The sequence below is a fragment of the Blastococcus sp. MG754426 genome, assembly GCF_021699055.1.
Classification (GTDB): domain Bacteria; phylum Actinomycetota; class Actinomycetes; order Mycobacteriales; family Geodermatophilaceae; genus Blastococcus.
In genome coordinates this window covers 171,024-227,325 of the sequence record NZ_SSXC01000001.1, presented here as the reverse complement: position 1 = coordinate 227,325, position 56,302 = coordinate 171,024, and the positions used below count along the sequence as shown (strand labels likewise).

The 56,302-nt window shown below is 74.6% G+C and carries 59 protein-coding genes and 1 tRNA gene (2 of these 60 only partly in view); 28 read left to right on the top strand and 32 right to left on the bottom strand.

From position 1 onward, the window contains the following. The 3 genes from rsgA to E9549_RS01115 all read right to left on the bottom strand — a co-directional run. Positions 1–101, bottom strand: partial view of a ribosome small subunit-dependent GTPase A gene (gene rsgA / locus E9549_RS01125; protein WP_236824732.1) — the beginning only. 892 nt of this gene lie to the left of the window's left edge; the window shows 101 of its 993 coding nt (coding positions 1–101); it begins with the start codon at positions 99–101; the stop codon falls past the left edge of the window. A 23-nt stretch (positions 102–124) separates the two neighbouring features. Next, positions 125–1,405, bottom strand: coding sequence for a 3-phosphoshikimate 1-carboxyvinyltransferase (gene aroA / locus E9549_RS01120; RefSeq protein ID WP_374201391.1), 1,281 nt, complete (start codon positions 1,403–1,405; stop codon positions 125–127). 98 nt (positions 1,406–1,503) lie between these two features. Next, entirely contained in the window at positions 1,504–2,967 is a 1,464-nt protein-coding gene (locus E9549_RS01115; RefSeq protein WP_236824730.1) for an NAD-dependent succinate-semialdehyde dehydrogenase, read from the bottom strand. Positions 2,968–3,105: 138 nt separating this feature from the next. Between E9549_RS01115 and E9549_RS01110 the strand changes: the two genes are divergently transcribed. Beyond that, complete coding sequence (locus E9549_RS01110; protein ID WP_236824729.1) at positions 3,106–3,852, top strand: SOS response-associated peptidase; 747 nt, start codon at positions 3,106–3,108, stop codon at positions 3,850–3,852. Between the two features lies 1 nt (position 3,853). Continuing rightward, entirely contained in the window at positions 3,854–5,401 is a 1,548-nt protein-coding gene (locus E9549_RS01105) for a fused MFS/spermidine synthase (RefSeq protein WP_236824728.1), read from the top strand. 1 nt (position 5,402) lies between these two features. On the opposite strand, the gene ybaK is transcribed toward E9549_RS01105, so the two are convergent. After that, positions 5,403–5,876 carry a Cys-tRNA(Pro) deacylase gene (ybaK, locus tag E9549_RS01100; protein ID WP_236824727.1) on the bottom strand — a complete coding sequence of 158 codons (474 nt, stop codon included), beginning with the start codon at positions 5,874–5,876 and terminating at the stop codon, positions 5,403–5,405. 196 nt (positions 5,877–6,072) lie between these two features. Between ybaK and E9549_RS01095 the strand changes: the two genes are divergently transcribed. Both E9549_RS01095 and rsrA read left to right on the top strand, forming a co-directional pair. Then, the gene (locus tag E9549_RS01095; RefSeq protein WP_236824726.1) at positions 6,073–6,768 is read left to right on the top strand and encodes a sigma-70 family RNA polymerase sigma factor; all 696 of its coding nucleotides are present in this window, start codon (positions 6,073–6,075) and stop codon (positions 6,766–6,768) included. Beyond that, positions 6,765–7,103 carry a mycothiol system anti-sigma-R factor gene (gene rsrA / locus E9549_RS01090; RefSeq protein WP_236824725.1) on the top strand — a complete coding sequence of 113 codons (339 nt, stop codon included), beginning with the start codon at positions 6,765–6,767 and terminating at the stop codon, positions 7,101–7,103. The genes E9549_RS01095 and rsrA overlap by 4 nt, the downstream gene beginning before the upstream one ends. A gap of 115 nt (positions 7,104–7,218) precedes the next feature. On the opposite strand, the gene E9549_RS24415 is transcribed toward rsrA, so the two are convergent. Further along, positions 7,219–7,293, bottom strand: a complete 75-nt coding sequence (locus tag E9549_RS24415) for a 50S ribosomal protein bL37 (RefSeq protein ID WP_014377707.1) — start codon at positions 7,291–7,293, stop codon at positions 7,219–7,221. A 174-nt stretch (positions 7,294–7,467) separates the two neighbouring features. Between E9549_RS24415 and E9549_RS01085 the strand changes: the two genes are divergently transcribed. Both E9549_RS01085 and E9549_RS01080 read left to right on the top strand, forming a co-directional pair. Further along, entirely contained in the window at positions 7,468–8,517 is a 1,050-nt protein-coding gene (locus E9549_RS01085) for a biotin carboxylase N-terminal domain-containing protein (RefSeq protein WP_236824724.1), read from the top strand. A gap of 56 nt (positions 8,518–8,573) precedes the next feature. After that, positions 8,574–8,798, top strand: a complete 225-nt coding sequence (locus E9549_RS01080) for a biotin/lipoyl-binding carrier protein (protein WP_236824723.1) — start codon at positions 8,574–8,576, stop codon at positions 8,796–8,798. A gap of 58 nt (positions 8,799–8,856) precedes the next feature. Here E9549_RS01080 and E9549_RS01075 read toward each other — a convergent pair whose 3' ends face one another. Beyond that, a complete protein-coding gene (locus E9549_RS01075; protein ID WP_236824722.1) occupies positions 8,857–9,354 on the bottom strand; it encodes a GNAT family N-acetyltransferase in 498 nt (165 codons plus the stop codon). A gap of 75 nt (positions 9,355–9,429) precedes the next feature. Here E9549_RS01075 and E9549_RS01070 point away from each other — a divergent pair, with 75 nt between their 5' ends. Continuing rightward, positions 9,430–10,911 (top strand): sensor histidine kinase, encoded by a 1,482-nt coding sequence (locus tag E9549_RS01070; protein ID WP_236824721.1) that lies wholly within the window; start codon positions 9,430–9,432, stop codon positions 10,909–10,911. Between the two features lie 123 nt (positions 10,912–11,034). On the opposite strand, the gene E9549_RS01065 is transcribed toward E9549_RS01070, so the two are convergent. Then, complete coding sequence (locus E9549_RS01065; RefSeq protein WP_091928851.1) at positions 11,035–11,286, bottom strand: WhiB family transcriptional regulator; 252 nt, start codon at positions 11,284–11,286, stop codon at positions 11,035–11,037. 278 nt (positions 11,287–11,564) lie between these two features. Continuing rightward, the gene (locus E9549_RS01060; protein ID WP_236824720.1) at positions 11,565–12,590 is read right to left on the bottom strand and encodes a diacylglycerol kinase family protein; all 1,026 of its coding nucleotides are present in this window, start codon (positions 12,588–12,590) and stop codon (positions 11,565–11,567) included. A gap of 88 nt (positions 12,591–12,678) precedes the next feature. Here E9549_RS01060 and E9549_RS01055 point away from each other — a divergent pair, with 88 nt between their 5' ends. After that, entirely contained in the window at positions 12,679–13,170 is a 492-nt protein-coding gene (locus E9549_RS01055) for a hypothetical protein (protein WP_236824719.1), read from the top strand. A gap of 16 nt (positions 13,171–13,186) precedes the next feature. On the opposite strand, the gene E9549_RS01050 is transcribed toward E9549_RS01055, so the two are convergent. The 6 genes from E9549_RS01050 to sodN all read right to left on the bottom strand — a co-directional run bounded on the left by E9549_RS01050 (position 13,187) and on the right by sodN (position 17,012). Then, on the bottom strand, positions 13,187–13,927 hold the full coding sequence (locus E9549_RS01050) for an HAD-IIA family hydrolase (protein ID WP_255714418.1): 741 nt from the start codon (positions 13,925–13,927) through the stop codon (positions 13,187–13,189). A gap of 66 nt (positions 13,928–13,993) precedes the next feature. Next, entirely contained in the window at positions 13,994–14,476 is a 483-nt protein-coding gene (locus E9549_RS01045) for a GNAT family N-acetyltransferase (RefSeq protein WP_236824717.1), read from the bottom strand. Continuing rightward, positions 14,473–15,270, bottom strand: coding sequence for a CDP-diacylglycerol--serine O-phosphatidyltransferase (gene pssA / locus E9549_RS01040; protein ID WP_236824716.1), 798 nt, complete (start codon positions 15,268–15,270; stop codon positions 14,473–14,475). The genes E9549_RS01045 and pssA overlap by 4 nt, the downstream gene beginning before the upstream one ends. A gap of 8 nt (positions 15,271–15,278) precedes the next feature. After that, the gene (locus E9549_RS01035; protein WP_236824715.1) at positions 15,279–15,956 is read right to left on the bottom strand and encodes a phosphatidylserine decarboxylase; all 678 of its coding nucleotides are present in this window, start codon (positions 15,954–15,956) and stop codon (positions 15,279–15,281) included. A gap of 80 nt (positions 15,957–16,036) precedes the next feature. Next, entirely contained in the window at positions 16,037–16,450 is a 414-nt protein-coding gene (locus E9549_RS01030) for a VOC family protein (protein ID WP_236824714.1), read from the bottom strand. A gap of 157 nt (positions 16,451–16,607) precedes the next feature. Further along, entirely contained in the window at positions 16,608–17,012 is a 405-nt protein-coding gene (sodN, locus tag E9549_RS01025) for a superoxide dismutase, Ni (RefSeq protein ID WP_222194002.1), read from the bottom strand. Positions 17,013–17,063: 51 nt separating this feature from the next. Here sodN and E9549_RS01020 point away from each other — a divergent pair, with 51 nt between their 5' ends. Then, positions 17,064–17,459 carry a S26 family signal peptidase gene (locus tag E9549_RS01020; RefSeq protein ID WP_236824713.1) on the top strand — a complete coding sequence of 132 codons (396 nt, stop codon included), beginning with the start codon at positions 17,064–17,066 and terminating at the stop codon, positions 17,457–17,459. Here the strand turns inward: E9549_RS01020 and E9549_RS01015 are convergent. After that, on the bottom strand, positions 17,445–18,047 hold the full coding sequence (locus tag E9549_RS01015; protein WP_236824712.1) for a dTDP-4-dehydrorhamnose 3,5-epimerase family protein: 603 nt from the start codon (positions 18,045–18,047) through the stop codon (positions 17,445–17,447). The genes E9549_RS01020 and E9549_RS01015 overlap by 15 nt on opposite strands. Before the next feature lie 53 nt (positions 18,048–18,100). On the opposite strand from E9549_RS01015, the gene E9549_RS01010 reads away from it, so the two are divergent. After that, the gene (locus E9549_RS01010) at positions 18,101–19,294 is read left to right on the top strand and encodes an NADP-dependent malic enzyme (RefSeq protein WP_236824711.1); all 1,194 of its coding nucleotides are present in this window, start codon (positions 18,101–18,103) and stop codon (positions 19,292–19,294) included. Here the strand turns inward: E9549_RS01010 and E9549_RS01005 are convergent. Genes E9549_RS01005 through E9549_RS00995 form a run of 3 tightly spaced genes read right to left on the bottom strand, consistent with a single transcriptional unit; the run spans position 19,284 to position 23,271 of the window. Then, positions 19,284–20,723, bottom strand: coding sequence for an aminotransferase class V-fold PLP-dependent enzyme (locus E9549_RS01005; protein ID WP_236824710.1), 1,440 nt, complete (start codon positions 20,721–20,723; stop codon positions 19,284–19,286). The genes E9549_RS01010 and E9549_RS01005 overlap by 11 nt on opposite strands. Beyond that, entirely contained in the window at positions 20,720–22,063 is a 1,344-nt protein-coding gene (locus E9549_RS01000) for an MFS transporter (protein ID WP_236824709.1), read from the bottom strand. Before E9549_RS01000 ends, E9549_RS01005 begins: the two co-directional genes overlap by 4 nt. A gap of 20 nt (positions 22,064–22,083) precedes the next feature. Then, positions 22,084–23,271 carry an RtcB family protein gene (locus tag E9549_RS00995; protein ID WP_236824708.1) on the bottom strand — a complete coding sequence of 396 codons (1,188 nt, stop codon included), beginning with the start codon at positions 23,269–23,271 and terminating at the stop codon, positions 22,084–22,086. Between the two features lie 75 nt (positions 23,272–23,346). Between E9549_RS00995 and E9549_RS00990 the strand changes: the two genes are divergently transcribed. Next, positions 23,347–23,631 (top strand): hypothetical protein, encoded by a 285-nt coding sequence (locus tag E9549_RS00990; RefSeq protein WP_236824707.1) that lies wholly within the window; start codon positions 23,347–23,349, stop codon positions 23,629–23,631. Positions 23,632–23,637: 6 nt separating this feature from the next. Here E9549_RS00990 and E9549_RS00985 read toward each other — a convergent pair whose 3' ends face one another. The 6 genes from E9549_RS00985 to E9549_RS00960 all read right to left on the bottom strand — a co-directional run bounded on the left by E9549_RS00985 (position 23,638) and on the right by E9549_RS00960 (position 31,262). Further along, positions 23,638–24,351 carry a metal-dependent hydrolase gene (locus E9549_RS00985; RefSeq protein ID WP_236824706.1) on the bottom strand — a complete coding sequence of 238 codons (714 nt, stop codon included), beginning with the start codon at positions 24,349–24,351 and terminating at the stop codon, positions 23,638–23,640. Positions 24,352–24,510: 159 nt separating this feature from the next. Next, on the bottom strand, positions 24,511–24,699 hold the full coding sequence (locus E9549_RS00980; RefSeq protein WP_236824705.1) for a DUF6104 family protein: 189 nt from the start codon (positions 24,697–24,699) through the stop codon (positions 24,511–24,513). A 76-nt stretch (positions 24,700–24,775) separates the two neighbouring features. After that, entirely contained in the window at positions 24,776–28,537 is a 3,762-nt protein-coding gene (locus E9549_RS00975; protein ID WP_236824704.1) for a multifunctional oxoglutarate decarboxylase/oxoglutarate dehydrogenase thiamine pyrophosphate-binding subunit/dihydrolipoyllysine-residue succinyltransferase subunit, read from the bottom strand. Between the two features lie 141 nt (positions 28,538–28,678). Further along, entirely contained in the window at positions 28,679–29,488 is an 810-nt protein-coding gene (locus E9549_RS00970) for an ankyrin repeat domain-containing protein (protein WP_236824703.1), read from the bottom strand. Positions 29,489–29,565: 77 nt separating this feature from the next. Then, the gene (locus E9549_RS00965; protein ID WP_236824702.1) at positions 29,566–30,321 is read right to left on the bottom strand and encodes an ABC transporter permease; all 756 of its coding nucleotides are present in this window, start codon (positions 30,319–30,321) and stop codon (positions 29,566–29,568) included. Further along, positions 30,318–31,262 (bottom strand): ABC transporter ATP-binding protein, encoded by a 945-nt coding sequence (locus E9549_RS00960; RefSeq protein ID WP_236824701.1) that lies wholly within the window; start codon positions 31,260–31,262, stop codon positions 30,318–30,320. Before E9549_RS00960 ends, E9549_RS00965 begins: the two co-directional genes overlap by 4 nt. 176 nt (positions 31,263–31,438) lie before the next feature. On the opposite strand from E9549_RS00960, the gene E9549_RS00955 reads away from it, so the two are divergent. Genes E9549_RS00955 through E9549_RS00945 form a run of 3 tightly spaced genes read left to right on the top strand, consistent with a single transcriptional unit; the run spans position 31,439 to position 34,663 of the window. Beyond that, positions 31,439–31,909, top strand: a complete 471-nt coding sequence (locus E9549_RS00955; protein ID WP_236824700.1) for a universal stress protein — start codon at positions 31,439–31,441, stop codon at positions 31,907–31,909. A gap of 14 nt (positions 31,910–31,923) precedes the next feature. Then, positions 31,924–32,994, top strand: coding sequence for an adenylate/guanylate cyclase domain-containing protein (locus E9549_RS00950; RefSeq protein WP_236824699.1), 1,071 nt, complete (start codon positions 31,924–31,926; stop codon positions 32,992–32,994). A 31-nt stretch (positions 32,995–33,025) separates the two neighbouring features. Then, positions 33,026–34,663 carry an ABC-F family ATP-binding cassette domain-containing protein gene (locus tag E9549_RS00945; RefSeq protein ID WP_236824698.1) on the top strand — a complete coding sequence of 546 codons (1,638 nt, stop codon included), beginning with the start codon at positions 33,026–33,028 and terminating at the stop codon, positions 34,661–34,663. A 6-nt stretch (positions 34,664–34,669) separates the two neighbouring features. Here E9549_RS00945 and E9549_RS00940 read toward each other — a convergent pair whose 3' ends face one another. The 3 genes from E9549_RS00940 to E9549_RS00930 are packed head-to-tail and all read right to left on the bottom strand — an operon-like array spanning position 34,670 to position 36,705. Further along, positions 34,670–35,236 (bottom strand): GNAT family N-acetyltransferase, encoded by a 567-nt coding sequence (locus tag E9549_RS00940; RefSeq protein WP_236824697.1) that lies wholly within the window; start codon positions 35,234–35,236, stop codon positions 34,670–34,672. Position 35,237: 1 nt separating this feature from the next. Continuing rightward, entirely contained in the window at positions 35,238–36,362 is a 1,125-nt protein-coding gene (locus E9549_RS00935; RefSeq protein ID WP_236824696.1) for an alpha/beta fold hydrolase, read from the bottom strand. After that, a complete protein-coding gene (locus tag E9549_RS00930) occupies positions 36,283–36,705 on the bottom strand; it encodes a hypothetical protein (protein ID WP_236824695.1) in 423 nt (140 codons plus the stop codon). The genes E9549_RS00935 and E9549_RS00930 overlap by 80 nt, the downstream gene beginning before the upstream one ends. 172 nt (positions 36,706–36,877) lie before the next feature. Here E9549_RS00930 and E9549_RS00925 point away from each other — a divergent pair, with 172 nt between their 5' ends. After that, positions 36,878–37,648: an SDR family NAD(P)-dependent oxidoreductase gene (locus E9549_RS00925; RefSeq protein ID WP_236824694.1), complete on the top strand. Its 771-nt coding sequence runs from the start codon at positions 36,878–36,880 to the stop codon at positions 37,646–37,648. On the opposite strand, the gene E9549_RS00920 is transcribed toward E9549_RS00925, so the two are convergent. The 5 genes from E9549_RS00920 to E9549_RS00900 form a co-directional block, all read right to left on the bottom strand. Continuing rightward, positions 37,638–37,796 carry a methionine/alanine import family NSS transporter small subunit gene (locus tag E9549_RS00920; RefSeq protein WP_236824693.1) on the bottom strand — a complete coding sequence of 53 codons (159 nt, stop codon included), beginning with the start codon at positions 37,794–37,796 and terminating at the stop codon, positions 37,638–37,640. The genes E9549_RS00925 and E9549_RS00920 overlap by 11 nt on opposite strands. Continuing rightward, entirely contained in the window at positions 37,793–39,403 is a 1,611-nt protein-coding gene (locus E9549_RS00915; RefSeq protein WP_236824692.1) for a sodium-dependent transporter, read from the bottom strand. The genes E9549_RS00920 and E9549_RS00915 overlap by 4 nt, the downstream gene beginning before the upstream one ends. Positions 39,404–39,635: 232 nt before the next feature. Beyond that, a tRNA-Arg gene (locus E9549_RS00910) sits at positions 39,636–39,707 on the bottom strand. Positions 39,708–39,777: 70 nt separating this feature from the next. Next, a complete protein-coding gene (locus E9549_RS00905; protein ID WP_236824691.1) occupies positions 39,778–40,449 on the bottom strand; it encodes a DUF305 domain-containing protein in 672 nt (223 codons plus the stop codon). Between the two features lie 28 nt (positions 40,450–40,477). Beyond that, positions 40,478–41,194 (bottom strand): DUF3105 domain-containing protein, encoded by a 717-nt coding sequence (locus E9549_RS00900; protein ID WP_236824690.1) that lies wholly within the window; start codon positions 41,192–41,194, stop codon positions 40,478–40,480. 156 nt (positions 41,195–41,350) lie between these two features. Here E9549_RS00900 and argS point away from each other — a divergent pair, with 156 nt between their 5' ends. From argS to E9549_RS00835, 13 genes are all read left to right on the top strand, one after another. Beyond that, entirely contained in the window at positions 41,351–43,012 is a 1,662-nt protein-coding gene (argS, locus tag E9549_RS00895; protein WP_236824689.1) for an arginine--tRNA ligase, read from the top strand. After that, on the top strand, positions 43,009–44,502 hold the full coding sequence (gene lysA, locus E9549_RS00890) for a diaminopimelate decarboxylase (protein ID WP_236824688.1): 1,494 nt from the start codon (positions 43,009–43,011) through the stop codon (positions 44,500–44,502). The genes argS and lysA overlap by 4 nt, the downstream gene beginning before the upstream one ends. Then, a complete protein-coding gene (locus tag E9549_RS00885; RefSeq protein ID WP_236824687.1) occupies positions 44,499–45,794 on the top strand; it encodes a homoserine dehydrogenase in 1,296 nt (431 codons plus the stop codon). Before lysA ends, E9549_RS00885 begins: the two co-directional genes overlap by 4 nt. Then, the gene (gene thrC, locus E9549_RS00880) at positions 45,791–46,864 is read left to right on the top strand and encodes a threonine synthase (protein ID WP_236824686.1); all 1,074 of its coding nucleotides are present in this window, start codon (positions 45,791–45,793) and stop codon (positions 46,862–46,864) included. The genes E9549_RS00885 and thrC overlap by 4 nt, the downstream gene beginning before the upstream one ends. A gap of 77 nt (positions 46,865–46,941) precedes the next feature. Beyond that, complete coding sequence (thrB, locus tag E9549_RS00875; RefSeq protein WP_236824685.1) at positions 46,942–47,865, top strand: homoserine kinase; 924 nt, start codon at positions 46,942–46,944, stop codon at positions 47,863–47,865. A 366-nt stretch (positions 47,866–48,231) separates the two neighbouring features. Continuing rightward, on the top strand, positions 48,232–50,181 hold the full coding sequence (gene rho, locus E9549_RS00870; RefSeq protein WP_374201396.1) for a transcription termination factor Rho: 1,950 nt from the start codon (positions 48,232–48,234) through the stop codon (positions 50,179–50,181). A 138-nt stretch (positions 50,182–50,319) separates the two neighbouring features. After that, a complete protein-coding gene (gene rpmE / locus E9549_RS00865) occupies positions 50,320–50,547 on the top strand; it encodes a 50S ribosomal protein L31 (RefSeq protein ID WP_236824683.1) in 228 nt (75 codons plus the stop codon). Positions 50,548–50,680: 133 nt separating this feature from the next. Continuing rightward, positions 50,681–51,760 carry a peptide chain release factor 1 gene (gene prfA / locus E9549_RS00860; protein ID WP_236824682.1) on the top strand — a complete coding sequence of 360 codons (1,080 nt, stop codon included), beginning with the start codon at positions 50,681–50,683 and terminating at the stop codon, positions 51,758–51,760. Further along, positions 51,757–52,614 carry a peptide chain release factor N(5)-glutamine methyltransferase gene (prmC, locus tag E9549_RS00855; protein ID WP_255723714.1) on the top strand — a complete coding sequence of 286 codons (858 nt, stop codon included), beginning with the start codon at positions 51,757–51,759 and terminating at the stop codon, positions 52,612–52,614. The genes prfA and prmC overlap by 4 nt, the downstream gene beginning before the upstream one ends. A gap of 23 nt (positions 52,615–52,637) precedes the next feature. After that, positions 52,638–53,279, top strand: coding sequence for an L-threonylcarbamoyladenylate synthase (locus E9549_RS00850; protein WP_236824680.1), 642 nt, complete (start codon positions 52,638–52,640; stop codon positions 53,277–53,279). A 139-nt stretch (positions 53,280–53,418) separates the two neighbouring features. Continuing rightward, positions 53,419–54,696 (top strand): serine hydroxymethyltransferase, encoded by a 1,278-nt coding sequence (gene glyA, locus E9549_RS00845; protein WP_236824679.1) that lies wholly within the window; start codon positions 53,419–53,421, stop codon positions 54,694–54,696. Between the two features lie 4 nt (positions 54,697–54,700). Further along, positions 54,701–55,960, top strand: a complete 1,260-nt coding sequence (locus E9549_RS00840) for a glycosyltransferase family 4 protein (RefSeq protein ID WP_236824678.1) — start codon at positions 54,701–54,703, stop codon at positions 55,958–55,960. Continuing rightward, on the top strand, positions 55,957–56,302 hold the 5' portion of the coding sequence (locus E9549_RS00835) for a hypothetical protein (RefSeq protein WP_236824677.1). The gene runs 137 nt beyond the window's last position; the window shows 346 of its 483 coding nt (coding positions 1–346); its start codon is at positions 55,957–55,959; its stop codon lies off the right edge, out of view. The genes E9549_RS00840 and E9549_RS00835 overlap by 4 nt, the downstream gene beginning before the upstream one ends.

The window sequence follows — 56,302 nt, the reverse complement described above, 5'->3', positions numbered from 1 at the left end:
ACGACCAGACCGGGGACGGCGTCGGCGTGCGCGGGCCGGGTGCGCGTGCGCGGGCGCGAACCGCGCCGGCTGGGCCGGACCCGGACGTCGTCCTCGTCCATGCGCCGGGCGCCCCGCTGCGCGCTCAGGGAACGGCCCCGATCGGCTCGCCCAGCAGCCCGGCCCAGCGCTCCCGGAAGTCGGGGAGGGTCTTGGTCACCGCGCCGGCGCCGGTGACCGTGATGCCGTCGACCGCCAGGCCGAGCACGGCGGCGGCCATGACCATGCGGTGGTCGGCGTAGGAGTCGAGCACGGCGGCCCGTCGCGGGCCGGGCTCGATCTCCAGCCCGTCGGGCAGCTGCCGCACCCGGGCGCCCACGGCGGTCAGCACCTCGTCGAGCGCCTGCAGCCGGTCGGTCTCGTGCCCGCGCAGGTGGGCGATCCCGGTCAGCCGGGACGGGCCGTCGGCCAGCGCGCACAGCGCGGCGAGCACCGGCGTCAGCTCCCCGACCTCGCCGAGGTCGGCGACCAGCGGCCGGATGGCGCCGGCGCCGGTGACCTGCAGGCCTTCGGCGGTACGGGTGACCTCGGCGCCCATGGCCGGCAGCAGCCGGTCCAGGTGCGCGCCGGGCTGGGTGGTCACGTCGGGCCAGCCGCGCACGGTGACCCGGCCGCCGGTGACCAGGGCGGCGGCCAGGAACGGTGCGGCGTTGGAGAGGTCGGGCTCGACCACCCGGTCGACGGCGGCGACCGGTCCGGGGGCGACCCGCCAGCCGCGGTCGGTGGAGGCGACGTCGACGCCGTGCTCCCGCAGGGTGGTCACCGTCATCTCGACGTGCGGCATCGAGGGCACCCCGCCGACCAGTGCGAGGTCCAGGCCCTCGTCGAAGCGGGCAGCGGCCAGCAGCAGGCCCGAGACGATCTGGGACGACTCCCCGGCGTCGACCTCGACGGGGCCGCCGCGCACCCGTCCGGCGCCGTGCACGGTGAACGGCGCCCGGCCCCGGCCGTCGTCGTCCACCCGTACCCCCAGGCCGCGCAGCGCGGCGATCAGGCCGCCGTTGGGCCGCTCGTGCAGCCGGGGGTCGCCGTCGACGCGCACCGGGCCGTCGGCCAGGGCGGCCACCGGCGGCAGGAACCGCAGGATCGTGCCCGCCAGCCCGGCGTCGACGGTGACGTGGCCACGCAGCGGACCGGGGGTGACGAGCACGTCGTCGCCGTCGTCCACCACCTGCACCCCGAGGGCGCGCAGCGCGGTGGCCATGAGGTCGGTGTCGCGCGCCCTCAGCGGCCGCACCAGCCTGCTCGGGCCGTCCGCGAGCGCCGCCAGCACCAGGGCCCGGGCGGTGAGGGACTTGGAGCCGGGCAGGGTGACGACGGCGTCGACGGGGGACGGGTGGTGCGGCGCCGCCCAGGCATCGGTCACGAGGACCATCCTGCCCGGTGGGCGACGCCGCACCACGAGGCCCCGTCCCGGGGCCTCGCGCCGAGCGTGCGAGGCGTGCGGAGGACGGGGTCCCTGCATCAGCCGGCCTGCGGCTTGTCCGCCTTCTTCACCGGCACGGTGCGCAGCAGCCGCCGGTTGGCGAACTCGAACATCGCCAGCTCGGACAGCTCGCGGCCGTAGCCGGACCGCTTGATCCCGCCGAAGGGCAGCTCGGGGGAGGAGGCGGTGGGCTGGTTGATCCACACCATGCCGGCCTCCAGCCGCTCGGCGACCGCGCGGGCGCGGTCGAGGTCGCCGCTCATCACCGTGGCGCCCAGGCCGAACGCGCTGTTGTTGGCCAGCTCCACCGCCTCGTCGGCGTCCTTCACCTTGTAGACGACGGCCGCCGGGCCGAACAGCTCCTCGCTGTAGGCCCGCATCTCCGGGGTGACGTCGGTGAGGATCGTCGCCTCGACGAAGGCCCCCGGGCGGTCGGGGCGCGTGCCGCCGGCCACCACGGTCGCCCCCTTGTCGACCGCGTCCTGGATCTGCGCGTGCAGGTCCTGCGCGGCGCGCTCGCTCGACAGCGGCGCCAGCGAGGTCGAGGGGTCGGCCGGGTCGCCGGGGGAGAAGGTGGCGAACGCCTGCTTGAGGCCCTCGACGAAGGGCTCGTACAGCTCCTCGGTGACGATCAGGCGCTTGGACGCGGTGCAGGCCTGGCCGGTGTTCTGCATCCGGCCCGCGGTCGCGGCCTTGACGGTGGCGGCCATGTCCTCGGCGTCGAGCACGATGAACGGGTCGCTGCCGCCCAGCTCGAGCACCGACTTCTTGAGGTGCTTGCCCGCCAGCGCCCCGACCGCGCTGCCGGCCCGCTCGCTGCCGGTGAGCGTCACGCCCTGGATGCGGGGGTCGGCGATCACCTGCTCGACGTCGGAGATGCGCAGGAAGGTGTTGGTGAAGACGCCTCCGGGTGCCCCGGCGTCGGCGAACAGCCGCTCGATCGCCACCGCGCACTGCGGGGTGATCTCGGCGTGCTTGAGGATGACCGTGTTGCCGAGCACGAGGTTGGGCCCGGCCACGCGGACCACCTGGTAGAAGGGGTAGTTCCAGGGCTCGATGGCCAGCAGGACGCCGATCGGCCGGGTCTCGATGACGGCCTCGCCCTTGCCCATCAGCGGCTGGATCGGCGTGGGCTCGAGGAAGCCGGGGCCGTTGTCGGCGTAGTACTTCAGGATCATCGAGCAGAGCTTGAGCTCGCCGACGGCCTCGTCGCGGCGCTTGCCCATCTCCGTGGTGATGAGGGCGGCGAGGTCGTCGCGCCGCTCGTCCATGAGCTCGGCGGCCCGCCGGACGACGGCGGCGCGCTCCTCGACCGGCCGCTCCCGCCACTCCTGGTACGCGGCGTGGGCCCGCTCGACGATCCCGTCGATGGCCTCGGTCGGGGTGAAGTCGAACTCCTTCTCCGTCTCGCCGGTGAAGGGGTTGACCGTCGCGTAGCGCCGGTCGGCGCTGTCGCTGGCGGTCTTCGGGTGGTCGGTCGGTGGGTTCTGCGTCGCGGTCACGCGGTGATCCTCGTCTCTCGTCGAGCGTTGCGACAATGGGCCCTACCCGGTGATCGCGACCGCACGCGCGGACGCCGGTCCGTCGGTGGCCGCACCTAGAGTGCGAGGGGAACAGCCCCGTGCCCCCGAGGAGGCGCCATGTGCGGTCGCTACGCGGCCAGCCCCAGACCCGAGGACCTCGTCCTCGAGTTCGAGGCGGTCCCCGCCGCGGGGCAGCCACCCCTGGCCGCGGACTACAACGTGGCGCCGACCAAGGACGTCTACGTGGTGCGGCACGCCAGGGAACGCGACGCCGAGGGCGTGCCCACGGGCGGTGGGCACCGCGAGCTCCGGTCGGTGCGCTGGGGGCTGGTGCCCTCGTGGGCCAAGGACGTGTCGGTCGGCAACCGGATGCTCAACGCCCGGGTGGAGTCGCTGACCGAGAAGCCGGCGTTCCGCAGCGCGGCCCGCTCGCGGCGGTGCCTGGTGCCGGCCGACGGCTGGTTCGAGTGGGCCAAGCGCCTGGACTCCCCGGCCAAGCAGCCCTACTTCATCACCCCCGAGGACGGCTCGGTGCTCGCCATGGCCGGGCTCTGGGAGGTCTGGGGGAAGGGTGATGACCGGCTCTACACCTGCACCGTGGTCACCGCCCCGGCGACGGGCGCCCTCACCGAGATCCACGACCGCATGCCGCTCGTGCTGCCGAGGGAGCGCTGGGCGGAGTGGCTGGACCCGGCGCGCGAGGACGTCGCGGAGCTGGCCCGTCCCACGCCCCCGGAGTTCGTCGAGGGGCTGGAGCTGCGCCCGGTGAGCCCGGCGGTCAACAGCGTGCGCAACAACGGCCCCGAACTGCTCGCCCGGGCGGACGGCGTGGCCGCGCCCGCCGACCAGCCGGCGCTGTTCTGACGTGCCGGCGGACGAGGCCCCCGCCCCGGTCGACGCGCCACCGCAGCCCCCGCCACCCGGCGGGGCGCTGCCGGCCTGGGTCGCGGCGGGGCTGACCTTCCTCAGCTCCGGCGCCGTCCTCGTGCTGGAGATCGTCGGCCTGCGGCTCATCGCCCCCTACGTCGGCGTCACGGTGCAGACGAGCACCGCGGTGATCGGCTTCGCGCTCGCGGCGATCGCGGCCGGCGCCTGGCTGGGCGGCGCGGCCGCCGACCGCACCGACCCCCGCCGGCTGCTCGCGCCGCTGCTGGTGGCCGGTGGCGCCCTGGTCGTCGCCGTGCTCCCGCTGGTCCGGTTCACCGGCTCGCTGCTCAGCGGCGCGGACGCCGGCGGGGTGCTTCTCCTGGCCGCGGTCGCCGTCGTCGTGCCCGCCGCGCTGCTCTCGGCCGTGCCGCCGATGGTGGTCAAGCTGCAGCTGGCCAGCCTGGACGAGACCGGCGCGGTGGTCGGGCGGCTCTCGGGCATCGGCACGCTCGGCGGCATCGCGGCGACGTTCGCGACAGGGTTCGTGCTCGTGGCGATCCTGCCCAGCAGCGTCATCCTCGTCGCCACCGGCGCGGTCACCGTGCTCACCGGTGTGGTGGTGGGCGTGGTGCTGCGGCGCGGGGGCGGCCCGCGGACGGTCCCCGCCGGCCTGCTCGCGCTGGTGGTGCTGGGCGGCGCCCTGGCGGCGGTGGCCCCCACCCCCTGCGAGGAGGAGACGGCCTACCACTGCGCGCGGGTGGTGGCCGATCCGGAGCGCCCCTCGGGCCGGGTGCTGATGCTCGACACGCTGCGGCACTCCTACGTCGACCTGGCCGACCCCACCCACCTGGAGTTCGCCTACGTCCGGGCGATCGCCGCGGTCGCCGACGCCGCCTTCCCCGCGGGCGAGCCGGTCTCGGCGCTGCACGTCGGTGGCGGCGGGCTGACCCTGCCGCGGTACCTGGCGGAGGTGCGCCCCGGGACCGACAGCCTCGTGGTGGAGGTCGATCCCGAGGTGGTGGCCATGGACCGCGAGCAGCTCGGGCTGGAGACCTCGCCGGAGCTGCGGGTGCGGGTGGCCGACGGCCGGGTGGGGCTGGCCGAGGAGCCGGCGGGGGAGCGCGACCTCGTCGTCGGCGACGCGTTCGGCGGGCTCTCGGTGCCCTGGCAGCTCACCACGCGCGAGGCGCTCGAGCTGGTCGACCGGGCGCTGACCGAGGACGGCGTCTACGCGGTCAACCTGATCGACCACCCGCCGCTGTCGTTCGTGCGGGCGGAGCTGGCGACGATGCGCGAGGTGTTCGACCACGTGGTGCTGCTCGCCCGTGCGCCGGTGCTCGCCGGGGAGGACGGCGGCAACGTGGTCGCGGTGGCATCCCAGCGGCCGCTGCCGGTGGCGGGGATCGCCGCGGAGCTGACCGACCACGACCTGGCCTGGCAGGTGGCCGAGGGGGAGGAGCTGGCCCGGTTCGTCGGCGACGCCCGCGTGCTGACCGACGACTTCGCCCCCGTCGACCAGCTGCTCACCCCCTACGCGACTCCCTGAGTCAGCGGCCGATCGGCGCGGTGCGCGCCCGGGTCAGCCGCACCAGCTCGGCCGGCGGCAGCTCCAGCTGCAGGCCGCGCCTGCCGGCGCTGACCAGCACGGTGGGGAACTCCAGCGCCGAGGAGTCCACGACGGTGGGCAGCAGCTTGCGCTGGCCCAGGGGGCTGATGCCGCCGACGACGTAGCCGGTGGCGCGCTCCGCGTCGGCCGGCTCGGCCATCGCCGCCTTGCGCCCGCCGGTCGCCGCCGCCAGCGCCTTGAGGTCCAGCGTGCCGCTCACGGGGACGACCGCGACGGTGAGCGAGCCGTCGACGCGCGCGACCAGCGTCTTGAACACCTGGCGGGCGTCGGCGCCGAGTGCGGCCACCGCCGCCTCGCCGTGCCCCTGGTCCGCGGGGTGCTCGGGGTCGTAGGGGTGGAGCGCGTGCGCCACCTTCGCCTGCTCCACGACCCGCACCGCCGGGGTTGCCGCCACGGCGCGGCAGCCTACCCAGGTGCGGCCGACGGGAATGCCGGCGCCGGGCGGTGCCGTTGGACCGGCCGTGAGCAGCACCCTCTCCACCCCCCGCGCCCGTGCCGCGCGCCGACGTCCCCCGGGCCGTCCGGACGCCGCGCGGCTAGGATCGACCGATGTGGCGCCCCGCGTCCGGGGGCCCCAGAGAGGACGGTCGGTGCCTGAGGAGTCCGCGGTCGACAACACCGGTCAGCTGCCCGAGGCGACCCCGGTCGAGGTACCGGAGGCGCGCGAGGGCGGCAGCCGCACCGAGCTCGCCGAGACCCGCGCCGAGCGGGATGCGCGGTTCGAGCGGGACGCGCTGCCCTTCCTGGACCAGCTGTACCCGGCGGCCCTGCGGATGACCCGCAACCCGGCCGACGCCGAGGACCTGGTGCAGGAGACCTTCGTCAAGGCCTACTCCGCGTTCCACCAGTTCGCCGAGGGCACCAACCTCAAGGCCTGGCTGTACCGGATCCTGACGAACACCTACATCAACAGCTACCGCAAGAAGCAGCGGCAGCCGCAGCAGTACCCCACCGACCAGGTGCAGGACTGGCAGCTGTACGCCGCCGAGGAGCACACCTCGTCGGGGCTGCGGTCGGCGGAGATCGAGGCCCTGGACCACCTGCCGGACTCCGACATCAAGGAAGCGCTGCAGCAGCTCCCCGAGGACTTCCGGCTGGCCGTCTACCTGGCCGACGTCGAGGGCTTCGCCTACAAGGAGATCGCCGAGATCATGGGCACGCCCATCGGCACGGTGATGTCCCGGCTGCACCGCGGTCGGCGCGGGCTGCAGAAGCTGCTGGCCGACTACGCCCGGGAGCGCGGTTTCGTCCGCGCCGGGGCCGGTGAGGAGGCGACCCGCCCGTGAGCGACGAGCTGGGGGCCGGCGAGCCCCTCGAGATCAACTCGTGCGACGACGTCCTCACCCACGTCTTCGAATTCCTCGACCACCAGACGTCCGACGAGCGGCGCACCGTGATCGCCGAGCACCTCGACGAGTGCTCGTCGTGCCTGCGGCAGTTCGGCATCGAGGCGGAGTTCAAGGCGCTGGTGCGCCGGCGGTGCGGCGGCGACAAGCCTCCGACGGGCCTGCGGGAGCGCATCAAGATGCAGCTGACGAGCGTCTCCTTCGAGGAGGACGGCACGCAGGTCAGCGTCGAGCGGCTGACCGTCGAGCACTCCGAGGAGCGCCCGACCGCCTAGCAGCGCCTGCAGACGGCAGAGGCCCAGGACCCGACGGGTCCTGGGCCTCTGGCGTCTGGCCCCCTGCAGGGCCCCGTCGCGAGCCTGCGAGCGGCGGGGGGCAGGGGGTCCTTCTTCAGGCGTTGGGGCGCTTGCCGTGGTTGGCCTTGTTCCCCTTGCGGGAGCGACGCTTGCGTCCGCGCTTGGACATCGCTGCCCTCCTCTCTCATGCTGCTGACGGGCCGGGTGGCCCAGGACCGGTGCGGGACCGGAACCGGCGCACGCGGGTGCGCGGCGCCGGACGACCCGCCAAGCTGACCCGACAAGCCTCTCACGGGGCGCACCGGCCGTGCGCCGGGCCGGGCGAGTTCGAAGAGGAGCAGCAGTGCCGCAGCTGGGGATCGAGACCGTCCTCGTCGCCGGACGGGGGCCGGCGGGGTGCGCCGCGATCCGGGCGTGCCAGCGGCTCGGTCTCAAGGCCGTGGCGGTGCACAGCGAGACGGAGCGCTCGGCCCGCCACGTGCGCCTGGCCGACGACGCGGTGCTCCTGGGGCCGGCGCCGGCCGCCGAGTCCTACCTCGCCGTCGACCGCATCGTCGAGGCGGCGCGGCGCAGCGGCGCGGACACGGTGCTCCCCGTCCCGCCCGCGCTGGCCGGCAACGCCCGGCTGGCCGGCGGGGTCATCGCCGCGGGTCTGCGGTGGGGCGGCCCCGACCCGGAGGTGCTCGAGCGGCTCGGCGGGGACGGCGTGGAGCCGGCCAGCGAGCGGGGGTTCCTCGCCTGGGTGACCGCCGAGGGGCTGCGCTTCACCACCCCGGTGGCCCGCGACCGCGCCGCCGGCATCGCCCGGGTCTCCTGGACCCCGGGTGAGCCCGGCCGGCTGCCGGCCGCGGCGCACCGCCTCGCCGAGGTCGGCTGGCGCGGGCTCGTCACCGTCGGGATCGCCCCCGACGGCTCGCTCGCCGAGGTCGCCGCGGGCTTCTCGCTGGACATGGCGGTGCTCGAGCGCTCCCACGGCGTGGACGCCGTCGAGCTGGCCCTCCGCAGCGCCGCCGGGCTCCGGGAGGCCGATGCCGCCCCCGAGGGCCGTCCCGCGCCGCGGGCCGCGGTCGCCGCGCAGCTCCGCGCCACCCTGCCCCCGGGGACCGCCGGGCGGATCAGCGGCCGCCTCCCCGGGGCCGGTCGCCCTCCCGCGGTCGACGACGGCGTCGCGCTGGTCGCGGTGAGCGGCTACGAGCCCGGTGACCGCCTCGACGGCTGGTACGACGCCCTGCTGGCCACCGTCAGCGGTGGGGCGGACGACGTGACGGCGGCGGCCCGTGCGGTCAGCCGGGTGCTGTCCGGGCTGCCCGAGGCCGGTGTGCCGCACGACGGGCCGGAGGTCTGCGCGGTGCTCGGGCGGCTCGCCGGGGACGGGGTCGCGCCGGCGACCTGATGCCGGGCGGCCGTGCTTGGATGTGGGCTCACGATCGGCGGGCGCGGGAGGTACCGGTGGCGGTGGAGGAGATCCACGCGGAGATGGTCTCCAGTGTCTGGAAAGTGCTGGTGCAGCCCGGTGCGCAGGTGTCGGCGGGGGACACGCTGGTGATCCTGGAGTCGATGAAGATGGAGATCCCGGTGCTCACCGAGCGCACGGGCACCGTGCAGGAGCTGCACGTGGTCGAGGGTGAGGTGCTCCAGGAGGGCGACCTCATCGCGATCGTCGCCTCCGCCTGAGAGAGGACCCCGTCATCCCCACCTCTCGCAGGCTCGGGGCGGTCCCCTGGACGCGGCCTCACAGCTGGCGGGTGTAGACCAGCAGGTCGACGCCCGGTACCGGCGTCCAGTCGCGCTCCGGCAGCCGGGTGAAGCCCAGCCGCTCGTAGAGCCGGTGGGCCGCGGTCATGCGGGTGCCGGTGGAGATGACGACGCGCCGCCGGCCGGTCTCCCGCGCCCGGTCCAGGCACGCGCGCACCAGCGCCTCGCCCACGCCGCGGCCCCGTGCTCGCGGGTCCACCACCAGCATGCGGAACCCGGCCTCGTCGGGGGACTCCAGCACCTCGCCGAACTCGCCCCCGGCCACGAAGGCCACGCTGCCGATCAGCTCGCCCCCGTCGTCCCGGGCGACCAGCAGCTCGGCCACGCGGGCGCGGCCGGCCACATCGGCCAGCTCGGCCGCGTAGCCCGCCGACGCCAGCCCGCCGTCGACGTAGACCTGCACGGTGAGGGCGGCGATGCGGTCGTGGTCGGCGGCCAGGGCCGGCTCGATGCGCAGGGCGGGGGAGGGCAGCACGGGCCCAGGCTAGGACGGCCACCGGCCTCGCCCGCCCGGGGTGGGCCCCGCCGCGGGTCCTAGGCTCGGACCACCATGAGCAGCCTCTCGGAGCGCCTCACCCGCGGCACGGAGTCCAGCCCGGCCCAGATCGACCACGCGCGGCGCCTGGTGGCCGACTGGCAGCTGCTGGCCGACCTCTCGTTCGCCGACCTGACGCTCTGGGTGCCGCAGCGCTGCGGGTCGTGGTGGTGCGTGGCCCAGGTGCGCCCGCTGACCGCGCCGACCAGCCGCCCGGAGGACATGGTCGGCGTGGAGCTGGACGCCGATGCCGCCGGCCCGTTCGCCGTGGCGCTCCGCGAGGGGCGGCCCGTCACCGACGGGGAGCCGGACTGGTCCGGGGCGACCCCGCGCCGCCGCGAGGTCATCCCGGTGCGGCACGAGGGCGTGGGCATCGCCGTCCTGGCCAAGGACACCAACCTCGCGGTGACCAGGTCGCCGTCGACGCTGGAGCTCACCTACCTCGACATCGCGGCGGACCTCTGCCTCATGGTCTCCGCGGGCACCTTCCCGCCGGTCACGATGCAGGACGCGGAGATGAGCCCCCGGGTGGGGGACGGGCTCGTGCGGCTGGACCGGGCCGGCCGGGTCACCTACGCCAGCCCGAACGCGCTCTCGGCCTACCGCCGGATCGGTGTCGCCGGCGACCTGGCCGGCGCCGTCCTCGCCGAGGTGACCTGCCGGGCGGTGACCGACCGGGTGGCCGGGGAGGCGGCGGCCGCGGGCATCACGGCGGCGGTCGCCGGGCGCTACCTGGACCCGATGGACGTCGAGGGCGCCAGCGCGACACTGCTGCTGCGGGCCCTCCCGCTGCAGGCCCCCGGCGCCGAGCACGGCGCGCTGGTGCTGGTCCGGGACGTGACCGACGTCCGCCGGCGTGACCGGGCGCTGCTGACCAAGGACGCGACCATCCGGGAGATCCACCACCGGGTGAAGAACAACCTGCAGACGGTCGCTGCGCTGCTGCGGCTGCAGGCCCGGCGGATGACCGAACCGGCCGCCCGGGCGGCGCTGGAGGAGTCGGTGCGGCGGGTGGCCTCCATCGCCGTGGTGCACGAGACGCTGGCGGGCAGCCGGGAGGACGTCGTCGACGTCGACGACGTCCTCGACCAGGTGCTGCCGATGCTCGGTGACCTCACCAGCGTGGGGCCCGCGGCCCGGACCCGGCGGATCGGATCGTTCGGGGAGCTGCCCGCGGCCGCGGCGACGCCGCTGGTGCTCGCGGTGACCGAGCTGCTGCACAACGCGGCGGAGCACGCCTTCCCCGAGGGGGAGCCGGGGGTCATCGAGCTGGTCGCCGAGCGCGAGGGCGGGGACCTCCGCGTGCGGGTCCGCGACGACGGCCAGGGGCTGCCGCCCGGTTTCGACCCCGCAGCCAGCGACGGGCTGGGGCTGCAGATCGTGCGCACGCTGGTGATCAGCGAGCTGGGCGGGAGCCTGGCGATGGGCCCGCTGGAGGGCCGCTCGGGCACGGAGGTGGTGCTGACGCTGCCGGAGAGCGCCTGGCCCCGGCGCTGAGCTCGGCCTCGGACGGCGCCGAGGCCGGCCCGGGGGACCCGGACCGGCCTCGTGGCGGTCGGTGCGACTGCGGTGGTGCGGACGCCGCCGGCTACCCCGGCGGCGCGCCGTCGTGCTCGGCGGTCAGGCGGTGTGGACCCGGGTGCGAGCCTGACGCCGCTTCAGCGCGCGTCGCTCGTCCTCGGAGAGCCCACCCCAGACACCGGAGTCCTGGCCGGAGCGCAGGGCCCAGTCCAGGCACGACGAGACCACCGGGCAGCGCTGGCACACGGCCTTCGCCTGCTCGATCTGGACGAGCGCGGGGCCGGTCGTCCCGATCGGGAAGAACAGCTCCGGGTCCTCGTCCCGGCAGAGCGCGCGGTGGCGCCAGTCCATGGCGTTGTACTCCTCGATGTCGTCTGCGGTCGGTACGTCAGTCGCTGTGCTCGGTCTGCGATCGCCGGCCGACGCCGGTGACCCGGCGTCATGTCGTGAGCGACTCCCTGCTTTGTTACCGGCAGGTTGCGTCCCGGCAGCGATGTTTTCACGTGCCGGACGCGTGTCAAGGGAAACGCGGTCAGCGCTGACCCCCGCGTGAGCAACCTCACCACGGCCGTGCTAGGCCCGCCACCCGGCAGGAGGAAAACCCTTGCCGGATGCGCGAGGAACAGGTCTCAGGCGATGACCCGCAGCGCGTGCGGGACGTTGGTGATCCGCACGCCCGTGGCGGTGCCGAGGTGGTCGCCGTCGACCTGCCAGCCCTGCGGCCGCACCGCCGTCACGGTCAGCTCCTGCAGGTCGTGCCACCGGTGCAGCCCGCGGCCGCGCAGGTCGGGTTCGGGGCGCATGGTCTGGCGCAGCGCGCGCAGCATCCGGGCGGTGCCGGTGCGCCCGAGGGCGAAGACGTCCAGCCCGGTGTCGAACGAGGCCTGCGGGGTCGGGTTCACCGGCCGGGCCCCCAGATAGGTCCAGGGGCTGACGTTGGAGACGAGGCAGAGGAACAGCTGCTCCACCGGCGGTTCCCCCGGTACCTGGAGGGTCATCGCGGGCCGCCGCCGCTCGCGGCCGAAGAGGAAGGCGCTGGTGCCCTCCCGGACGTAGAGGGCACCGGTCGACCGCCGTCCCCGCGCGCGCCGGGCCTCGACCCGGGCGATGACCTCGGCGTCGAAGCCGAAGCCCGCGGCGAAGACGAACCAGCGGGGGTCGGTCCACCCCGGGCCGTCGGCGGCGGCCTCGGCGCGGGCGACGGCCTCGGCCACCGCCGGCGCGACCCCGGTGACCGCCGCGGTGCTGGTGCCGGTCGCGCTCGCGGTGCCGAGGGAGACCGAGCGGGTGCGGCCGGTGCGCAGGGAGGCGAGGATCTCCGCGGTCGCCTCCACCGGGTCCCGGGACCGGCCGAGCGCGCGGGAGAACACGTTGGTCGACCCGCCGGGCACGACCGCCAGCGCGGGCACACCCGGCCCCGGTCCCCGCGCGAGCAGGCCGTTGACCACCTCGTTGACGGTGCCGTCGCCCCCGAGCGCGACGACGACGTCGAAACCGTCGGCGGCGGCCGTGGCGCCCAGCTCGTGGCCGTGCCCGCGGTGCGTGGTCTCGGCGACGTCGACCTTCAGCTCGCTGGCCAGGGCGCCGACGAGCACGTCGCGCATCTTCGCGGTGGTGGTCGTGGCCGCGGGGTTGACGACCACGAGCGCACGCATGCCGTCAGGCTAACCAGGGGATCGCGGTGCACGCCGGAGGGCGCCGGCGGGGACCGGGAGCAGCAGCCGGCCGCGTAGTCTCGGCGGTGTGACCGAGGACCGCGGCGCGCCCGCTCCGCCGCCCCGTCGCCTCGCCGACCGGCTGTTCGGGGCCTCGGTGGCGCAGCCGGTGGCACGCCCCGCCGAGCCGGGGAAGCCGACGCCGCAGGCCCCGCCGTCGCTGCGCCGGGCGGCGCTCGTGGTGGCGGTGGAGGGCCTCGCCTTCGGCGTCCTGACCCTGGTGCTGCTCTACCTCACGCTGACCGGGAACGCGGAGAGCGTCCCGCGCGCCCTCGCCGAGGTGGTGCTCGCAGCGCTGGCCGCCGGCGTGCTGCTGGCCGCCGCGCGCGGGCTCTGGCGGGTGGCCGCCTGGGCCCGCGCCCCGGTGGTGGCCCTGCAGCTGTTCCTGGGGCTGACCGGCTTCACCTTCGCGTTCTCGGCCCAGCAGCCGCTGATCGGGCTGCCGATCCTGGCGCTGGTGGCCGCGGTGCTGTACCTGCTGGCCGCCCCGGACTCGCGGCTGGCCTACGAGGACAGCTGAGCGCAGGGGCGACCCCTCACACGAGGTCGATGACGTCCGCGATGGAGTCGCAGACGCGGCTCGGGCGGAACGGGAAGCGGCTGACCTCGTGGGCCGCGGTGGAACCGGAGAGCACCAGCACCGTCTCCAGCCCGGCCTCGATCCCGGCGACGACGTCGGTGTCCATCCGGTCCCCGACCATGATGGTGGACTCCGAGTGCGCCTCGATCCGGTTCATCGCGCTGCGGAACATCATCGGGTTCGGCTTGCCGACGAAGTAGGGCTTCGCGCCCGTCGCGGCCGTGATCATCGCTGCCACCGACCCGGTCGCCGGCAGCGGGCCCTCGGGGGAGGGGCCGGTGACGTCGGGGTTGGTGGCGATGAACCGCGCGCCGCCCTCCACGAGCCGGATCGCCCGGGTGATCGCCTCGAACGAGTACGTCCGCGTCTCGCCGAGGACGACGTAGTCCGGGTCGGTGTCGCTCATGACGTACCCGACCTCGTGCAACGCGGTGGTCAGCCCCGCCTCGCCGATGACGTACGCCGAGCCGCCGGGGAGCTGCGTGGCGAGGAAGTCGGCGGTCGCCAGCGCCGAGGTCCAGATCGCCTCCTCGGGCACGAGCAGGCCGGTACGGCTCAGCCGGGCCGCCAGGTCGCGCGGCGTGAAGATGGAGTTGTTGGTGAGCACGAGGAACCGCCGTCGCCGTTCGACCAGCCGGTCGAGGAACTCCTTGGCGCCGGGCAGCGCGTTCCCCTCGTGGACGAGGACGCCGTCCATGTCGGTCAGCCAGCACTCGATCGGTCCGCGCTCGGTGGTCACGGCATGCACGCTAGCGCCGTGCGGTCAGCCCCGTCCGGCAGCGGCGAAGGACACCAGCGCGTCGTCGGTCAGGCGGAACACCGTCCACTCGTCCATCGGGACGGCGCCGGCAGCCCGGTAGAACTCGATCGACGGCGTGTTCCAGTCCAGCACCGACCACTCCAGCCGGCTGTAACCGCGCTCGACGCACACCTCCGCGAGGGTGCGCAGCAGCTCCTTGCCCAGCCCCGCGCCCCGGTGCTGCGGCTGGACGTAGAGGTCCTCGAGGTAGACCCCGTGCGTGCCCCGCCAGGTGGAGAAGTTGAGGAACCACAGCGCCGTGCCGACGACCTCGCCCCCGGCCTCCGCGACGTGGCCGAAGAGGGCGGGGGCGTCGCCGAACAGGCAGGCGGTGAGCTGCTCCTCGGTGAGCCGCACCTCGTGCAGCGCGCGCTCGTAGTCGGCGAGCTCCCGCACCAGCCCCACGACCGCCGGGACGTCGTCGGGGCGGATCGGCCGCACGGTCACGAGAGCGACTCCTTCAGCCGGGCGGGCACCAGCCGGCCCAGCGGTGAGAGCACCGGCACCAGCACCGGGGCCAGCAGGTAGCCGTAGGCCAGCACGCAGCCGGTCACGACGGGGAACAGGGCGAAGCCGACCACCAGCAGCACCGCGGTGGCGACCAGCCCGTACGGGCGGCCGCTCTTCGGGCTGACCAGCGACCGGAAGGACCGGAACCGGATGTTGGTGACCATCAGCACCGCCGGGACGGCGACCACCAGCAGCACCCAGAGCCGGTCGCGGCCCTGCATGTCGTCACCGAAGGCGAACACCGATGCCAGGACGACGCCGGCCGCGCCGGGGCTGGGCATGCCGGTGAAGTACCGCTTGTCGGCGGTCGGGTCGATCGTCGTGTTGAAGCGGGCGAGCCGGATCGCCGCGCACGCCACCCACAGGAAGCACACGACCCAGCCCAGCGGGTCCCACTCGTCGCGGCCCTCGGAGAACAGCGTGAAGGCCAGCAGCGCCGGCGCCAGGCCGAAGGACACCAGGTCGGCCAGCGAGTCGAACTGGAGGCCGAAGGGGGTCACCGCGCCCACCAGCCGGGCGACGGCGCCGTCGGTGATGTCGAACAGCACCGAGAGCCCGATGAGGACGGCGGCCAGGCCGTGGTCGCCGCGGATGGAGACCAGGATCGCGGCGAAGCCGCACAGCATGTTGCCGAGCGTGAACAGGCTGGGCAGGGTGGCCAGCGCCCGCCGGCGGGTACCTCGCACCGAGCCCCGCACGAACTCCACGGTGGCCGTGCGCCGTGTCGGCACCGCGCGCCTCAGCGGGTGGCGGGCCAGCGGGCGATGACGGTCTCGCCGCCCCGCACGCGCTGTCCCTCCGTCACGGCGATGGCGCACTCGCGCGGCACGAACACGTCCATGCGCGAGCCGAACTTCATCAGCCCCATCCGTTCCCCCGTCGCCAGCGTGCGGCCGACCCCGGTGCGGGTCACGATCCGGCGCGCCAGGACCCCGACGATCTGCCGGAAGACCACCGTGCGGTCGCCGTCACGGAGCCGGATCTCGCTGCGCTCGTTGCGGTGCGCCGACTCCTTGCGGTAGGCCGCCAGGAAGCTGCCCTTGCGGTAGGAGCTCTCGACGACCTCCCCGCGGTAGGGGGAGCGGTTCACGTGCACGTCGACGACGGAGAGGAAGACGCTCACCTGCTGCCAGCCGCCCTCGGGCGCGTCGCCGGGCGCCACCCCCTCCTGCGGCTCCCCGGCGACGATGACCACCCCGTCGGCGGGCGAGAGGACGTCGTCCGGGCCGGGGGGCGTGGTGTCGCACCGGCGGTCCGGGTCGCGGAAGAAGACCGCCATGTAGGCGGCGAGACCGAGCAGGGGCCAGGCGGCGAGGCGGGGCCAGCGGCGACCCGTGAGCCGGGCGCCGGTGGCGAGCAGGGCGGCCGGGGTCAGCGGGCCGGCGATGAAGGGCCAGCCGGCGGGGTCGATGCGCATGGTGGCCCCACGCTACCGGGGGCGGTCGCACCGGGCCGCGTCGTCACCGGACCGCCGGGTCCGGTGACGACGTCAGGGGCTCAGGAGGCGGGTGTGGCGGCGTTCACCAGCCAGCGGATGCCGAACCGGTCGGTGACCTGCCCGAACGTGTCACCCCACACCTGCTTCTCGAACGGCACGTCGACGGTGCCGCCCGCCGCGAGCTCCTCGAAGTACCGGGTGAGGGTCTCGGCGTCGTCCCCCGACAGGGAGCAGGAGACCTTGTCCGGCCCGCCCGCCGCCGGGTCGTGCCCGTCGGAGGCCATGAGCTCCAGGCCGGCGTCGGTGCGGAGGAAGGCGTGCATCACGCCGTCGTCCGGGTACTCGCCGCCCCCGCCGCCGGCGTCGCCGAAGGTCATCACCTCCAGCTCACCGCCCATCACCGAGCGGTAGAACTCCATCGCGGCTCGGGCATCGCCGGCGAAGTGCAGGTAGGGGTTGAGCCGGATGGTCATGGTCGCTCCTCGGGTCGGGGACGGTCCGAGGGGAGACGGGGCCCGCGCCGGGAACTCATCGGTGCCCGGGGACGCCACCGGCCGGTGACCCCGGAGGGGGTCACCGGCCGGTGAGGTGCTGGAACGGCCCCGTCGCGAGGAGGACGGGGTCCTCCTTTCAGGCCGCGGCCTTGGTCTCCCAGAAGATCTTGTCGATCTCGGCGATGTAGTCGAGGAGCTTCTGGCCCTCGGCCGGGTCCATGCTGCCCTTGCCGCCGGCCGCGCCGGCCTGCTTGGTGGCCTTGTTGAACAGCTCGTGCAGCTGCGGGTACTTCTCGAAGTGCGGGGGCTTGAAGTAGTCGGTCCACAGCACCCACAGGTGGTGCTTGACCAGGTCCGCCCGCTGCTCCTTGATCATGATCGCCCGGGTCCGGTAGACCGGGTCCTCGTTGCTCTGGTACTTCTCCTGGATGGCCTTGACCGACTCCGCCTCGATGCGGGCCTGGGCCGGGTCGTACACGCCGCAGGGGAGGTCGCAGTGCGCGGTGGCCTCCACGGCGGAGAACATGCGGAACAGACGCATGGGTGGTGCCTCCGGGTTCGTGGGGATGGGTCTTCTGCGACCCTACCCGCGGTGATCAGCGGGAACACGTCGGCCGGTCGCGGTCCGGAGGAGGTTCCCCGGCTGGCGACGCGCTGGGTGCTGGCCCGGGTGAGCGGCCCGTCGATGTCGCCGACGGTCCGCCACGGGGACCGCCTGCTCGTCCGCCGGCTGGGGGCGGGTGCGGCCGTGCGGGAGGGCGACGTCGTGCTGGCCCGCTTCCCGGCCCGGCCGGAGCTCCTGGTGGTCAAGCGGGTCCGCTGCGCCGTCGAGGGCGGTCACTGGGTCGAGGGCGACAACCCGTTCGTGGCCGACGACAGCCGCGCCTTCGGGGCCGCCGCCGTCGTCGGCCGGGTGGTGGGGCGGCTGTGGCCGCGCCCGGGCCGGCTGGCCCCGGGGCCCCCGGCGTCCGGGTCAGGCGCCGCGTAGCTGCGCGTACCGCTGCGCGCACTCCGCCATGGTGGGCAGCAGGCCCTGCTCCCGGGCCTCGGCGAGGGTGGGCGCCGCACGGTCCTTGGCCGACAGCTCCAGCGCGACGTCCGCCGGCCACGGCAGGGCCAGGTCGGGGTCCAGCGGGGAGACGCCGAACTCGCGCGCGGGGTCGTAGGGGGAGGAGACCAGGTAGGTCACCGAGCTGCCGTCGGCCAGGGCGAGGAAGGCGTGCCCGAGCCCCTCGGCGAGGTAGACCGCCCGCGGCTGCTCGCTGTCGAGGAGCACGGTGTCGTACGACCCGAAGGTGGGCGAGCCGACCCGGACGTCGACGACGACGTCGAGCACCCGCCCGGCCGGGCAGTAGACGTACTTGGCCTGACCGGGCGGCACGAGCGCGAAGTGCACCCCGCGCAGCACACCCGCCGTCGAGACGCTGTGGTTGGCCTGGGCGAGGGGCAGCGGGTGTCCCACTGCCTGAGACAACTGGTCGGCGCGGTACCACTCGGTGAAACGTCCACGCGTGTCGCCGTGCGGCGTCAGGTCGATCACGAAACTGTCGGGCACGGCGAGCTCGCGGATCTCCACCACCGCACCGTAGCGACAGACCGGCCGCCGGCCGGGTTTACGCTGCTGTGCCCATGAGCGGAAATGCGGCCTCCGGGGACCTCGTCGGCACCGACCGTTTCGCCTCCGACCCGGCGTTCGCGGTGCACGAGGGCGGCAAGCTCTCCGTGTCCTCGACCCGCTCGATCGGCTCGATCGCCGACCTCGCCCTCACCTACACCCCGGGCGTCGCCCGCGTCTCGAGCGCGATCGCCGCCGAGCCCGGCCTGGCCCGCCGGTTCACCTGGGCGCCCCGCGTCGTCGCCGTCGTCTCCGACGGCACCGCGGTGCTCGGCCTCGGGGACATCGGACCGGTCGCCTCGCTGCCGGTCATGGAGGGCAAGGCCTGCCTGTTCAGCGAGTTCGCCGGGCTCTCGGCGGTGCCGATCGTGCTCTCCACCACCGACGTGGACGAGATCGTCGAGACGGTCGCGGCGATCGCGCCGTCCTTCGGCGGCATCAACCTCGAGGACATCAGCGCTCCCCGCTGCTTCGAGATCGAGGCCCGGCTGCGCGACCGCCTGGACATCCCGGTGATGCACGACGACCAGCACGGGACGGCGATCGTGGTCCTCGCCGCGCTCCGCAACGCCGCCGCGGTGGTCGGCCGCGAACTGGGCGACCTGCGGGTGGTGGTCTCCGGCGCCGGGGCGGCCGGCGTCGCCTGCACCAAGATCCTGCTCGAGGCGGGGGTGGGGGAGATCGCCGTCGCCGACTCGCAGGGCGTCCTGCACGCCGGGCGCGAGGTCACCGGCACCAAGCGGTGGCTGGTCGAGAACACCAACCGGTCGGGGTTCGCGGGCACGATGGTGGCCGCGCTGGAGGGGGCCGACGTCTACCTCGGCGTCTCCGGCGGGTCGGTGCCCGAGGCGGCGATCGCCTCGATGGCCGAGGACGCCATCGTGTTCTCGCTGGCCAACCCGACGCCGGAGGTCGACCCGGAGATGGCCGCGAGGCACGCCGCCGTCGTCGCCACCGGCCGCAGCGACCTGCCCAACCAGATCAACAACGTGCTGGCCTTCCCGGGCGTCTTCCGCGGCGCCATCGACGCCGCCGCCACCCGCATCACCGAGGAGATGAAGCTCGCGGCCGCCTCCGCGATCGCCGGCGTCGTCGGTGACGACCTGCGGCCGGACTACATCGTCCCCAGCCCGCTGGACCGGCGGGTCGCCACCGCCGTCGCCGAGGCCGTGGCCGCCTGCGCCCGGGAGCAGGGCGTCACGCGGTGAGCGCGGGGCGGTAGACCCGCCCGAGGACGCCGGCCAGCAGTCGCTCGGCCACCGGCCGGGGGAGGGCCGCCACCAGGGCGTGCACGGGGGCCATGCGCTCGGGCAGCGACCCGCCGGAGACCCCGGCCAGCTCCAGGAGCGCCTCGACCTCCGCGACGGTCAGCGCCGCCGGGTCGATCGTGGCGGCCGCGGCCACCAGCCCGGGGTCCGGCACGGGGCGGGGGAGGGCGGCCGCGGCCCGCGCGGCGTCGCGGAGGTCGGCCAGCAGCGCCTCGACGCGCCCGGCGGTCGCTGCCGTGACGGTGAGGTGCAGGGTGGCGGGGAGGTCGCCGCCGTCCTGGGGGAAGGGCGGCTGCGGCTGGAGCAGCCAGCCGCGCGCGGTCATCTCGTCGGCGAGGTGCAGCACGTCGACGCCGTCGGGGCCGTCCGCGGCCAGGGCCACCAGCGTCGCGACCGGCCGGCCGACGACCCGGAGCCCGTCGATCGCGGCGGCCCCGGCGGCGAGCCGCACCGCGGCGCCCCTGGCCCGGTGGGCCAGCTCCCGGTAGCCGTCGGTGCCCACCCAGCGGTGCACCGCCCAGGCGGCCGCCATCGCGCCGGCGGGGCGGGTGCCGGCCAGGGTCGGGTTGACCACGGGGTAGCCGGGCCAGCCGGCGGTGCTGAACCAGTGTGCGTGCCGCAGCTCCGGGGTGGCGGTGAGGAGCAGCGAGACGCCCTTGGGGGCGTAGCCGTACTTGTGCAGGTCCACCGACAGCGACGTCACGCCCGGGACGGAGAGGTCGAACGGCTCGGGGACGTCGTCCAGGAACGGCAGCACCCAGCCGCCGATGCAGGCGTCCACGTGGCAGGGCACCCCGGCGCCGGCTGCGAGCCCCGCGACCTCCCCGACCGGGTCCAGGACGCCGTGCGGGTAGGAGGGCGCGCTGACCACCACCAGGACCGCGCGCTCGTCGAGCCGGCGGGCCACCGCCGAGGGGACGGCCCGGCAGGTGACCGGGTCGACCGGGATGTCGGCGACCTCGACGTCGAACAGGTGCGCGGCCTTGCGGAACGCGGCGTGGGCGGTGACGGGCAGCAGCATGCGCGGCCGCCCGGTGCCGCCCCGGGCGCGCCACTGCTCGCGCGCGGCCAGGACGGCGAGCTGGCAGCTCTCCGTGCCGCCGCTGGTGAGCGTCCCGACGGCGTCCGGGCCGCCCCCCAGCAGCTCGAGCGCGGCGCCGACGAGGTCGTTCTCGATGCGGGCGACGCTGGGGAAGGCCGTCGGGTCGAGCGCGTTGGTCCACTGGAACGCGGCCTGCGCGGCCCCGGCGAGTTCGTCCACCTCGGCGAGCCCGGAGTCGTAGACGTAGGCCATGGTCGCCCCGCCGTGGGTGGGCACGTCGCCGCGCTGCAGCGCGGTCAGCTCGGCGAGCACGTCCTGGGGCGTCACGCGGGGACCTCCTGGGTGGGGACGGCGTCGAGCCGGTAGCGGGCGAGGACGGGCAGGCTGGCGAGCACGAGCAGCGCGGGGACCAGGGTGAAGCCCAGCAGGATGGCGGAGACCGCGGTGTCCGACTGCGCGACCACGTCGTCCCCCCGGGAGGACACGTAGCCGGCGAGCGCGAGCAGCCCGCCCAGCAGGCCCGGCCCGATCGCCAGACCCAGGGTCTCCGCGGCGGTCCAGACCCCGGTGAAGACGCCGGCCCGGCGCTGCCCCGACGCGGCCTCGTCGGCGGCGATGACGTCGGGGAGCATCGCCAGGGGGAACATCTGCATGCCGGCGTACCCGATGCCGACGAGCACCACGAACGGCAGGACCACGGCGGTCCCCCCACCGGAGGCGGCGCCGAGCGCCGCGGCCGACGAGGTGAACACCCCCGACGAGACCAGGAGGCCGCGTCGCTTGCCGAACCGGCGGCTGAACCCCAGCCACAGCGGCATGACCAGGATGGCCGGTGCGACGAGGGCGGCGAACAGCAGCGTCCCCGCGGCTGCATCGCCGAGGACGTACCGGGAGAAGTACGGCACCCCGGCGAGCATCACGCCGATGCCGAGCGCCTGGACGACGAAGCCGGTGAGCAGCACCCGGAACGGCCGCGAGCCCCAGGCCAGCCGCAGCGTGGTCAGCAGCCGGCCCTCGCTGCGCACCCGGGTCAGCGTGGGTGCGTTGCGGGTGCCGATGACCGCCCCGAGCATGCCACCGGCCAGCAGCACGGCGACGAAGACGGACATGGCGAGGTAGCCGTCCCGCCCGCCGCCGAACGCGTCCACGACGGCGGGTGCGCCCGCGCCGGCCAGCAGGATGCCGACCGCCAGCGCGGCGACCCGCCAGGAGATCAGCGCCGACCGCTCGTCGGGATCGTCGGTGATCTCCGCCGGTTGCGCGACGTAGGGCACCTGGAAGAAGCCGTAGGCGGTGGCGGCGAGCAGGAAGGTGACCCCCACCCAGGCGGCGGCCACCCCCGGTGGGGCGCCGGGTCCCGCGAACACCAGGACGAACAGCGGGGGGAGCGCTAGCCCGCCGGCCAGCATCCACGGCCGGCGCGGCCCCCAGCGGCCCTCGGTGCGGTCCGAGCGGCCCCCGACCCACGGGTTGAGCAGCACGTCCCAGGCTTTCGGCGCGAACACCACCAGGCCGGCGATCGCCGCGGCCACGCCCAGCACGTCGGTCAGGTAGTACAGGAGCAGCAGCCCGGGGACCGTGCCGAACGCCGCCGTCCCGATCGAGCCCGTGGCGTAGCCCAGGTGCGTGCCCCGGGTCAGCCGGGCGCCGGGTGGGACGGTGGTCACGGGATCGAGACCGTAGCGCGTCAGTCGCCCTTGACGTTCACCAACTGGCGCAGGGTGTGCCGGACCTCCACCAGGTCGGCGGCGTCGGCCATCACGACGTCGACGTCCTTGTACGCAGCGGGGATCTCGTCGAGGAACGCGTCGCTGTGCCGCCACTCGATCCCGCGCATCGACTCGTCGAGCTGGGCCCGCGTGAACGTCCGGCGCGCCCTGCTCCGCGAGTACACCCTGCCTGCGCCGTGCGGCGAGCTGTTCAGCGACTCCGGGTTGCCCAGGCCGGTGACCACGTAGCTCGCCGTCCCCATCGAGCCCGGGATGAGCCCGGCCTGCCCCTCCTCCGCCTGGATGGCGCCCTTCCGCGACACCCACAGCTCCTCGCCGAAGTGCCGCTCGTGCTGGGTGAAGTTGTGGTGGCAGTTGACCCTCTCGAGCTCCGGCGTCGCGTCGGCACGCATGTGCCGGGCCAGGGCGTCGGCGACCCGGTCCATCATCTCCTCGCGGTTGAGCAGCGCGAAGTGCTGCGCCCACCGCAGCTCGGCGACGTAGCCGTCGAACTCCGGGGTGCCCTCGTCCAGCCAGGCGAGGTCGCGGTCGGGCAGGGCGAGGCCGTCGCGCCGCGCCCGCTCCTGCGCGATCGCGATGTGCTTCTGGGCGATCTTGTTGCCCACCCCGCGGCTGCCGGAGTGCAGGAAGAGCCAGACGCGGTCCCGCTCGTCCGCGGTCACCTCGATGAAGTGGTTGCCCGACCCCAGGCTGCCCAGCTGCAGCGCCCAGTTCGGGGCCGTCGTCGTCACCGCGTGCAGGACGCGGTCGCCGAGCTCCTCGGCCGTCGCCTCGAGCTCGGCGACCCGGCGCCGGGCGGTCTCGGTCAGCTTCCTGTTGTAGCGGCCGGCCGACAGCGGGACGGCGCGCTCGATGTCACCGCGCAGCGGTGCGAGGGGGCCGCGGGCCCGAACCTCGTCCACCGTCCAGGGCGTGCGGACGGCGATCATGCCGCAGCCGATGTCGACGCCCACCGCGGCCGGGATGATCGCGGCGCGCGTCGGCAGGACGGAGCCCACGGTGGCGCCCTTGCCCAGGTGGGCGTCGGGCATCAGCGCCACGTGCGGGTGCACGATGTCGAGGGAGGCGGTGCGCTCGGCCTGCCGGCGGGTCTCGTCGTCGAGGATGCTCGCCCAGTTCAGCAGCTTGTCCGCAAGTCTCTCCACCCCTGGATTCTGCGGGGACCGGTCACCTCCGGCGACTCGTTTGCCGGACCCCGCACCGGTGGGTACCGGGGCCCCATGGCGAGCGTTGCGGCGACGGGTCAGTGGGTCGACCCCGACGACGGCATCAGGTACCCCGCCGGGGAGGTGCACGCCTGGGAACGGGGGCGCAACGAGACGGTGTGCGGGCTCGCGCTCAGCCGGTCGCGGCTCACCCGTTTCCCGCACGTCGGCTGGCCGGACGTGCAGCCGGAGTCCGGGCGGCACGCCGAGGAGGTGCAGGTGGTGTGCCGCCGCTGCCGCGCCGGTCAGGGTGCCCGGCGCGACGACCGCGGGTGGACGCGGACGAACCCGCGCCCGTGAACCGGCTCAGCCCGCGCTGGTGAGCCGGTCCACGAGCGGGTCGAGGGCGGTGTGCAGGTCGGTGTTGGTGTAGGCGAGGACCACGGTGGCGACGACGAAGAGCGGCACCAGCGCGACCCGCTCCACGGTGGCGCCGGTGCGGATGGGTGAGAGCGCCAGTCGCTTGCGCTTCACCAGCCAGAGCAGCGGGACGGGCACCCCGGCCGTGGTGATCGCGTCACCGACCACGTGGGTGAGCACGCCGGCCGCCACCGCCCAGGGCAGCCACGACGGGGTGCCGGTGTGGTCGAGCAGCAGCCAGGCGCCGCCCCACGACAGCAGCAGGTTGCCCAGGATCGTCGTCTCGGTGCGGCCCGGGATGACGAAGTGCAGGGCGCGCAGCGCGAGCCCGATGGCCAGCGCCATCAGGAGCAGGCTGGACCAGAATGCGCCGGTGGCCGCCACGGCCAGCGCCCCGAAGGCGAGCGGCGCGAGGACGGCGTCGTGGGTACCCCAGCGGTGCCCGCCCGCCAGCGCGCCGATCGCCCCGGCCGGCACGTCGGTGACGGGGCCCCACATGTCCGACACGGTGGAGTTGCGGTGGTCGAGGTCGGGGAGCATCGCGAAACCGCCGACGGCGGCCACCCAGGCCCCCTGGGCGACCGCGCCCTGGACGGGCGCCCACGGCAGCGTCGCGGCGCCTGCCGCGAGGCCGGAGAGCGCATGGGAGTGACCGAGCACCTACCGAGCGTGCGGCCTGCGGGGCTGTCCGTGGCGGAGGCGCACCGGAGGACGGTTCGCGCATGCGCGGGGCGCGGGATACGGCTGCCCGTCACCACGCTCGTGCGCAACGCGGTGAGGTCTCCCGGAACCACCAGCCCGAGCGGCGGGACGGTCAGCTCACTCCTCGAGGTCGTCGTCGTCCGTGCCGCCGCGCGCCAGCCAGGTGGCCAGCCGCTCGACGGGCACCTCGAAGTCGGGGTGCTGGTCGACGAACGCCTGCATCTGGTCGGCGAGCCAGGCGAGGGTGACCTGCTCCTCGCCGCGCCGCTCGGCCAGCTCCTCCAGGCCCCGGTCGGTGAAGTACATGCCGGAGAACCTACGACGCCCGGCCCCCGGGGTGATCGGGGGCCGGGCGTCGTCGGTGTTCGCTGCGGGGCGCCGGTCAGTCCGCGAAGGCCTCGGCGACCAGCTTGCGCTGCTCGACCTCGTGCACCTTCGCCGAGCCGACCGCGGGGCTCGCCGACGCCCGGCGGCTGACCCGCCGGAGCGTGCGGCCCTCGGGCAGCTCCTCGGGCAGGTTGACCGCCATGAACTGCCAGGCGCCCATGTTCGCCGGCTCCTCCTGCACCCAGACCACGTCGGTGGCCTCCGGGTAGCGCTCGAGCTCGGCGCGGATCTGCTCGGCCGGCAGCGGGTAGAGCTGCTCGACGCGGACGATCGCGGTGTCGGCGATGCCCTCGTTCTCCCGCTGCGCCATCAGGTCGTAGGCCACCTTGCCGCTGCACAGCAGCACGCGCCGCACCGCGGAGCCGTCCAGCGGCTCTCCGCCCACACCGGTGTCGGGCAGCACGGGGCGGAAGCCCTCCTCGGTGAACGCCTCCACCGGGCTGACCGCCGCCTTCGCCCGCAGCAGCGACTTCGGCGTGAAGACGACCAGCGGCCGGTGCACGTCGGAGAGCGCCTGGCGGCGGAGCAGGTGGAAGTAGTTGCCGGGGGTGGTGCAGTTGGCGACGGTCATGTTGTTCTCCGCCGACAGCTGCAGGAACCGCTCGATCCGGCCGCTGGAGTGGTCGGGGCCCTGCCCCTCCATGCCGTGCGGCAGCAGCAGGACGACGCCCGAGCGCTGCCCCCACTTGGCCTCGCCGGAGCTGATGAACTCGTCGATGACCATCTGGGCGCCGTCGACGAAGTCGCCGAACTGCGCCTCCCACAGCACCAGGGCCCGGGGGTTGGCGACGGAGTAGCCGTACTCGAAGCCGAGCGCGGCGTACTCGCTCAGCAGCGAGTCGTAGACGAAGAACTTCGCCTGCTCCTCGGTGAGGTTGGCCAGCGGGGTGTACTCCGCGCCGTTCTCCCGGTCGATCAGCACCGAGTGGCGCTGCACGAACGTGCCGCGGCGGGAGTCCTGCCCGGCCAGCCGGACCGGCACGCCCTCCATCAGCAGCGACCCGAAGGCCAGCAGCTCACCCATGGCCCAGTCGATGCCGCCCTCGCTGGCCATCGCGGCCCGCTTCTCGAGCATCTTCTGGAGCTTCGGGTGCGGGGTGAAGTCCGGCGGGAAGGAGACGTGCGCGTCGCCGATGGTCTTGAGGACCTCCTGCGTGATCGCGGTCTGCACCGTGGACTCCTGCGGCGTGCGCGGGTCCATGACCGGCTCGGGCTTGGAGGAGTCCTGCGCGTCGTGGGTCTCGGCGAACGCCCGCTCGAGCTGCCCGCGGTAGTCCTTGAGGGCCTCCTCGGCCTCCTCGAGCGTGATGTCGCCGCGGCCGACGAGCGCCTCGGTGTAGAGCTTCCGGACCGAGCGCTTGCGGTCGATGATGTCGTACATCTGCGGCTGGGTCATCGAGGGGTCGTCGCCCTCGTTGTGCCCGCGGCGGCGGTAGCAGACGAGGTCGATGACGACGTCCTTCTTGAACTGCTGCCGGTACTCGACCGCCAGCCGGGCCACCCGGACGCACGCCTCGGGGTCGTCGCCGTTGACGTGGAAGATCGGGGCGTTGACCATCCGGGCGACGTCGGTCGAGTAGAGCGTCGAGCGCGCCGAACCGGGGCTGGTCGTGAAGCCGACCTGGTTGTTGATGACCACGTGCACCGTGCCGCCGGTGCGGTAGCCCCGCAGCTGGGAGAGGTTCAGCGTCTCCTGCACCACGCCCTGGCCGGCGAACGCGGAGTCGCCGTGCAGCAGCACGGGCAGCACCGTGAAGCCCTGCTCGCCCTTGTCGATCATGTCCTGCTTGGCGCGGACGATGCCCTCCAGGACGGGGTTCACCGTCTCCAGGTGGCTGGGGTTGCTGGCCAGCGAGACGGCGATCTCGGCGTCGGGCTTGAACGGGTTGCGGAACTTCCCGGTGGCCCCGAGGTGGTACTTCACGTCACCGGAGCCCTGGACGGTGCCGGGGTCGATGTTGCCCTCGAACTCGCCGAAGATCTTGGCGTAGCTCTTGCCGAGCACGTTGGCGAGCACGTTGAGCCGGCCGCGGTGGGCCATGCCGATCGCGACCTCGTCGAGGCCGTGGTCGGTGCCGGCGATGAGCACCTCGTCGAGGATCGGGATGACCGACTCCCCGCCCTCGAGGCTGAACCGCTTCTGGCCGACGTACTTGGTCTGCAGGAAGGTCTCGAACGCCTCGGCGGCGTTGAGCCGGCCGAGCACGTGCTTCTGCTTCTCGCGGTCGGGCTGGGCGTGCTTGACCTCGATCCGCTCCTGGAGCCACTCGCGCTCCTCGGGGTCGGTGATGTGCATGTACTCCACGCCGACGGTGCGGCAGTAGGAGTTGCGCAGCACGCCGAGGATGTCCCGCAGCGCCATGAGCCGTTCGCCGGCGAACCCGCCGACGGGGAACGTCCGGTCGAGGTCCCACAGCGTCAGGCCGTGCTGGAGGATGTCCAGGTCGGGGTGGGTGCGGACCTTGAACTCGAGCGGGTCGGTGTCGGCCATCAGGTGGCCGTTGCGCCGGTAGGACTCGATGACCTCGATGACCCGGGCTTCCTTGTCGATCTGCCCCTCGCGCGTGACCCGCACGTCCGGCATCCAGCGCACCGGCTCGTAGGGGATCCGCAGGGAGCGGAACACCTCGTCGTAGAAGCCGTCCTCACCCAGCAGCAGCGCGTGCAGCTTGCGCAGGAAGTCGCCGGACTCCGCGCCCTGGATGATCCGGTGGTCGTAGGTCGAGGTGAGCGTGATGATCTTCGAGACGCCCATCTCGGTGAGCACCTCGGGGCTCATCCCCTGGAACTCGGCCGGGTACTCCATGGCGCCCACGCCGATGATCGCGCCCTGACCGGCGGTCAGCCGCGGCACCGAGTGGTTGGTGCCGATGGTGCCGGGGTTGGTCAGGCTGATCGTCGTGCCGGAGAAGTCCTCCATCGTCAGCTTGTTGTTCCGGGCGCGGCGGATGATGTCCTCGTAGGCGGCCCAGAAGCCGGCGAAGTCCATCCCCTCGGCGGCCTTGATGGAGGCGACCACCAGCGAGCGGGAGCCGTCGGGCTTGGGCAGGTCGATGGCCAGCCCGAAGTTGACGTGCTCCGGCTGCACCAGCACCGGCTTGCCGTCCACCTCGGCGAAGGCGCTGTTCATGTTCGGGAACGAGTCCAGCGCCCGGACCAGCGCGTAGCCGATCAGGTGCGTGAACGAGATCTTGCCGCCGCGTGCCCGGGCCAGGTGGTTGTTGATGACGATGCGGTTGTCGGCCAGCAGCTTGGCCGGCACCGCGCGCACGCTGGTCGCCGTCGGCACGGTCAGCGAGGCGTTCATGTTCTTGACCACCGCCGCGGCGGCCCCGCGCAGCGGGGACTGCTTGCCGTCGCCGGCCGGCGGCTTGGGCGCCGCGGGGGCGGGCTTGGCGGCGGGCTGGTCGGTCTTCTGCACGGGCTGGCTCCCCGTCGGCTGGGACCCGGCGGCCGGGCGCTGGAGGTCGGGCTTCTTGGCGGGGGCGGCCGGGGACTTCACGGGCGCCGCCTTCTCCGGGGTGGCCTCCCGCGGGGCCGTCCTCTCCGGGGTCGGCGCCGCGTTCCCCGAGGGCGCGTGCTCCCGGTCGCCACCGGCCGGCGGACCGGGACGGTAGTCGGCGAAGAACTCGTGCCACGCCTGATCGACGCTGGACGGGTCGGCGAGGAACTGCTGGTACATCTCCTCGACCAGCCACTCGTTGGTGCCGAACCCGGCGACCGGGGACGAGTTGGACGACGGTCGGGATGAACTCACGCTTGACACGGGGTCGAGTGCCTTCTTCGTCTCGGGGCTGCGTCTGAGGGGCGCGTCGCTGGACCGGGTGTCGAGTCTACGCCCGTGCCGGGGCACCGACCGGGTGCGGAGCGGGTTCCGCGCGCCCGTCCCATCTGGTGGTCAGTGCGTGGCGCCGTGGGCGACGAGGAGCTCGACCAGGGCGTCGTTGCCGCTGGCCTGGTCCTCGTCGGCCTGCCGGTGCCGGGCCGCCGCCACGCGGCTGATGTCGAGCGCGCTGGCGCCGTCGTGCGTCGTGGCGTTCACGTCGGCGCCGGCGTCCAGGAGCGCCCGGACGATCTCCGGTGCGTCGCCGGTCGCGCCCGCCGCCACGGCGGTGTGCAGCGGGGTGCGCCCGGTGTCGGCGTCGCGGCGGTCGACGTCGGCGCCGGCGTCGAGGAGCAGGCGGACCAGCTCCGCGCTGCCGCCGGCGCTGGCCGCGTGCAGCGCGCCCCCGTCGGCGTCGGCGCCCCGGTCCAGCAGGAGCCGGGCGGCACGGGCGGCCCCGCCGAACGCCGCCCACGCCAGGAGGTCGACCCCGGTGGCCGGGTCGGCCAGCGCCGCGCCGTCGTCGAGCTCGGCGGCGAGCCGGTCGACGTCGTCGAGGTAGGCGGCGCTGGGGGCGTCGAGCACTGCGCCGAGCTCGACCAGCACCGGGACCAGGTCGGGTGCGTGCTCGAGCGCCACGTGCAGCGGCGTGCGGTGCTGGTCGGTGCGGGCGGTGAGGTCGGCCCCGGCCGCGGCCAGCAGCCGGACGACCTCGGCGCGGTCGCAGGCGACCGCCAGGTGCAGCGGGGTCCAGCCGCCGTGCCCGTCCCGCTCGACGACCCCCTGAAGGAGCTGCGGCTGTTCGGCGACCGCTGACCGGACGGCCTCGGTCTCGCCGTCGACGACCAGCCGGCCCAGCCGTTGGACGGTCATGCGAGTGGTCACGCGTTCTCCGTTCTGCGTTCGGGGCTGCCCGGCGCGTGCGCTCGACCGGTGCAGGGGTGCGGGGAGGCCCCGGCCCCTCAGGCGATGTCTCGGCGGACCGCCAGGAAGGTGCCCAGCAGGGCCGCCAGGAGACCGTAACCGAGCAGCAGGAGGCCGCCCTGCCAGGCCTCGAGCAGGTCCGGACCCTCGAAGGTCGCGGTGAGTGCCTCCAGCGCACCGCCCGGCATCCACTTGTACGCCCCCGACGTGGCCGGGATCGACCGGATGATCGGCTCGATGACGAACAGGTAGACCAGGCCGCCGACGATCGCGCCCACCTGGTTGCGCAGCAGCGCGCCCAGCCCCACGCCGATGATCGCGTAGATGACCAGGGCCAGCCCCGCACTGCCGAGCGTGCCCAGGTTGTCGGCGTCCAGCGCGGGAGCCGCACCCCGCGCGCCGGCGTGGACGGCGACGGCCGCGTAGTTCACGACGAGCACCACCAGGGCGAACAGCGCCGCCGCCACGGCGTAGGCGAGCAGCTTGGCGATCACGACGTTGCCCCGGCGCGGGGTGGTCAGGAACGTCGGGGTGGCCGTCCGGTGCCGGTACTCCTGGGTCATGCCGATGATGCCCACGATCAGGAACAGCACGTTGACGTTGACCGCGTTGGCCATCGCCAGCTCTTCGTAGAGCGGCGTGCCCACGGCCGGGATGCCCGACTCCGGGTTGCCGGCGAACGCGGTGAGCAGGACGGCGAAGCCGATCACCATGACGCAGGCGCCGAGGAGCAGGCCGAGCCAGACCCTGGTGGTGAACAGCTTGGTCCACTCCGCGCGGATCAGGTTGGTCATCGCGAGCCCTCCGGGGACGTCGCACCGGCGGCGTACTGCTCCTGGCCGGCGGTGAGCTGGAAGTAGATCTCCTCCAGGCCGCTGGTGCGCGAGCGCAGCTCGTGCAGCTCCACCCCGGCGGCGAAGGCGCGGGCGCCGACCTCGGCGGTGGTGCGGCCGGCGACGGTGAGGGTGTCGTCGCCGTCGAGGGTGACCGGCATGCCCTCGGCGCGCAGCGACTCGGCCAGCCGCGCGACCTGCGGGCTGCGCACCAGCACCGTGCCGCCTCCCTCGGCGCCCGAGCGGAGCTGCGCCATCGAGGCCTCGCGGACCAGCCGGCCGGCGCCGACGATGACGACGCGGTCGACGGTCTGCTCGACCTCGGAGAGCAGGTGGCTGGAGACGAGGACCGTGCGCCCCTGCTCGTGGGCGAGGTGGCGGATGAACCCGCGCAGCCACTGGATGCCCTCGGGGTCCAGCCCGTTGGCCGGCTCGTCGAGCACCAGGACGGCGGGGTCGCCGAGCAGCGCCGTGGCCAGCGCCAACCGCTGGCGCATGCCCAGCGAGTAGCCGCCGGCGCGCCGCCGCCCGGCGTCGGCCAGGCCGACCTGCGCGAGCACCGCGTCGGCGCGCTCCACCGGCAGCCCGGCGGCGCGGCAGTAGACCCGCAGGTGGTTGCGGCCGGAGCGGGCGGGGTGGAACGCGGTCTCCAGGACCGCGCCCACGGTGCGGACCGGCTCCCGCAGGGACGTGTACGGGGTGCCGTCGAAGGTGGCGGTCCCGGCGTCGGGGCGGACGAGTCCGAGCAGCATGCGCAGCGTCGTCGTCTTGCCGGCGCCGTTCGGGCCGAGGAACCCGGTCACCGTGCCCGGCTCGACGGTGAAGCCCAGGTCGCTCACCGCCCGGACGGAACCGAAGGACTTGGTGAGCCCCCGGACCTCGACCCGCACGGGGCCGGTCACGGGGGAGTGGGGGGTGGCGATGACGCTCCTCCTCGGCTGGTGACGCGTGTCCGGACCATCCAAGCGCACCGCGGTGACGATCCGGGAGCCCGCGCGCGCACGTCGCCCGACGTTCACCGGTCCGGTGCGCGTGACCCCGGGCACACCGCCGGCCGGCGTCGCCTAGAGTGCGCGCCGTGAGCGAGCCCGTGAACGCCTACTCCACGGTCGTCGTCGGCACCGACGGGTCGGAGTCGTCGCTGCGCGCCGTCGCCCGGGCCGGGGCGCTGGCCGGCGCCTGCGGCGCGACGCTCGTGGTCGCCTGCGCCTACCTGCCTGCGGAGACCGACGAGCGGGAGCTCGCCCGCGCCCAGGACGTCCTCGGCGACGAGGCGTACCAGGTGGTCGGGTCGCACCCCGCCGAGGAGACCGTGCGCACCGCGGCCGAGCGCGCCCTCGCCGCCGGCGCCGGCGAGGTGCGCACCGTGGCCGTGACCGGCTCCCCGGTCGAGACGCTGCTGGAGGTCGTCCGCCGCGAGAAGGCCGACCTGCTCGTCGTCGGCAACCGCGGGCTGAGCGGGATCAAGGGCCGGCTGCTGGGGTCGGTGCCGGCCGACGCGTCCCGCCGCTCGCAGTGCGACGTGCTCATCGTCCACACCACCGGCTGAGGTCCGCGACGGGCATGGGTGGTCCCGGGGAGGATCCCGACCTCGGCGTCCGCGAGGCGCTGGAGCGGCTGCTGCTCGACGGCCCCCGCCGGTACACCCGCCTGGACGTCGGGCGGATGGCCGGGATGCCGCCCGAGCGGACGCAGCGGCTGTGGCGGGCGCTGGGCTTCCCCGACGCCGCCGACGACGACCCCGCCTTCACCGACGCCGACATCGCGGCGCTCGGCGTCCTCTCGACGCTGATCGACTCCGGCTTCGTCGACGCCGGGAGCGAGGCCTCCATCGCCCGGGCGATGGGGCAGTCGCTGTCCCGGCTGGCCGACTGGCAGACCGACATGCTGGCCGACGCGCTCCTCCGCGGCGCGCGGGCCGACGAGGACCCGGCCGCGACCACCGAGCGGGCGGTGGCCGCCGCGCAGGCGCTGCTGCCCCGGCTGCGCGCGGTGCAGGACTACGTGTGGCGCCGCCACCTCGTCGCCAACGTCGACCGGCTGCTCGCGGCGACCGGGCCCGGTGACCGCCGGGAGCTCGCCGTCGGCTTCGCCGACCTGGTCGGCTACACCTCCCGCAGCCGGGGCATGGGCGGCCGCGAGCTGGGCGCGATGGTCGAGGACTTCGAGAGCACCGCCGCGGAGGTGATCGCCCGGCACCACGGCCGGGTGGTGAAGACGGTCGGGGACGGCGTCCTGTTCACCGCGCGGTCGGCCACCGACGCGGCCGACATCGGCCTCGAGCTCCCCGACGCCTGGGCGGCCGACGACCGGCCGCCGCTGCGGGTCGGGGCGGCGTACGGCGCGGTCCTGACCCGGCTCGGCGACGTCTACTCGCCGGTGGTCAACCTGGCCAGCCGGCTGACCTCCCTGGCCCGCCCCCGCGCGCTGCTCGTCGACCGAGACCTCGCCGACCGGCTGCGCCCGCTGGAGGGCTACCGGGTCCGGCCGCTGCGGCGGGTCTCCGTCCGCGGCTACGACCACCTGCAGCCGTGGCTGGTGCGGCGCGCCCGGGCGGCTGCGGAGGACCCCGGCAGCGGTTACGACGAGGACGCCTTCGACGTCGCGGACGACCCACCGGCGGGCCGGGACTGACCCCCGTCCGGCCGCTTGGCAGGCTGGAGGGGTGACCGCCACCCTCGTCGCCCGCGGACTGGCAGCCGGTCACGGCGCCCGCGTGCTCTTCTCCGACCTCGACCTCGTCGTCGCCCCGGGGGACGTCGTCGGCCTGGTCGGGGTGAACGGCGCAGGCAAGTCCACCCTGCTGCGGACGCTGGCCGGGGAGCTCCCGGCCGAGTCCGGGAGCATCTCCCTCAGCCCGCCGACCGCGGCCCTCGGCTACCTGCCGCAGGAGCACGAGCGGCGCGTGGGCGAGACGGTCGTGGCCGCGCTCGCCCGGCGCACGGGGGTCGCCGCCGCGCAGGTGCTGCTCGACGCGGCCACCGAGGCGCTCGCGGCGGGGGCACCGGGTGCGGACGACGCCTACGGCGACGCGCTGGAGCGCTGGCTAGCGCTCGGCGGTGCCGACCTCGAGGAGCGGGCGGCCGAGGTGGTGGCGGACGTCGCCCCCGGTGTCGGGCTCGACGCGCCGATGACCGGCCTCTCCGGCGGGCAGGCCGCCCGTGTGGGGCTGGCCTCCCTGCTGCTCTCCCGCTACGACGTCCTGCTGCTCGACGAGCCGACCAACGACCTCGACCTCGCCGGCCTGGACCAGCTGGAGCGGTTCGTGGCCGGTTCCCGCTCCGGCGTCGTCGTGGTCAGCCACGACCGCGAGTTCCTCGCCCGCACGGCCAACCGCATCGTCGAGCTCGACCTCGCCCAGCAGCTCGTGCGGGTGCACGACGGCGGCTACGAGGCCTACCTGGTGGAGCGCGAGGTGGCCCGCCGGCACGCGCGCGAGGAGTACGACGAGTTCGCCGACACCAAGGCCGGGCTCGAGGCGCGGGCGCGGATGCAGCGGAACTGGATGGCCAAGGGCGTCCGCGACTCCATCAAGAAGTCCAAGGACGGCGACAAGCACATCAAGGCGGCGCAGCGCGCGTCGTCGGAGAAGCAGGCGGCGAAGGCCAGGCAGACCCAGCGGATGATCGAGCGGCTCGACGTCGTCGAGGAGCCCCGCAAGGAGTGGGAGCTCCGCATGGAGATCGCCGCTGCACCGCTCGCCGGGGCGGTCGTGGCCACGCTCCGGGGGGCGGTCGCCCGGCGGGGCGGGTTCACCCTCGGGCCGGTCGACCTGCAGGTCGACCGGGGGGACCGCATCGCGATCACCGGCGCCAACGGGTCCGGGAAGTCGACCCTCCTGGCGGCGCTGCTCGGCCGGGTGCCGCTGGACGAGGGCACCGCGTCGCTCGGCCCGTCGGTCCGGGTCGGTGAGGTCGACCAGGCCCGCGGGCGCTTCCTGGGTCCCGAGCAGCTGCTCGACGCCTTCGGGGCCGAGGTGCCCGACTGGCCGACGGCGGAGGTGCGCACGCTGCTGGCCAAGTTCGGGCTCACCGCCGACCACGTGCTGCGCCCGGCGGTCACGCTCTCGCCGGGGGAGCGGACCCGTGCGGCGCTGGCGCTGCTGCAGGCGCGCGGGGTCAACGTGCTCGTTCTCGACGAGCCGACCAACCACCTGGACCTGCCGGCCATCGAGCAGCTGGAGCAGGCGCTGGCCGGCTACCCGGGCACCCTGCTGCTCGTCACCCACGACCGGCGGATGCTGGCCGCCGTCGCCACCGACCGGCTCCTCGAGGTCGACGGCGGGCGGGTCACCGAACGCTGACCGGGGTCAGCCGGCCGGCGTCCCGAGCTCGTCGGCGATGCCGACGCTGTCCATGCCCGCCCACGTGTCGGAGACGTGGTGCGCCAGCACCATGAGGTCGCGGAGCTCGCCGCTGCGGTCGCGGATGTGGTCCTTGAGCAGCGCCTCGCCGGTGAAGCCGAGGTCACCGAAGAGGGCGAGCGCCGGACCCTGCTCGGCGACGACCTCGACCACGAGCTTCGACAGCCCCGAGGCGACCGCGCCCACCAGCGCCTGCCGGGCCAGCTCCCGGCCGAGCCCGCTGCCACGGCGCGACGGCGCGACCACCAGGCGGATCTCCCCGACGTGGTCCGACCAGCCCGGGAGCGGGCGGACGGCGACGTAACCGGTGACCTCGTCCGTGCCGTCCCCACCCTCCCCACCGGTGTCGACGGCCACCCAGCGGCCGCCGGCGGACGCGCCGGTGGCCCACGAGCGGACCGTCTCCGGGTCGGTGACCTCCTCCTTGATGAAGGTCAGGTCCCCCGCGGGGAGGTCGCCGAAGAACCGCAGCAGCGCGTCGCAGCGCTCGGGCCCGAGTTCCACCACCGTCACGTCAGTCCTCCTGGAGCTTCTCGTCGGGGTCGAGCAGGTCGCTGCGCCGGCGGACGAAGTCGATGATCGTGGGCACCGTCGTCCTCGCCGCGGTCCGCCCGACGACCAGCCCCATGTGGCCGGCGTCGAGGCGGAGCTCGTGCTTGTCGGGGGAGCCGACCAGGTCGATCAGCGGGGCCGTGGCCGCCGGCGGCACGATGTGGTCGCGGTTGGCCCGCACGGTGAGGAACGGGACCTGGATGTCGGCGAGGTGGACCCGGTCCCCGCCGACGGTGAGCCGGTCGTTCACCATGCCGTTGGCCCGGACGAGCATCTCCGCCGTCTGCCGCGCGGCGGCGCCGGGGAAGGGCACGTGGTCGTCCGACCAGCCGGTCATGGCCTGGTACGACGCGACGTACTCGTCGTTCCAGAGCCGCTCCCAGAGGGTGACGTAGCGGGTCACCTCCGCGGTCGGGGTCAGCGCCCGGAAGCCCTGGACGACGACCGAGGGCGGGACGTTGCCGTCCGCGTCGAGGACCGATGCCACGTCCATCCCGCCGACGGCGAAGATGTCGGCGAGCGGGCCCATGTGCCGGAAGTCGACCGGGGTCGCCAGCACGGTGAGGCTGCGCAGCGGCGCGTCGGGGTGGTGTGCCGCGTAGAGCAGGGCGAGGTCCCCGCCGAAGCAGTAGCCGAACAGGTTGACCTCGTCGGCGCCGGAGAGCTCGAGGACCCGGTCGATGCCGGCGGGGATGTAGTCGTCGACGTAGTCCTCCAGCCCGTTGCCGGCGTCCCGCTCGTCGGGTTCACCCCAGTCGAGCATGTAGACGTCGAAGCCGGCCTCCAGCAGCTGCTCCACGAAGCTGTTGCCGGGCGTCAGGTCCAGGATGTAGCTGCGGCTCACCAGGCTGAAGACGATCAGCAGCGGGGGCCCGTACCGGACGCCGCCGTGGGTGTCCGGGTCGTTGCGGTAGTGCCACAGCTGGGTGCGGCCCCGCTGCCAGACGACGTCCTTGGGGGTCTGGCCGACCCCCGGCCGGTCGACGCCGGCGACGAGCTTGATGCCGTTACGGGCGCGGAGGGTGTTGCGCTCGACGTCGCGGCGGACGCGGTCGAGCACCGTCTGCGGGCTGGGCACCGTCGGCATCGCTGTCCTCCGTGGTCGGGCTCGTCGTCGGTCGCTGGGCGCGTGGGCGTGCAGCCGCGCTGCGGCGCCGCTCCTGCTCCAGCTGGATGGTCAGCCGCCGCACCTCGCGGTCGAGGGAGCCCACCTGGGCCCGCAGCCGGCTGATGTCGCTGCCCGCGGGCAGGTTGAGCAGGTGCCAGGCGCGGGCGCTCAGCTGCTGCGCCGACCGGCTCGCGAGGGTCTGCGCCCGCCGCACCAGGGCGGTGCCGAGCGCGAAGTGCTCGGTGCGGACCAGGCTCTCCGCCCGCGGTGCCACGGCCCGTTCCGCGGCGTCGAACGCCTGGCGCCACAGCGGGGCGCTCACCGGCCCACCCGCCGCGCGGCGTCGCGCGGGCGCTGCGCGAGGTCGGTCATCGGTCGTCCTCCCGGTCGTCGCTGGCTGGACGGCGAGGTGCCTACCCGGCTCGGCGGGTGATCTACCGCACACGGCCGATACGGTGGCCCGACAGCCCCCGACCGCGAGGAGACCCCCGCTCATGCCCGACCGCTCGATCCTCGACTTCTTCCGCCTCGACGACCGCGTCGCCATCGTCACCGGGGCCTCGTCCGGGCTGGGCGCGGTCTTCGCCCGCACGCTGGCCGAGGCCGGCTGCGACGTCGTGCTCGGCGCCCGCCGCGCCGACCGGCTCGCCGAGACCCAGGGCGCGGTGGAGGCGGCGGGGCGGCGGGCGATCAGCGTGGCCACCGACGTCTCCCGGCCGGAGGACTGCCAGGCGCTCGTCGACGCCGCCATGGCCGAGTTCGGCAAGGTCGACGTCCTCGTGAACAACGCCGGGGTGGGCACCGCGGTGCCGGCCACCCGCGAGACGCCCGACCAGTTCCGGCAGGTCATCGACGTCAACCTCAACGGCTGCTACTGGATGGCGCAGGCCTGCGGCCGCGTCATGCAGCCCGGCAGCTCCATCGTGAACATCTCCAGCGTCCTCGGCCTGACCACGGCCGGCCTGCCGCAGGCGGCCTACGCCGCGAGCAAGGCGGGGCTGATCGGGCTGACCCGCGACCTCGCCCAGCAGTGGACCGGCCGCAAGGGGATCCGGGTGAACGCCCTGGCGCCGGGGTTCTTCACCTCGGAGATGACCGACCAGTACCCCGAGGGCTACCTGGAGTCGCAGCTGTCCCGGGTGCTGGTCGGGCGCAAGGGCGAGCCCGAGGAGCTCGCCGCCGCGCTGGTCTTCCTGGTCAGCGACGCCGGCGGGTACGTCACCGGCACGACCATCCCGGTCGAGGGCGGGATGCTCACCAGCTGACCGGCCCGCGGCGGTGGCCGGCCCGGCGCACGTTCTCCGCGCGTTGCTCGACGGCGCCGTGGCGCACCAGGCTGGTGACCGCCAGGGCGAGGCCGCCCCAGATGATCAGCATCGCCACCACCATCATCACGATCGCGCTCGCGCTCACCGCCGGCCTCCCTCGTCGTAGCCGCTGACCGAGCGGTCGCGGGGCGTCGCCTCCGCCAGGGGTGCTCCGGGGTCGGAGCCCGGTGGCGGGCCGTCCAGGTGGGTCCCGGCGCGCCACGGCAGCCGGGCGAGCAGGAAGCCGACCAGCGGCAGCGCCAGGACCAGCAGCCAGCCGAAGCCGAGCAGGAGCCAGGTGGGGTAGTCCCCGTAGGGCGCATCCAGGTCGTCGCGCACCGCCAGCACGAGCACGACGGCCAGCCCCGCGGGGGCCACGACGCTGGTCAGCACCCGCCAGCCGCTGCCGAGCCGGGGGCGGCCGTGCACGTTGAGGTGGTCGGCGAGCCGGGGCAGCGCCCGGAGCCCCCAGGCGACGACCAGCATGCTCAGCAGCGCGACGACGAGGATGCCGTACTGGTTGACGAAGTGGTCGACGACGTCGAGCACGTAGATCCCGCTCGTGGTGCTGAAGAGCACCAGGCTCAGCACCGCGGTGGGCACCACGACGGCGAGGGTGGCGGTCAGCCGGCTGGTGTCGAGCTTGTCGCGGACGGCGGAGATGACCACCTCGATGACGCTGATCAGCGAGGTGATGCCGGCGATGACCAGCGAGCCGAAGAACAGGACGCCGATGAGCGCGCCCGCGGGGGCCTCGCTGATGATCGCCGGGAAGGCGACGAAGGCCAGGCCGATCCCGTCGTCGGCGACCTCACCGACCGCGACGCCGCCGGCCTGGGCCATGAAGCCGAGCGCGGCGAACACGCCGATGCCGGCCAGCAGCTCGAAGCTCGAGTTCGAGAACCCGACGACGAGGCCGGAGCCCGTCATGTCCTCGCGGCGGCCGACGTAGGAGGCGTAGGTGATCATGATGCCGAAGCCGATGGACAGCGAGAAGAAGATCTGGCCGAACGCCGCGGCCCAGACCGCGGGCTCGGCGAGCGCCGCCCAGTCGGGGGTGAACAGGGCGTCCAGGCCGGCCCCCGCCCCGGGCAGCAGCAGCGCCTGCACCACCAGGGTGGCGAAGGCGAGCACCAGCACCGGGATGAAGACCAGCGACACCACGCCGATGCCGCGCTGGACGCCGAGCGCCATGACCACCAGCACGGCCAGCCAGACGACCGCCAGGGGCACCAGCACCCCGGGCACCACGTCGGCGGTCACCTCGACGTCACCGGCCTGCAGGTACTCCCCGAAGAAGAAGGCCTCCGGATCGGCGCCCCACGCCTGGTCGACCGAGAAGAACGTGTAGCTCAGCGCCCACGCCAGCACGGCGGCGTAGTACACGGCGATGAGGAAGCAGATCGCCACCTGCCACCAGCCGAGCCCCTCGGCGCCGCGGCGGAGGCGGGCGAAGGAGAGCGGCGCGGAGCCGCGGTGGCGGTGGCCGATCGCGTAGTCGAGCAGCAGGAAGGGGATGCCCGCGGTCAGCAGCGCCACCAGGTACGGCACGACGAACGCTCCGCCGCCGTTCTCGTAGGCGACGTAGGGGAACCGCCAGATGTTGCCCAACCCGACCGCCGAGCCGATCGCCGCGAGGATGAAGACCCGCCGGGAGCTGAAGGCGCCGCGCCGGCGCTCCTGCTGGGCAGCGGCGCCCGCTGTCGAGCTCATCGGACCTCCTGCGTGGTGGTTGCGGCCGGCCTGCGGGCACCTCGGGCACCGGGCGGTACCGGCGCCCGGACCTCATCAAACACCCGCCGCCGTCCCCGAACACCCCGAGCCGTGCCGCTGCCCACCCACGACGAGAACAGGCCCCGCCGGCACCCTGGTCGGGTGCCCGCGGGGCCTGGCTGCTCGCTGCTGCCGGCCGGCTCCCGGGGCATCCCGGTCCGGCTCGCGTGGGTGCCCCCGGCAGGATTCGAACCTGCGCACCCGCCTCCGGAGGGCGGTGCTCTATCCCCTGAGCTACGGGGGCTCGGTGGTGGGGCAGAGGAGAAGTTACCAGCCCGCGGTCGACGCCCGTGCGGCGCCTCCCGCGGCGCCGGTCACGGCTCCGGGAGGGGGGTCCCGCCCCGGGCCGCGAGCATGCGGGTCATCGTCTCGACCTCGGCGCCCTGCGACCGGACCATCGACCGGGCGAGGTCCCGCACGGCCTGCACCTCGGCGTCGTCGGCGGCGTGGGCCGCCATGTCGAAACCGCCCTGGTGGTGGCGGATCATCAGCCGGAGGAACTGCACGTCGAACGCGGTGCCGGACAGGCTGCGCAGCTCGGCGAGCTCCTCCTCGGTGGCCATGCCCGGCATCAGCGCGCCCGCGCCCGTCTCCGTGCCCGCCATGTCGTGGCCGGCGTGCCCCTCGCCCGCGGGCATCCAGGCCATGGTGTCGCCGCCGGTGGGCGGGACGCCCCAGAGGGACAGCCAGCCCTGCATGCGCCCGGCCTGGTTGGTCTGCGTGGCCGAGATGTCGAAGGCGAGCTGCTCGACCTCGGGGTCGTCGCTGCGATCGGCGACGAGGTTGGCCATCTCGACGCCCTGCAGGTGGTGCCGGGACATGTCGCGGGCGAAGCCGGCGTCGACCGAGTCGGCCGCGGGCGGGCCATCCCGGCCGATGCCCAGTGCGACGGCCAGCCCCCCGCCGAGGAGGAGCAGGCCGACGCCGATGACGGCGAGGAGGGCGATCCGCAGAGGGCCGCGCCGGCCGGGATCTCCTGCGCTCACGGGATCGACCTCCTGGGGGACGGGGTCGTCACTGCGTGGCCGGGGCGTCGTCGCTCTCCAGCAGCGGGTCGGCCAGGAAGGTGGGGCTCTCGCAGGTCGCGCCCGGCTCGGGGAAGCTGTCGGCCTTGTACGTCATCAGGTCGGCGAACTGCTGGATCCGCTCGTCGTCGGCGCTGTCGACCTTCAGCTGGTGGCCCCACGACTGGAGGCTGATCGGTGAGTCCAGCCCCTCGTACGGCGAGAGCATCCGGCCGGAGACGCCCTCGACCAGCCCGGCGAGGGTCTCGACGTCGGCGTCGGAGACCTCGTCGGGGTTGTAGGTGATCCACACCGCGCCGTGCTCCAGGCTGTGCACCGCGTTCTCGTGCCGGATGTCGACGTCGTAGACCGTGCCCGTGCAGTCGGCCCAGAGGTTGGCGTGCTCCCCGCCGACCGGCGGCGACTCGGTGTACTCGATGGGGCCGTCGTCGTGCAGGCCCCCCTCGTAGTCGAAGACCTGGGCGCCGTCGATCTCGTCGATGGAGTCGACCCGCAGCGCGTCGGCCTCGCGCACCTGCACGACGGCGTAGGTGATGACGGCCGCGGCGAAGACGACGACGGCGATCGCCGCGGCGATCAGCCCCCACGGCCGCTGCTGCGCCACGACCTGCGTCGGCGGCCGGGTGCGGCCTCCTGCGCGCCCGCCGGACCGGGTGGCCCCGCCACCGGTGGCGCGGCTCTTGTCGGGCGTGCGGTCCTTGGCCAAGGCCTCTCCTCGTTCACGGGGCGCGTCCGCGCCGGTGCGGCGGGGGCCGGACGGGCCCGGCTCACCGGCGGCGAGTCTAGGTCGGCTCCCTGTGCGTCGGCTGGGAGCCGGGCGGGGGCGGCGGGGCGCCGTCGCCGCCATCAGTACGCTCGCCGGGTGACACCGGAGCAGCTCCAGGACGTCGTCCGCACCGCCGTCGCCGCGGTCGTCGGGCGCGGCGCGCTGCCCGTCGACGTCCCCGCGGAGGTCGTCGTCGAGCGGCCGAAGAACCCCGAGCACGGCGACTACGCCACCAACGTCGCCCTGCGCCTGGCCAAGCCCGCGGGCCGGCCGCCGCGCGAGGTGGCCGGACTGCTCGCCGAGGAGCTGCGCGCCCACCCGGGCGTCGCCGGCGTCGACGTCGCCGGACCCGGTTTCCTCAACATCACCCTCGCGCAGGGCGCGCTCGGCAAGATCGCCGTCGACGCCGTGACGGCGGGGGAGGCCTACGGCCGCACCGCGGCCCTGGCCGGGCAGAAGCTCAACCTGGAGTTCGTCTCCGCCAACCCGACGGGCCCGGTGCACATCGGGGGCAGCCGGTGGGCCGCGGTCGGCGACGCCATCGGGCGGCTGCTCGAGGCCAGCGGCGCGGACGTCACCCGCGAGTACTACATCAACGACGCCGGCGCGCAGATCGACCGGTTCGCCCGCAGCCTCCAGGCCGCGGCCAACGGCCGGCCCGTGCCCGAGGGCGGCTACGGCGGCACGTACATCGCCGACATCGCCGCGTCGGTCGTCGCGCTCGAGCCCGACCTGCTGGGTCGGGACGACGCCGAGCAGGAGCGGGTCTTCCGCGACCGCGGGGTGGCGCTGATGCTCGACGAGATCCGCCGGTCGATGCAGGGCTTCGGCGTGGACTTCGACGTCTGGTTCAGCGAGAAGTCCCTCTACGACAGCGGGGCCGTCGACAAGGCGCTGGCCACGCTGCGGGAGCAGGGGCACGTCTACGAGTCCGAGGGGGCGGTCTGGCTGCGCACCACCGACTTCGGCGACGACAAGGACCGCGTGCTGGTCAAGGCCGACGGCGAGACCACCTACTTCGCCTCGGACTGCGCCTACTACCTGGACAAGCGCGCCCGCGGCTTCGACCGCGTGGTGATCATGCTCGGCGCCGACCACTCCGGCTACGTCGGCCGGTACAAGGCGCTGGTCGCGGCCACCGGCGACGACCCGGCCGAGCACCTGCAGATCCTGCTCGGGCAGCTGGTCAACCTGCTCCGCGACGGCGAGCCGGTGCGGATGAGCAAGCGCGCCGGGACCATCGTCGTCCTCGAGGACCTCGTCGACGCCATCGGCGTGGACGCCGCCCGGTACGCGCTGGCCCGGGCGTCGGTCGACCAGCAGATCGACATCGACGTCGAGCTGTGGAGCCGGAGGACCAACGACAACCCGGTCTTCTACGTCCAGTACGCGCACGCCCGCATCTCCTCGGTGCTGCGCAACGCCGCCGACCTGGGCATCGCGCTCGGCGAGGCGGGCGCCGTCGACGTCGCCGAACTGGTGCACGACCGGGAGAACGACCTGCTGCGGGCCCTCGGGGAGTTCCCGCGGGTGCTCACCACGGCGGCCGAGCTGCGGGCCCCGCACCGGGTGGCCCGCTACCTCGAGGAGCTGGCCGGTACGTACCACCGCTTCTACGACGCCTGCCGGGTGCTGCCCCGCGGCGACGAGGAAGCCACGCCGCTCACCACCGCCCGGCTGTGGCTGTGCGCCGCCACCGCGGTGGTGCTGCGCAACGGGCTCGGTGTCCTCGGCGTGACCGCCCCGGAGCGGATGTGAGGGCGCACCCCGCGGGGCCCCTGCACGGGAACATCACCCCGCCCACGGCCGCCGGCGCCCCGCCGGAGGAGCTCGGCGCGCTCGACCCGCACGTCTGGCCGCGCTCGGCCACCCGTGTCGACGGCGAGCTGCACCTGGGCGGCCGGGCCGTCACCGACCTGGCCCGCGCGCACGGGACCCCGCTGTTCGTGCTGGACGAGGAGGACTTCCGCGGTCGCGCCGCGGAGTTCGCCGGCGCCTTCGACGACGCCGACGTGCACTACGCGTCCAAGGCCTTCCTCTGCGGCCAGGTGGCCCGGTGGATCGCCGACGACGGCCTGCACCTGGACGCCTGCAGCGGCAACGAGCTGGCGCTGGCCCTGGCCGCCGGGTTCCCCGCGGAGCGGATCGCGCTGCACGGCAACAACAAGTCGCTGGTCGAGCTGCAGCTGGCGGTCGACTCCGGCATCGGCCACGTCGTCCTCGACTCCTTCGACGAGATCGAGCGGCTGGTCCCGATGGCCGAGAAGCGGGTCGCCGACGGCGGGGCGCCGGTGCCCGTGCTCATCCGCGCGACCGTCGGCATCGAGGCGCACACCCACGAGTTCATCGCCACCGCGCACGAGGACCAGAAGTTCGGCTTCTCGCTGGCCACCGGCGACGCGCTGACCGCCGCGGTACGGGTGATCCGCGAGCCGGCGCTGCGGCTGACCGGGCTGCACAGCCACATCGGCTCGCAGATCTTCGACACCGCCGGGTTCGAGGCGGCCGCGCACCGCGTGGTCGGCCTGCTCGGCCAGGTGCACCAGGCCACCGGGGAGGTGCTGCCGGAGCTCAACCTCGGCGGCGGCTTCGGCATCGCCTACCTGTCCGAGGACGACCCGGTCACCCCGGCGGACGTCGCGACGCGGTTGCGCGCCGTCGTCGCCGCCGAGTGCGCCCAGCTCGGCCTGCCGGTGCCGCGGCTCGCGGTCGAGCCCGGCCGCGCGATCGCCGGTCCGGGCACGGTCACGCTGTACGAGATCGGCACCATCAAGCCGGTGCGGCTCGGGGCCAGCGGCGCCCCGGGCGCCCCGCTGGTGCGCAACTACGTGTCGGTCGACGGCGGGATGAGCGACAACATCCGCACCGCTCTCTACGACGCGGCCTACACCTGCGTGCTCGCCAACCGGGTCTCCGAGGCCCCGCCCGCGCTGTGCCGGGTCGTCGGGAAGCACTGCGAGAGCGGCGACATCCTGGTCCGCGACCTCTGGCTGCCCTCGGACGTCCAGCCCGGCGACCTGCTCGCCGTCGCCGCCACCGGGGCCTACTGCTGGTCGATGGCGAGCAACTACAACTACCTGCTCAAGCCCCCGGTGGTCGCCGTCCGCGACGGCGCCGCCCGGGAGATCGTCCGCCGCCAGACGCTGGCGGACGTGTTCGCCCTGGACGCGGTCCTCGCCGACCGCCCCGCCCCCTCGCCGGCGATCGACCAGCCGGCGCCCGAGCACCCCGCGGGAGCGACCTCGTGAACCGACCCCTCAAGGTGGCGCTGCTCGGCTGCGGCACGGTCGGCGGCGCGGTGCTGCGCGCGCTGCAGGAGCAGGCCGACGACCTCGGCGCCCGCGTCGGCCGCGCCGTGGAGGTGGCCGGCGTCGCCGTGCGCCGCCCGGACCACCACCCGGACGTGCCCGCGGACCTGCTGACCACCGACGCCCACGCGCTCGTCACCAGGGACGACGTCGACCTCGTCGTCGAGGTGATCGGCGGCATCGAGCCGGCGCGCTCGCTCATGCTCGCCGCCTTCGAGGCGGGCAAGTCGGTGGTCAGCGCCAACAAGGCGCTGCTCGCCGAGGACGGCGTGGCCCTCCACGCGGCGGCGGCCAAGGCCGGCGTCGACCTGTACTACGAGGCGGCCGTCGCGGGGGCGATCCCGATCCTGCGCCCGCTGCGGGAATCGCTGGTGGGCGACCAGCTGTCCCGCATCGTGGGCATCGTCAACGGCACCACGAACTACATCCTGTCGCGGATGGCCGAGACCGGCGCCGGCTTCGGCGAGGCGCTGGCGGAGGCCACCGAGCTCGGCTACGCCGAGGCCGACCCCACCGCCGACGTCGACGGCTTCGACGCCGCCGCCAAGGCCGCGATCCTCGCCTCGCTGGCGTTCCACACCCCGGTGTCGGCCGCCGACGTGCACCGCGAGGGCATCTCGACGGTGACCGCCACCGACGTGGCCCGGGCCGCGGAGATCGGCTGCACGGTCAAGCTGCTGGCCATCTGCGAGCGGGTGGACGGGAACGGGGACGGCGACTCGGTCTCCGTGCGGGTGCACCCGGCGATGATCCCGACCACCCACCCGCTGGCATCGGTCGGCGGCGCGTTCAACGCCGTGTTCGTCGAGGCGGAGGCCGCCGGGCAGCTGATGTTCTACGGGCAGGGCGCCGGGGGGGAGCCCACCGCGAGCGCCGTCCTGGGCGACCTGGTGGCGGTCGGCCGCAACCGGCTGGCCGGGGCCGCCGGGCAGGGGCCCTCCGGCTACGCCGACCTCGCCGTCCGGCCCATGGCCGAGACGCCGACGCGGTACCACGTGAGCCTCGACGTCGCCGACAAGCCGGGCGTGCTGGCCGCCGTCGCGCAGGAGTTCGCCCAGCACGGCGTGAGCATCTCCACCGTGCGCCAGACCGGCCGCGGCGACGCCGCCACCCTGGTCATCGTGACCCACAGCGCCCCGGACGCGGCGCTGTCGGCCACCATTGCGGCACTGCGGGAGATGCCCGCGGTCCGGGGCGTCACCAGCGTGCTGCGCGTGGAGGGTCTGCAATGACGGTCTCGTCGGTCGTGTCCCCGGGCTGGCCGGGCCTCATCGAGGCCTACCGGTCGCGCCTGCCGGTGTCGGACACCACCCCGGTGGTGACCCTGCAGGAGGGTGCCACCCCGCTGGTGCCCGCCCGCGAGCTCTCCCGGCGGACCGGCTGCGAGGTCTACCTCAAGGTCGAGGGCGCCAACCCGACCGGGTCGTTCAAGGACCGCGGCATGACGATGGCGATCACCAAGGCGCTGGAGGAGGGCGCGCAGGCGGTCATCTGCGCCTCCACCGGCAACACCAGCGCCAGCGCCGCCGCGTACGCCGCCCGCGCCGGCATGACCTGCGCCGTCCTCGTGCCGCAGGGCAAGATCGCGATGGGCAAGCTGGCCCAGGCGCTGGTGCACGGCGCCAAGCTGCTGCAGGTCGACGGCAACTTCGACGACTGCCTGGCCCTGGCCAGCAAGCTGGCGATCGACTACCCGGTCAGCCTGGTCAACAGCGTCAACCAGTTCCGCATCGAGGGGCAGAAGACCGCCTCGTTCGAGATCGTCGACGTGCTCGGCGACGCCCCCGACGTCCACTGCCTGCCGGTGGGCAACGCGGGCAACATCACCGCCTACTGGCAGGGCTACCGCGAGTACGCCGCGGACGGCACCGCCTCGCGCACCCCCCGCATGTTCGGCTTCCAGGCCGCCGGTGCCGCCCCGATCGTGAACGGCCAGGTGGTGGAGAACCCGAGCACGATCGCCACCGCGATCCGCATCGGCAACCCGGCGTCCTGGACCAAGGCGCTGGCCGCCCGCGACGAGTCCGGTGGGCGCATCGACGCCGTGACCGACCGGGCGATCCTCGCCGCCTACCGGCTGCTGGCCCGCAGCGAGGCCGTCTTCGTCGAGCCGGCCTCGGCCGCCTCGGTCGCCGGGCTGCTGCAGGTGGCCGAGGCCGGCGAGCTCGAGCCCGGCCAGCGGATCGTCTGCACGGTCACCGGGAACGGGCTCAAGGACCCGGAGTGGGCCATCTCCGGGGCGCCGGCGCCGGTGACGATCCCGGTCGACGCCGCCGCTGCCGCCGCCCAGCTCGGCCTGTGATGGAAGGACCCCGTCCTCCCCACCGCTCGCGCGCTCGCGGCGGTGCCCCGGGCGCGGCCGCGACCGACCGGGTGCGGGTGCGCGTCCCCGCCACCAGCGCCAACCTGGGGCCGGCCTTCGACTGCGCCGGCCTGGCGCTCGCGCGGCACGACGTCCTGGACTTCTCGGTGGAGCCGGCGGGCCTCACCGTCGAGATACGGGGCGTGGGCGCCGGCGAGCTGCCCACCGACGAGTCCCATCTCGTGGTCCGCGCCTTCCGGGCCGCCTGCGACGAGCTCGGCTGGGCGCCGCCCGGGCTGCGGGTGGTCGCGGAGAACGCCATCCCGCAGGGGCGGGGGATGGGCTCCTCCGCCGCCGCCGTCGTCGCCGGTGTCCTGGCGGCGTGGGCGCTGTGCCCCGGGGTCGAGAGCATCGACGGCGACGCCGTCCTCCGGCTCACCACCGAGATGGAGGGGCACCCCGACAACGTGGCGGCCTGCCTGCTCGGCGGGCTGACCCTGTCCTGGACGGGGGAGGGGGGTGTGGGCGCCGACAGCCTGCCGGTGCACGAGGACGTGCTGCCGGTGGTGCTCGTGCCCGACGCCACGCTGTCGACCGAGGTGGCCCGGGGGCTGCTGCCCGAGGTCGTCCCGCACGCCGACGCGGCCTTCAACGCGGGGCGCTCGGCGCTGCTCGTGCACGCCCTGACCTCCGGCGGTCTGCTGCTGGAGGCCACCGAGGACCGGCTGCACCAGCAGCAGCGCCGCGCGGCCATGCCGGCGTCGCTCGACCTGGTCGGACGGCTGCGCGCCGCCGGGCACGCGGCCGTCGTCTCGGGCGCGGGGCCGTCGGTCCTGGTGCTCGCCCGGCGCACCGTGCGCAGCGCCGACCGCGAGCCCGGCGCGGAGGAGGTCGGGGAGATCACCGCCCTGGCCGGCCGGGCCTGGTCGGTGCTGCCGCTGGCCGTCGACCCGACCGGCGCGCGGGTCGACCGCCCTGGTCCCCAGGTCTCGTCTCGGTAACGGGGAACACGCCGAGATCATCCGGTGTTGTCCTGCCCGTGGGCCGCGACTAGGCTCACGGCGTAGCCGCCCACTCGGGCGAGCCTCGCGCGGGGCCGAAGCAGTTGTCCGAACCTCTTCGCCGCTGATCCGCCCCGCACCTCTCGACCTGTCTCCTGACGCGCACCCGCCCACCGGGCCGGTCCGCCGGGGACCGGGCACCCCCTGCGCTGAGACGCGCAGGTCACCGCAGGGAAGGACCTGTACGTGAGCGAAACCACCGACCTCGGCACGACCGGCGCGCCCGATGCCGCCGCCTCTGCCGAGGGCACTGCCGCTTCTGGGTCGGCCGGGCGTCCCCGCCGCCGCGGCAACGGCTTGTCGGGCATGCTCCTGCCCGAACTCCAGCGCCTGGCCGGTGAACTCGGCATCCCGGGCACCGGCCGGATGCGCAAGAGCGACCTGGTCGCCGCCATCTCCGCCCGCCAGGTGGGCGCCGGCTCCGAGGCCACCGCGCCCGCGCCGCGCACGGAGAGCGGCTCCACCGGCGGCGCCGAGGCCGCGCGTGGTGCCGCCGCGTCGGCCGCGCCCCTCGAGGCGCCCGTCAGCGGTGGCGCCAACGGCGGCCCGGTGACCGGCGAGGCGCCCGCGCGCACCCGCCGCTCGGCCAGCCGCCCGGCCGGGGCGCCGACCTCGTCGGCCGAGGCCCCGGCGGTGGAGGCCGTCTCCGCCGAGGCCCCCGCCGCGGACGCCGCCCCCGCGCAGGACACGGCCCCCGCCGAGCCGCGCGAGGACGAGCAGCGCGACGGCGAGCGACCGCAGCGCACCCGCGGTCGCAACCGCGGCGAGCGGGACGGCGGCAACCGTGACGGCGGCGAGCGCACGGAGCGCGGCAACCGTGACGGCGGTGACCGGGCCGAGCGCGGCAACCGTGACGGCGGTGACCGGGCCGAGCGCGGCAACCGCGACGGCAACCGCGGCCCCGACGGGCGCAACGACCGGGGCGGCCGGCCGGACAACCGGAGCGACAACCGGACCGACGGCGGCCGCGCCGACGGCGGCCGCAACGACCGCCCCGCCGACGACGAGGACGACGACTTCGAGGGCGGCCGCGGCCGCCGCGGCCGTCGCTACCGCGACCGCAACAAGCGAGGTGGCCGCGACCGCTTCGAGCAGGGCGAGCCGACGGTCAGCGAGGACGACGTCCTGCTGCCGGTCGCCGGCATCCTGGACGTGCTGGACAACTACGCCTTCGTCCGCACCTCGGGCTACCTGACCGGGCCGAACGACGTCTACGTCTCGCTGTCGCAGGTGCGCCGCTACGGCCTGCGCCGCGGTGACGCCATCACCGGCGCCGTCCGCCAGCCGCGGGAGGGGGAGCGCAAGGACAAGTACAACGCGCTCGTCCGCCTCGACACGGTCAACGGCCTGGACCCCGAGCAGGCACGCAACCGGCCGGAGTTCACCAAGCTGACCCCGCTCTACCCGCAGGACCGCCTGCGGCTGGAGACCGAGTCGCACCTGCTGACCACCCGGGTCATCGACCTCGTCATGCCGATCGGCAAGGGGCAGCGCGCGCTCATCGTCAGCCCGCCCAAGGCCGGCAAGACGATGGTGCTGCAGTCGATCGCCAACGCGATCACGACGAACAACCCCGAGTGCCACCTGATGGTCGTCCTCGTCGACGAGCGTCCCGAGGAGGTCACCGACATGCAGCGCTCGGTGAAGGGCGAGGTCATCGCCTCGACCTTCGACCGGCCGCCGGCGGACCACACCACGGTCGCGGAGCTGTCCATCGAGCGGGCCAAGCGCCTGGTCGAGATGGGCCACGACGTCGTCGTCCTGCTGGACTCGATCACCCGCCTCGGCCGCGCCTACAACCTGGCCGCTCCCGCCAGCGGGCGCATCCTCTCCGGCGGTGTCGACTCCACGGCGCTGTACCCGCCCAAGCGCTTCCTCGGCGCGGCCCGCAACATCGAGAACGGCGGCTCGCTGACGATCATCGCCTCGGCGCTGGTCGAGACGGGCTCGACGATGGACACGGTGATCTTCGAGGAGTTCAAGGGCACCGGGAACGCGGAGATCAAGCTGGACCGCCGGCTGGCGGACAAGCGGGTCTTCCCGGCGGTCGACGTCAACGCGTCGGGCACCCGCAAGGAGGAGATCCTCATGTCGCCCGACGAGCTGGCCATCGTCATCAAGCTGCGCCGGGTGCTGGCCGCGCTGGAGCCGCAGCAGGCCCTGGAACTGCTGATCGACAAGCTGAAGAAGACGCGCAACAACGTCGAGTTCCTCATGCAGATCCAGAAGACGACGCTGGGCCCCGGCCAGGAGTAGCGGGGGTCACCGGTCGGCCGGTCTCCCGATCTGGGAGACTGGTCGACCGAGCCCCGTCGGCGCGGCCGGAAATAGCCCTCCGGTCCCCGGCGTTCTGACCGACCGAACGACACAGACTTCGTAGAAGAGGCAGCAGCCATGAAGCCCGACATCCACCCGGCCTACAACGTCACCACCGTGACCTGCGGCTGCGGCAACACCTTCACGACCCGCAGCACCTCCCCGACCGGTCAGCTGACCGTCGAGACCTGCTCCGCCTGCCACCCCTTCTACACCGGCAAGCAGCGCATCCTCGACACCGGCGGCCGCGTGGCCCGCTTCGAGAAGCGGTTCGGCAAGCGCGGCACCTCGGCCGACGCCAAGTAGCACCCCCGACGGCGCCCGTCCCACCCTCCGCGGTGGGGCGGGCGCCGTCGTCATGTCCGGCCCGGACCCCCGTGGCGTTATGTGCACATAACGCCGGGGCGGTTCGTGCACGAACCGCCCTCAGGAGGGACAGATGAGCAGCACCGAGACGTCGGCGCCCGACCGGCTGGCCGGGTTGCTCGCCGAGCACGCCCGCCTGGAGCAGGAACTCGCCGATCCGGCCGTCCACGCCGACCAGGCGCGCGCCCGCCGGATGGGCCGCCGGTACGCCCAGCTGGCGCCGCTGGTCGAGACCGCGCGCGGGCTGGAGCAGGCCCGTGACGACCTGAGCGCCGCCCGGGAGCTGGCCGCCGAGGACGCGTCGTTCGCCGCCGAGGCGACGGCGCTGGAGCAGCGGATCGCCGAGCTGACCGACCGGCTGCGCGAGCAGCTGCTGCCCAAGGACCCCGACGACGACAAGGACGTCATCCTCGAGATCAAGGCGGGGGAGGGCGGCGCGGAGTCCGCGCTCTTCGCCGGCGATCTGTTGCGCATGTACCTCCGGTACGCCGAGCGGCGTGGCTGGGCCACCGAGGTCCTCGACGCCGTCGACGCCGAGCTCGGCGGCTACAAGGACGTCGCGATCGCGGTGAAGTCCCGCACGGACGAGGGCATCTGGTCGCGGCTGAAGTTCGAGGGCGGCGTGCACCGGGTTCAGCGGGTGCCCGCCACGGAGAGCCAGGGGCGCATCCACACGTCGGCGGCCGGCGTCCTGGTGCTGCCCGAGGCCGAGGAGGTCGACGTCAGCGTCGACCCGAACGACCTGCGCATCGACGTCTTCCGCTCGTCGGGCCCCGGCGGCCAGAGCGTGAACACCACCGATTCGGCGGTGCGGATCACCCACCTGCCCACCGGCATCGTGGTCAGCTCCCAGAACGAGAAGAGCCAGCTGCAGAACCGGGAGTCCGCGCTGCGCGTGCTCCGCTCCCGCCTGCTGGCCGCCGCTCGCGAGGAGGCCGCCGCCGCGGCCAGCGACCAGCGGCGCAGCCAGGTGCGCACCGTCGACCGCAGCGAGCGGGTGCGCACGTACAACTTCCCGGAGAACCGGATCTCCGACCACCGCGTCGGCTACAAGTCGCACAACCTCGACCAGGTGCTCGACGGAGACCTCGACGGCGTGATCGACGCGCTGGTCGCCGCGCACACCGCCGAGCTGCTGGCGGCCGGCTCCTGACCGCGCGGTCGCTGCTGGGCGGGGCGGCCGCACGCCTCGCCGAGGCAGGCGTCGAGAGCCCCCGGGTGGACGCCGAGCTGCTGCTGGCGCACGCCCTGGGGGTGCCGCGCGCCCGGCTGCTCGTGCTCGACGAGGTCGACGACGCGGCCGCCACCCGTTTCGAGGCGCTCGTGGCCCAGCGCGCCGACCGGGTGCCGCTGCAGCACCTCACCGGCCGGGCCCCCTTCCGCTACCTGGAGCTCGCGGTCGGCCCCGGGGTGTTCGTGCCCCGGCCCGAGACCGAGCAGCTCGTGGGCTGGGCCCTGGAGCGGCTGGCCGGCATCGCGGAGCCCGTCGTCGTCGACCTCGGGTCGGGGTCCGGTGCGATCGCGCTCTCGCTGGCGCACGAGCACCCCGGCGCGCAGGTGACGGCGGTGGAGCGCGATCCCGGGGCGATCGCGTGGACGCGGCACAACGCCGGCGCGCGCGCGGCGGCGGGGGACACCCCGGTGGACGTCCTCGCCGGTGACATGACCGACCCAGGGCTGCTGCGCGAGCTCGACGGGCGCGCCGACCTGGTGGTGAGCAACCCGCCCTACGTGCCCGACGGTGCCCGGGTGCCGCGCGAGGTCGCCGACCACGACCCGCCGCTCGCGCTCTGGGGTGGGCCCGACGGTCTGGACGTCGTGCGCGGCCTGCTGGTCACCGCGGCGCGGCTGCTGCGCCCCGGCGGCTGGCTGGGCATCGAGCACGCCGACCAGCAGGGTGAGTCCCTGCCCGCCGTCGTCCGCTCCCACGGGGCGTTCACCGACGTCGACGACCACCCCGACCTCGCCGGCCGGCCCCGCTACACCACCGCCCGCCGCTCCGGCTGAGGCCTGCGGAAGACTGCACGTCCGTGGCCGACTTCTACGACTGCTCCGACCCGGAGGCGCGCGCCGCCGGCCTGGACGCCGCGGCGGCGGCGATCGGCCGGGGCGACCTGGTCCTCCTCCCGACCGACACCGTGTACGGCGTGGCCGCCGACGCCTTCTCCCCGGCCGCGGTGCGCCGGCTGCTGGAGGCGAAGAACCGGGGCCGGACCATGCCCGTCCCCGTGCTCGTCGGCGAGGCCTCCACCCTGGCCGGGCTGGTGCTGCAGACCCCCGCGGTGGCCACCCGGCTCGCCCAGGAGTTCTGGCCCGGCGGGCTCACCCTCGTGGTCGAGCACGCCCCGTCGCTGGCGTGGGACCTGGGCGACGCCGACGGGACGGTGGCCGTGCGGCTCCCCGACGACGAGCTCACCCGCGACCTGCTGCGCCGCACCGGGCCGCTGGCGGTCTCCAGCGCCAACCGTTCGGGCCGGCCGGCGGCGACCGACGCCCAGCAGGCGGTGCAGCAGCTCGGGCTGCACGCCGCGGTCGTGCTGGACGGGGGGGCGCGCACGAGTTCGGCGGCGAGCACCATCGTCGACTGCACGGGTCCCGCGCCGCGGGTGCTGCGCGTCGGTGCCGTGCCGGTCGAGCGGCTGCGCGAGGTCGTGCCCGAGCTCAGCGACTGACGGAGGCGCCTCCGGCCCCGGCCGCTGCTCGCGTCCCCTGCGCGCACGGGCCGGAGCGATACCGTGGAGCACTGACCGCCGCGGGACCCGGAGCCGGGGAGCGCGGGCGCCCGCACCCACGCCCAGGAGCGCGACCGAGATGAGCACGCCCTACTGGGGACCGGACTTCGAGGCCCTCGCCGCCGCCGACCCCGACATCGCCGGCGTGGTCACCGGGGAGCTGGACCGGTTGCGCAGCGGGCTGCAGCTGATCGCCAGCGAGAACTTCACCAGTCCCGCCGTCCTCGCCGCGCTGGGCAGCACGCTGTCGAACAAGTACGCCGAGGGGTACCCGGGGCGGCGGTACTACGGCGGCTGCGAGGTCGTCGACCGTGCCGAGGAGATCGGCATCGAGCGTGCGAAGGAGCTCTTCGGCGCCGAGCACGCCAACCTGCAGCCGCACTCGGGCGCCAACGCCAACCTCGCGGCCTACGGCGCCTTCCTCTCGCCGGGGGACACCTTCCTGGGCATGGCGCTGCCGCACGGCGGTCACCTGACGCACGGCACGAAGGTCAGCTTCAGCGGCAGGTGGTTCCACGCGGTCCAGTACGGCGTCGACCCGGCGACCGAGCACATCGACTACGACCAGGTGCGCGACCTGGCCCGCGAGCACCGCCCCAAGCTCATCGTCGCCGGCGGGTCGGCGATCCCGCGGCTGATCGACTTCGCCGCCTTCCGGCAGATCGCCGACGAGGTGGGCGCGATCTTCATGGTCGACGCCGCGCACTTCATCGGCCTGGTCGCCGGCAAGGCCATCCCGAGCCCGGTGCCGTACGCCGACGTGGTGACCTTCACCACGCACAAGGTGCTGCGCGGACCCCGGGGCGGCGCGATCGTCTGCCGTGCCGAGCACGCCAAGGCGATCGACAAGGCCGCCTTCCCGATGATGCAGGGCGGTCCCCTCATGCACGCCGTCGCCGCCAAGGCGGTAAACTTCAAGGAGTGCCTGCAGCCCGCGTACCAGGCCTACGCGCGCCAGGTGGTGGCCAACGCGCAGGCGCTGACCGAGGGGCTGGCCGCCGAGGGGCTGCGGCCGGTCGCCGGGGGCACGGACACCCACCTGGCCCTGCTCGACCTGCGGGAGACGGGCGTGACCGGCGCCGAGGCCGAGCAGCGGTGCGATGCCGCGGGCATCGTGCTGAACAAGAACGCGATCCCCTTCGACCCGCAGCCGGCCTCCGTGGCCTCGGGTATCCGGGTCGGCAGCCCCGCCGTCACCACCCAGGGGATGACCGAGCCGGACATGAAGGCGATCGCCTCCCTCATCGGTGCCGCCATCCGCGACGCCGACGGCAGCCGGACCGCCGAGGTCGCCGCGGGCGTCCGCGAGCTCGTCGGCGCCCATCCCGCGTACCCCGAGCCGGCGCGGACCGCCTGAGCCCGTGCGCGAGTACGTCGTCGTCCTGCTCACCGCGGCGCTGGTCACCTTCCTGGCCACGCCCGTGGTGCGGATGGTGGCGATCCGGCTGCGGATGATGGCCGCTCCGCGCGAGCGGGACGTGCACGTCATCCCGACCCCGCGGGGCGGGGGGGTGGCCATGTACCTCGGCGTGGTGGCCGCGGTGCTGGTGGCCTCCCGGCTGCCCGCCCTCCAGCGCACGTTCGACGACACCCAGGTCTACGCGGTCCTCGTCGCCGGCGGGCTGATCTGCCTGCTGGGCGTGCTCGACGACAAGTGGGGCCTGGACGCGCTGACGAAGCTCACCGGGCAGATCGCCGCGGCCGGCGTCATGGTCCTGCTCGGCGTCCAGCTGGCGTTCCTGTTCCTGCCCGTGGCCGACATCGGGACGGTGTCGCTGGGACCGGACGTCGGGGTTCCCCTGACCATCCTGCTGACCGTGTTCGCCGTCAACGCGCTGAACTTCATCGACGGCCTGGACGGGCTGGCCGCGGGCGTCTCGGCGATCGCCGCGCTGGCGTTCTTCGCCTACAGCTTCCACCTGGGGCTGACCGGCTACGTGGCGACCGCGAGCGCCCCGGCGCTGATCACCGCGGTGCTCGCCGGGGCGTGCCTGGGCTTCCTCCCGCACAACTTCAGCCCGGCGCGGATCTTCATGGGCGACTCGGGCTCGATGCTCGTCGGGCTCATGCTCTCGGCCGCCGCGGTGACCGCCACCGGCGGGGTGGACGCGCAGACGTTCGACTCGGCGGCCAGCCTGCTGCCGCTGACCCTGCCGCTGCTCGTGCCGATCGCGATCCTCTTCATCCCCTTCACCGACCTGGTGCTGGCCGTCGTCCGGCGCACGCGCAAGGGCCGGTCGCCGTTCTCGCCGGACAAGATGCACCTGCACCACCGGCTGCTGTCCATCGGCCACTCGCACAAGCGGGCGGTGCTGGTGATGTACTTCTGGGCAGCCCTGCTCTCCTTCGGGGCGGTCGGGATGTCGATCACCGGAGGGCGGGTCGAGCTCGTCGTCGCCGTCGCGGTCCTGCTGGTCGTGGGCGTCGTCGTGGTGCTCAGCCCGCGGGCCCGCAGAGCCGCCCGGGAGGCGCGCGCCGCGGAACTGGCGGCGCAGCGGGAGCGCAGCCGCGCCGACCACCCCACCGCCCGCGGCGCCCGCGCCGCCGCGGACCGATCCACCGACCAGACCACCGGGCCGGCCGCGCAGGCGGCGGTCCGGGCCGGCCAGGGAGCCCGATGAGCCAGCCCGACCCCGCCGACGTCCCGTGGGACATCTCCTTCCTCCGGCCGGGCGTCCTCGTCACCGCCGGCCTGGCCGCCGTCGCCGCGCCCGTCGCGGGAGCCCTGGCCGGGTGGGACGCCGTCTGGGGGGTGCTGCTGGGGGCGGTGCTCGTGATGGCGTTCTTCGCGGCGTCCTCGGCCGCGGTGGCCTGGGCCGGCCGCATCGGGGACACCCTCACCCTCCCCGTGGCGCTGCTGGTCTTCGGGCTCAAGGCGATGGTGCTGTTCGGCGTGCTCAACGCGCTGCCCGAGGACGGGTGGGTCGACCGGCGTGCGCTCGCGTGGACCGTCGTGGTGGGCG

Bases quoted from the DNA above. Each gene is read 5' to 3' on its own strand.
- rpmE (WP_236824683.1), top strand. From the start codon at position 50,320: ATGAAGCCCGACATCCACCCGGCCTACAACGTCACCACCGTGACCTGC.
- E9549_RS01050 (WP_255714418.1), bottom strand. From the start codon at position 13,927: ATGGACGGCGTCCTCGTCCACGAGGGGAACGCGCTGCCCGGCGCCAAG.
- rho (WP_374201396.1), top strand. From the start codon at position 48,232: ATGCTCCTGCCCGAACTCCAGCGCCTGGCCGGTGAACTCGGCATCCCG.
- E9549_RS00965 (WP_236824702.1), bottom strand. From the start codon at position 30,321: ATGACCAACCTGATCCGCGCGGAGTGGACCAAGCTGTTCACCACCAGG.
- sodN (WP_222194002.1), bottom strand. From the start codon at position 17,012: ATGCGTCTGTTCCGCATGTTCTCCGCCGTGGAGGCCACCGCGCACTGC.
- E9549_RS01030 (WP_236824714.1), bottom strand. From the start codon at position 16,450: ATGACCATCCGGCTCAACCCCTACCTGCACTTCGCCGGCGATGCCCGA.
- E9549_RS00925 (WP_236824694.1), top strand. From the start codon at position 36,878: ATGCCCGACCGCTCGATCCTCGACTTCTTCCGCCTCGACGACCGCGTC.
- E9549_RS00980 (WP_236824705.1), bottom strand. From the start codon at position 24,699: ATGTACTTCACCGACCGGGGCCTGGAGGAGCTGGCCGAGCGGCGCGGC.
- E9549_RS01065 (WP_091928851.1), bottom strand. From the start codon at position 11,286: ATGGACTGGCGCCACCGCGCGCTCTGCCGGGACGAGGACCCGGAGCTG.
- E9549_RS01070 (WP_236824721.1), top strand. From the start codon at position 9,430: ATGAGCAGCCTCTCGGAGCGCCTCACCCGCGGCACGGAGTCCAGCCCG.
- E9549_RS00915 (WP_236824692.1), bottom strand. From the start codon at position 39,403: ATGAGCTCGACAGCGGGCGCCGCTGCCCAGCAGGAGCGCCGGCGCGGC.
- E9549_RS00950 (WP_236824699.1), top strand. From the start codon at position 31,924: ATGGGTGGTCCCGGGGAGGATCCCGACCTCGGCGTCCGCGAGGCGCTG.
- E9549_RS01110 (WP_236824729.1), top strand. From the start codon at position 3,106: ATGTGCGGTCGCTACGCGGCCAGCCCCAGACCCGAGGACCTCGTCCTC.
- E9549_RS01010 (WP_236824711.1), top strand. From the start codon at position 18,101: ATGAGCGGAAATGCGGCCTCCGGGGACCTCGTCGGCACCGACCGTTTC.
- thrC (WP_236824686.1), top strand. From the start codon at position 45,791: ATGACGGTCTCGTCGGTCGTGTCCCCGGGCTGGCCGGGCCTCATCGAG.
- E9549_RS01060 (WP_236824720.1), bottom strand. From the start codon at position 12,590: ATGCGTGCGCTCGTGGTCGTCAACCCCGCGGCCACGACCACCACCGCG.
- prfA (WP_236824682.1), top strand. From the start codon at position 50,681: ATGAGCAGCACCGAGACGTCGGCGCCCGACCGGCTGGCCGGGTTGCTC.
- E9549_RS00990 (WP_236824707.1), top strand. From the start codon at position 23,347: ATGGCGAGCGTTGCGGCGACGGGTCAGTGGGTCGACCCCGACGACGGC.
- E9549_RS01035 (WP_236824715.1), bottom strand. From the start codon at position 15,956: ATGCGCATCGACCCCGCCGGCTGGCCCTTCATCGCCGGCCCGCTGACC.
- glyA (WP_236824679.1), top strand. From the start codon at position 53,419: ATGAGCACGCCCTACTGGGGACCGGACTTCGAGGCCCTCGCCGCCGCC.
- E9549_RS00935 (WP_236824696.1), bottom strand. From the start codon at position 36,362: ATGCCGACGGTGCCCAGCCCGCAGACGGTGCTCGACCGCGTCCGCCGC.